The sequence below is a fragment of the Pseudonocardia sp. genome, from assembly GCF_029263155.1.
Lineage (GTDB): Bacteria > Actinomycetota > Actinomycetes > Mycobacteriales > Pseudonocardiaceae > Pseudonocardia.
The window spans coordinates 1-57,671 of record NZ_JAJCYB010000056.1; the positions used below are offsets into that span (position 1 = coordinate 1).

Consider the following 57,671-nt stretch of genomic DNA (forward strand, 5'->3'; position numbering starts at 1 on the left):
TGCGCGAGTGCGTGGGGTGTGCGACCGCGGGGGCCGGTGCAGGCCGGCCGGGCTAGGCCTCCGTGACCGGGCGGCCCGCGCCATGGGCGGGGCAGCTGGTGCGGACCGGGCAGCGGTCGCAGTCGGGGCCCAGGCGGGCGACGAACAGCGACCCGGACGACTGCTCGCCCACCTCGCGCACCACCGCGCGCCAGTGTGCGACGGCGTCGGCGTCGAGCGGGGGCTGCACGGGCTCCTTGACCTCGCCGCTCGCGCGCCGGTCGGCCACGTACACCAGCCGCGCACCACCCGGGCCCGCCGCGGCGTCGACGAGGTCGCCGAACGCCCCCAGCGCCGCGGCCAGCTGGTACACGGCGAGCTGCGGGTGCTCGGCCGCGGCGCGCGCGCTCACCGCCGTCTTCCCGGTCTTGACGTCGATCACGACCGGGCGGCCCTGCGCGTCGGCCTCCAGCCGGTCGACGCGGCCCTTGAGCCGCAGCCACGGCCCGGCGGTGCCGACGTCGACGTCGTCGGGCGGGAGGTCCAGCGCCGCCGGTTGCTCGACGGCGACCAGCCGCAGTCCCTCGGCGCGGCTGGCGCGCACCCACTCGTCGAACGCGGCGAGCATCCCGCGCACGCGGGTGAGCTCGCGGCGGCCGAACCACGGCGCGCCCGCGTCGAGCCGCGCCCACGCCGACCGCAGCGCACCCTCCAGCTCGGCCGGCTCGGCGCCGGCCGCCGCCGCCTGCACGAGCGCGTGCACGAGCGAGCCGGTGACGGCCGCGAGCGCGCCGGAGTCGCCTCCGCCGTGCCGCTCCAGCACCCAGCGCAGCGGGCAGCGCAGGACCTTCTCGACGTCCGACGGCGACACCGGCACCACCTCGCCGGGCACGCGCAGCGGGGTGTCCGACGACAGCGGCGCGAGGCCGTACCACTGGTCGGGATGCGCGGCGGGGACGCCCGCCTCGGCGAGCCGGGCCAGGGACGCGGCCGCGCGGTCGCGCCGGGCGGGGTCGGCGTCCGGTGCGCACACGGCCCGGCGCAGCTCCCCGACCAGCTCGGCGAGCACCAGCGCGCGGCCCGGTCGGTGGACCGGACGCTCGGCGCGCTCGGCGGGCAGCGGGTCGAGCTCGTCGAGGAATCGGGAGGGCAGCTCGTCCTCCCCCTGGCCCTGCCCTCCGCCCACGGCGCTGACCAGCAGCATCGTGCGCGCCCGGGTGCACGCCGAGTAGAACAGACGCCGTTCCTCGGCCAGCAGCGGCGCCATCCGCGACACCGTCTCCTGCGGGCCCGCGATCCCGGCGACGAGGTCGACGAGCCGCTCGTTGCCGAGCAGGCTGCCGCGCAGCCGCAGGTCCGGCCAGGCGCCCTCCTGCACGCCGGGTACCGCGACGACGTCCCACTCCCGGCCGCGCGCGGCGTGCGCGGTCAGCAGCACGACCGCCTCGCCCTGCGGTGCGCGGGCGGCGAGGGTGTCGCCGGGGAGGTGCTGCTCGGTGAGGTACTCGGTGAACCCGGCGACACCCGCGCCGGGCAGCCGGTCGGCGTGCCGGGCGGCGGCGTCGAAGAGGGCGAGCACGGCGTCGAGGTCGCGGTCGGCGGCGGCACCGGCCGGGCCGCCCCGTGCGCTCGACTCGCTCCAGCGCACCGCGAGCCCGCTGCGCTGCCACACCCGCCAGAGCACCTCCTCGGCGCTCTGGCCCTCGCGCACGGCGTCGCCCGCCACGGCCAGCAGCGCCCCGACACGGCGCAGCGGAGCGGTCTCGCCGGCCGGGAGCGCGGCGAGCGGGTCGGGCCGGCCGCGGGCCGCGGCCTGCAGGGCCTCGACGAGCAGCGGATCGCTGCCCTCGACGTCGGCGTCCGCGACGCCCGCGTGCAGCCGCAGCAGCCCGCGACGCAGCCGGCGCATGCGCATCGGGTCGGCCGAGCCGAGCGACGAGGTGAGCAGGGCGGTGGCCGCGTCGGCGTCGAGGTCCTCGGGGCGCGCGGCGTAGCGCAGCACCATCAGCAACGGGACGACGGCGGGCTGGCGGGCGGTGGGCAGCTCGTCGGGTGGCGCCGCGATCGGGACCCCCGCGGCGAGCAGTGCCCGGCGCAGCGTCGGCAGCGAGCGGCGGGTGGAGCGCGACAGCACGGCCATCCGCGACCACGGCACACCGTCGGTGAGGTGCGCGCGGCGCAGCCGGTCGGCGACCCAGCCGGCCTCCTGCGCGGCCGAGGCGAAGATCCGGACGTCGACGAGCCCGGCGTCCGGGTCCTCCCCCGACGGCCCGGTGCGGCGGCGGCCCGGACCCGATCCCGGCAACCGGGCCGCGAGCCGCGCGCCGGCCGCGCGGACCCGGGCCGCGCCGCGGTGGTCGGTGGTGAGGACGACGGTGTCGGCCTCGATCGCGTTCATGCCGTCCGGATCGGCGCCGCGGAAGGTGAGCACCGCCTGGTCGGGGTCGCCGGCCAGCAGCACCGTGCGGGCGGTGGAGCCCAGCGCGCGCACCAGCTCCATCTGCTGGGGGTCGAGGTCCTGGGCGTCGTCGACGAGCAGGTGCTGCACGCGGTGCCGCTCGACGGCGAGCAGCTCCGCGTCGGAGGCGTGCGCGTCGAGCGCGGCCGACACCAGCTCCGCGGCGTCCAGCGCCGGGGCGGTGGCCTGCGGTGCGCTGCGGCCCGCGGCCCCGCGCAGCAGCGTGACCTGCTCGTAGGTGCGGAAGAACCGGCCGGCCGCCCGCCAGGCATCCACCTCGTGCATCTCGCCCAGCCCGGCGAGCTCCTCGGGACCCAGCCCGCGCTCGGCGGCCCGCAGGATCAGCTCGCGCAGCTCGGCGGCGAAGCCGGGCAGGCCCAGCGCGGGGCGCAGCCGGGCGGGCCAGCCCGAGTCGAGGGCCTCCGTGGACAGCTCACCGCCCAACAGGTCGCGCACCACCGCGTCCTGCTCGGCGCTCGCCAGCAGCCGCGGCGGCGGGTCGCCGTGGCGCGCCGCGTGCAGCCGCAGCACGCCGAACGCGTAGGAGTGGACGGTGCGCACCAGCGGCTCGCGCCGCGTGCGCTCGGCCCCCTGCGCGAGGTCGGCCAGCCGTTCCCGGAACTCCCCGGCCGCGCGCCTGCTCCCGACCAGGAGCAACGTGCGCGCCGGGTCCTCGCCCGCGGCCACCCGCTGCGCGAGCGCGGCCAGCAACAGCGTGGTCTTGCCCGTGCCCGGACCGCCGACCACCCGCAGCGGTCCCGCGTCGTGCGCGAGCACCCGCAGCGCGCGCTCGTCCCAGGCGGGCGCGGCGCCGCCGGGCCGCGGGGCACGCACCAGCCCGGGCGCCACGCGGGCGGGGTCGAGGGTCCGGGTCACGGGGGGATGCAACCACGCACCCCCGACAGTCCCGCCGCCGCATTGCAGCAAGGCCACCTTCATGCAACGTGGTTGCGTGAAGGTGGCCTTCCTGCAACGTGGGGAGGCCGTGCGACGATCCCGCCGTGAGCCCCCTGCACCTGCACTCGTTCGGAGACGGCGCCCCGGCGCTCGCCCTGCACGGCGTCACCGGGCACGGGCAGCGCTGGCGGGTGCTCGCCGACGCCCTCCCGCAGCTGCGGATAATCGGGGCCGACCTGCGCGGTCACGGCCGTTCACCGTGGACGCCGCCGTGGGGGTTCGAGCAGCACGTCGCCGACGCACTCGCCGTCCTCGACCGCGAGGGGCTCGACCGGGTCCCCGTCATCGGGCACTCCTTCGGCGCCGCGATCGCCGTGCACCTGGCCCGCGCCGCACCCGAGCGCGTCGAGAAGCTCGTCCTGCTGGACCCGGCGATCGGGCTCGACGCCCAGGACATGCTGGAGACCGCCGAGGAGACCCGCGCCGACGAGTCCTATCCCGATCGTGCCACCGCCCGCGCCGACCGTGCCCGACGCTGGGCGGGCATCGCCGACGACCTGGTCGACGCCGAGCTGGCCGCGCACCTGGTCGCGGACGGCGACCGGTTCCGCTACCGCTACTGCCGCGCGGCGGCCGTCGCGGCCTGGAGCGAGATGGCCCGCCCGGCCGTCACCCCGCCCGCGGGCCTCCCGACGCTGCTGGTGCCGGCCACGAAGGCCGACTTCGTCGCACCCCACTGGGTCGACGCCTGCCGCGCCGCCCTCGGCGACGCCCTCACGGTGGCGCCCGTCGAGTCCGGCCACATGGTGTTCCTGGAGCGCACCGACGAGGTCGCGGGCCACCTCCGCGCGTTCCTCTAGCCGGCGACATGGACGAGGAGACCCTCGAACGGGTGCGGGAGGTCGTCCGCGCGATCCCACCGGGGGAGACGAGCAGCTACGGCGAGGTGGCCGCCCGCGCGGGCCTGCCGGGCCGGGCGCGGCTGGTGGGGCGGATCCTCGCCGAGGACGGCCACGACCTGCCGTGGCACCGCGTCCTGCGCGCCGACGGCAGCTGCGCCCCGCACATCGCGCGGGAGCAGAGCGCCCGCCTCCGGGCCGAGGGTGTCCTCCTGGTCGACGGCCGTCTCCCCCGTCGCTGACCCCGCTCGCGTGTGGCCGAACGTCAGGCCGTCCGCGCGGTCACCGCACGCGCCGCCGCGTAGCGGGCCAGCACCAGGTCGACCACGGCGTCGTGCGCGGCGAGGGGCTCGGCCACGGCGTCCGCGCCGCACCCGGCCAGGGTGCGCTGGAACAGCCCGGGAGCCAGCAGCCAGGACGCGACGGCCACCCGCTGCGCCCCCGCGGCCCGCAGCCCGGCCACGGCGTCGGCGACCCGCGGACCGCCCGTGGCGATGGTCGCGAGCGTGACGGGCCGGCCCAGCTCGCGCCCGAGCCGCCGCGCCGCCAGCGCACCGTCGGCCCGGGCGCACGGATCGCTGGACCCGGCGACGGCCAGCACCACCGCGTCGCCGCCGCGCAGCCCGGCCCCGCGCAGCCGGGCGGCCGCGGCGGCCACGAGCAGGGGGTCGGGCCCGAAGGTCTCCCCGAGCAGCACGTCGGGATGCCCCCGCAGCTGCGCGGGGACGTCGACTCGCACGTGGTATCCGGCGGCCAGGAACATCGGCACGGCGACGCACGGGCCCGGCATCCCGGCGAGGGCGTCGGCGGGGGTCGGCCTGCGGACGTCGACGTAGCAGGCCGCCACCCGCACCCCGAGCGCCGCCCGGACCCGGGCCGCCACCGCCTCGGTGACGACGGCGCCGGCCGGATCGCGCGTGCCGTGCGCCACGAGCAGCAGGTTCACCGGTGGTCCCCGTGCACGCAGTGGCCGCCGACCGGAACGGGCCCGGCGGCGGGATCCAGCGCGAGCCGGTATCCGCGCTTCACGACCGTCTGCACCAGCCGCGGGTTGCCCAGCGACGTGCGCAGGCGCGCCATCGCGCTCTCGACGGCGTGCTCGTCGTCGCCCCCGCCGGGCAGCGCCCGCAGCAGGTCCGCCCGCCCGACGACCCGGCCCGGGCGCCGGGCGAGGCACCGCAGCAGGGCCATCCCGGCGGGCGGGACCGCGCGCAGCTGCCCGTCGACGAGCACGGCGTGGCCGCGCAGCTCCAGCCGGTGCCCGGCGACGGGCAGCCGGCGGGCCCGCGCCGGCATCTCGGCCTCCAGCCGCCGGACCATCGCGCCGAGCCGGGAACGCTGCGGCTGCACGGTCGCGACGTCCTCGGCCTCCAGCGGCGCCGCGGTGACCGGCCCGACGCACAGCGCCAGCACCGGGCCGCGCAGTGCCCGCAGCAGCTCGTCGCGCACGCCGCGTTCGGCACACCGCGACATCAGCCCGGCCGCGGCGGGGGCGCTGGTGAACGCGAGCGCGTCGACGCCGCCCGCGAGCACCGCGTCGATCAACCGGTCCAGCGGCACGATGTCGGCGGGCGGCAGCCAGCGGTAGACCGGCACCTGCACCACCTCGGCCCCGGCGATCTCCAGCGCCTCGACGACGTCGGGCAGCGGCTCGCCGTGCAGCTGGACCGCGATCCGCTTCCCGGCGAGGTCTCCGGCGAGCAGGTACTCCAGCACCTCGGCCGAGGACTCCGACGGCGGCGACCAGGCGTCCACCAGCCCGGACGCCCGGATCGCGCCGCGCGCCTTGGGCCCGCGCGCGAGCAGCGTGCCGGAGCCGAGGGCGGCGAGCAGGTCCTCGCCGACGCCCCAGCCGTCGGCGGCCTCGATCCAGCCGCGGTAGCCGATCCCGGTGGTGGCGACCGTGATGTCCGGCGGCGCCGCGATGAGCCCGCGGGTGGCGGCGAGCAGGTCGGTGTCGTCAGCGACGGGCACGATGCGCAACGCGGGCCCGTGCAGCACGACGGCGCCGCGGCGCTCCATCATCGTGCCGAGCTCCTCGGCGCGGCGCGCGGCGGTGACCCCGACGGTGAAGCCCGCGAGCGGTGGCACGGCGGGGGACGTCTCGACGGGGCTGGTCATCGCGGCTACCACGGTAGCCCGATCTGCACCGAGCCGTCCGTGACGCGCACCGGGTAGGCCGGTACGGCGACCTCCGGGTCGTCCAGGCACTGCCCGTCCACCAGGCCGAAGGCCTGCTTGTAGATCGGCGACGCGACGGTCGGCACACCCCCGCGATCGCCGACGATTCCGCGCGAGAGCACCGCGGCCCCGGAGAACGGGTCGACGTTGCCGATCGCGTACACGGAGCCGTCGTGGGTGCGGAAGACGGCCACCTGGACGTCACCGAACAGCGCGGCGACGCCCCGCTCGGGCAGCAGCCGGTCGTACGCGCACGCGGTCTCCCACCGCACCGTCATTGCAGCAAGGCCACCTTCATGCAGCCTCATTGCGTGAAGGTGGCCTTGCTGCAAGTCCGTCACTGCCCCACCCCCGGCATCCCGAGCCCCACCGGGACGCGTTGGCCGCGTTCCTCGGTGAAGGTGATGGTCGGGTCCGGCGTCTCGGGAGTGTTGACGAAGCTGACGAACCGCGCGAGCTTCTCCTCGTCCTCCAGGACCCCCCGCCATTCGTCGGTGTAGCTGCCCACGTGCGCGTCCATCGCGGCCTCCAGGTCGGCGCAGATCCCGAGCGAGTCGTCCACGACCACCGCGCGCAGGTGGTCGAGACCGCCGTCCAGCGAGGAGATCCACGGCGCCGTGCGCTGCAGCCGGTCGGCGGTGCGGATGTAGAACATCAGGAACCGGTCGACGTAGCGCACGAGCGTCTCGGTGTCCAGGTCGGAGGCGAGCAGCTCGGCGTGGCGCGGGGTGAACCCGCCGTTGCCGCCGACGTAGAGGTTCCAGCCGTTGTCGGTGGCGATGATCCCGAAGTCCTTGCTGCGCGCCTCCGCGCACTCCCGGGCGCACCCCGAGACCCCGGACTTGAACTTGTGCGGTGCCCGCAGCCCGCGGTAGCGCAGCTCCAGCGCGACGGCGAGCCCGACGGAGTCCTGCACGCCGTAGCGGCACCACGTCGTGCCGACGCACGACTTCACCGTGCGCAGCGCCTTGCCGTAGGCGTGGCCGGACTCGAACCCGGCGTCGACGAGCCGGCGCCAGATCGCGGGGAGCTGCTCGACGCGGGCGCCGAACATGTCGATCCGCTGCCCGCCGGTGATCTTGGTGTAGAGGCCGAAGTCGCGGGCCACCTCGCCGATCGTGATCAGCTGGGTCGGGCTCACCTCGCCGCCGGGCAGCCGGGGCACGACCGAGTAGGTGCCGTTGCGCTGCAGGTTGGCCAGGAAGTGGTCGTTGGTGTCCTGCAGCGCGGCCTGCTCGCCGTCGTGGACGTGGCCCGTACCCACCGAGGCGAGGATCGACGCGACGGCGGGCTTGCAGATGTCGCAGCCCCGCCCGGTGCCGTGCCGGGCCACCAGCTCGGAGAACGTCCGGATCCCGGCCCCGGCGACGATCTCGTACAGCTCCGCGCGGGAGAACGCGAAGTGCTCGCACAGCGCAGTGGAGACCTCGACGCCCGACTGCACCAGCAGCGTCCTGAGCATCGGCACGCACGACCCGCAGCTCGTGCCGGCCCGCGTGCACGCCTTGATCGCCGGCACCGTGTCGGCCCCGTCGCCGATCGCGGAGAGGATCGCGCCCTTGGTGACGGCGTTGCACGAGCAGACCTGGGCGCTGTCGGGCAGGGCGTCGGCGCCCAGCTCGACCCCGCCCGGCGCGATCATCGCCACCGGGTCGGCGGGCAGCGCGGCGCCCACCAGCGGGCGCAGCGAGGCGTAGCGCGAGGCGTCCCCGACGAGCACGCCGCCGAGCAGCGTCCGCGCGTCGTCGCTGACGACCAGCTTGGCGTAGGTGCCCGCGACGGGGTCGTTGACGACGACCTCGAGCGCACCGGGCGTGGTGGCCTGCGCGTCGCCGAAGCTGGCGACGTCCACGCCGAGCATCTTGAGCTGCGTGGACATGTCCAGCTCGGCGGGGGTCATCGTGGCCGGGCCGCCGAGCAACCGGTCGGCGACCACCTCGGCCATCGCGTACCCCGGCGCCACGAGCCCGTAGGTGCGGCCCTCCAGCGCGGCGACCTCACCGATCGCCCAGATGCTCTCGTCCGACGTGCGGCAGCGGTTGTCGACGAACACCCCGCCGCGCTCCCCCACCCGCAGGCCCGCGGCCCGGGCCAGCGCGTCGGCGGGGCGGATGCCCGCGGAGAACACCACGATGTCGGCGTCGAGCTCCACGCCGTCGGACAGGGTCGCGGTGAGCCGGCCGCGGTCCTGCGCGATCCCGTTGACCGACACCCCACAGCGCACGGCGAGGTCCGACGACTCGACGAGCCGCCGCAGAAGCGCCCCGCCGCCCTCGTCGACCTGCACCGGCATCAGCCGCGGCGCGATCTCGACGACCTGCGGCGAGAGCCCCAGCGAGCGCAGCGCGCGCGCCGCCTCCAGCCCCAGCAGCCCACCCCCGACGACGACGGCCGAGCGCCGCCCCGCTCCCGGCAGCGCCACGGCGGCCGCGGCGGCGGCCCTGATCGCGTCGAGGTCGTCGAGCGTGCGGTAGACGAAGCAGCCCGGCAGGTCGCGACCGGGTACCGGTGGGACGAACGGCACCGAGCCCGTGGCCAGCACCAGCGCGTCGTAGGGCAGCGTGCGACCGGCTTCCGTGGTGACGGTCCGCGCGTCCCGGTCGATCGCCGTGGCCGGGTCGCCGAGGTGCAGGTCGACGGTGAGCGAGGGCAGCGTCAGGTCCTCGGCACTCACCCCGTCCACGTAGGACGACAGCGCGACGCGGTCGTAGGCGGGCCTGCTCTCCTCGCCCAGCACGGTGATGTGCCACTCGTGCGCGCTGTCGCGGTCGCACAGGGCCTGGACGAGCCGGTGCCCGACCATCCCGTTCCCGATGACGACGAGTTCGCGGGTCATGCAGCCTCCTCGGTCCGGGGATCGGCTTCGGCGAGCCAGGTACAGATGCCGCGCACCGCGTCCCCGCAGCTCCCGCAGCCGGTGGTGGCGCGGGTGGCGCGGGCGAGCGCGGCCGGGTCGGTGGCGCCACCCCGCCACGCGGCGACGAGCGCGCCCTTGGTGACGGTGTTGCAGCGGCAGACGACGGCCGCGTGCGGCAGCCGGCCCGGGTCGGCGGTCTCGACGGCACCGGGCAGCGCGCGGCCCAGCAGCAGCGCCAGCCGGTCGCCGGGTGCGATGGGGATGCCGCCGTCGAAGAACTGGATCATCGACGCGGCGGCGTCCGGCAGCCCGACCACCGCGCCGGCCACCACCTGCTCGCCGGCGAACGCCAGCGCGGCGTAGCGCCCGCCCGCCGGGTCGGAGAACCGGATCACCTCGGGGGCCGGGGTGGCGGAGTCGGAGGCCGGATCGGTGAGCAGCGCCGGGTCGCCGAACGCGGCCAGGTCGATGTCGCGGGCCTTGAGCCGGGTGACGCCGCGGGTGCCGCGGTAGCGGGCGGCCGGGTCGGACCCGGTGAGCAGGTCGGCCAGCACCGCGGCCTGTTCCCAGCCCGGCTGCACGACCCCGGCCACCGCGCCGGCGTGCTGGGCGCAGTCGCCGACGGCGTGCACGCGGTCGTCGGAGGTGGCGAGCCGGTCGTCGACGACGACGCCGTGGTCCACCGCGATCCCGGCATCGGCGGCGAGCGCGGTCTCGGCGCGCACCCCGGTGGCGACGACCAGCGCGTCGGCGGCGACGAGGCCACCGTCGGTCCGGATCCCCGCGCCCGGTTCCCACGCGGTGGCGCGCACGCCGAGGCGGGCGTCCACGCCGAGCCGCCGCAGCGACGCGGCCAGCACCTGCCCAGCACCGGGGTCGATCTGGCGCTCCATCAGGTGCGTGCCGCGGTGCAGCAGCGTGACGCGCGCCCCGCGCCCGGCGAGGCCCCGCGCGGCCTCGCACCCGAGCAGCCCGCCGCCGAGCACGGCGAACCTGGTGCCCGGGCGGGCCAGCGACAGTATCCGCTCGCAGTCGGCGAGGTCGCGGAACGCGGTGACGCCGTCCTTCTCGATCCCGTCCAGCGGCGGGAGGTGGGCCCGGCTGCCGGTGGCGAGCACCAGCTCGTCATAGGGCTCCAGCCCGCCGTCGTCGGTGTGGACGACCCGCGCGGCCCGGTCGATCGCGACGGCCGCGACGCCGGTGCGCAGGTCGATCCGGCGCCGCGCCGCCCAGCCGCCCGGGTAGAGCCCGATCGCCCGGGCCGCCAGCCCGCCGGCCAGCACCGTGGACAGCAGCACCCGGTTGTAGGCGGGCCACCGCTCGGCGCCGAGCACGGTGAGCCGCACGCGACGGCCGTCGGGGTCGCGGCGGCGCACCTCGTCGCAGAACCGGGCCCCCACCATCCCGTTCCCGACCACCACCACGCGCCGACCCATGCGGGCGACGGTAGGTAGCCGGGGTTACGCCCGTGCGGCGCGCGATGACGCCGGGGTTACGCAGCTCGCACACCGGCAGGCGGTGGCGGTGAGCCGGGCCCGCCGGGTCCCGCGATCGGGTCGACCCCGCTCGGGACCGGTTCGCCGGCGGCGTGCTGTTGTACACCGGATCCCAGGCTGTACACCGGTTCCCGGGCCGCCCACGTCGACGACCGCATCCACCTGCCCCGATCGACAGCCCGCGGCAGGCATGATCGCGGATCTGATCACGGAGAGTGGGATTGTGACGGAGCGGAGTCGGTAAGAAATGTGCACCTGTCAACGGTCGACGGGCTCCAGCCGCACCGCGCAGGCCTTGAACTCCGGCATCCGGCTGATCGGGTCCAGGGCCGCGATGGTGACGTTGTTGGCCGCCTGCGCGCCCCCGAAATGGAACGGCAGGAACACGGTGTCCGGCCGCAGCGAGGCGACGCACCGCACCCGGGCCTCCGCGACGCCGCGCCGCGACACGACCCGCGCCCACGCCCCGTCGACGAGACCCGCGCGGGCGGCGGTGTCGGGGTGGCACTCCACGAACGACTCCGGCTCGATCCCGGCCAGCTCCGCGACCCGCCGGGTCTGGGCGCCGGACTGGTAGTGCACCAGCACCCGACCGGTGGTGGCGCGCAGCGGGTGCTCGGCGTCGGGCGGCTCGGCGGCCTCCGTGTGGTCCACCCCGACCAGCCGGGCGCGGCCGTCGGGATGGGCGAAGCGCTCGTCGAACAGGCGTGGGGTGCCGGGATGTTCCTCGGTGGGGCACGGCCAGTGCAGCGCCTCGCCCGCGTCGAGCCGGGCGTAGGAGATGCCCGCGTAGTCGGCGGGCCCGCCCGCGGACGCGAGCCGCAACTCCTCGAACACCTCCCCGGCGTCGGCCGGGAAGCCCGTGACGTCGAGCCGGCCGGCCAGCCCGGAGATCACCTCCAGGTCGGTGCGGACGCCCGGCGGGGGGTGCATCGCCCGGCGCCGCCGCAGCACCCGCCCCTCCAGGTTCGTCATCGTGCCCTCCTCCTCGGCCCACTGGGCCACGGGCAGCACGACGTCGGCGGCCATCGCGGTCTCGCCGGGGAGGAAGTCGGCGACGACGAGCAGGTCCAGCGCGGCGAGCCGGTCGCGCACCGACTCCGCGTCCGGTGCCGACACCCCGATGTTGGACCCGAACACGAGCAGCGCCTTCGGCCCGCCGGGGCGGCCGAGCGCGGCGAGCAGTTCGGAAGCGCTGCGCCCCGGGCCCGGCAGGGACCCCGGATCCACGCCCCATACCCCGGCGACGTGTTCCCGCGCGGCCGGGTCGGTGATCATGCGGTAGCCCGGGAGCTGGTCGGCCTTCTGGCCGTGCTCGCGGCCGCCCTGGCCGTTGCCCTGCCCGGTGATCGTCCCGAAGCCGGACCCCTCGCGCCCGGGGAGCCCGAGCGCGAGGGACAGGTTGATCCACGCCGACACCGTGTCGACGCCGTGCGCGTGCTGCTCGGCGCCGCGGGCGGTCAGCACGTAGCGGTTGGCGGCGCGGGCGAGCCAGCCGACGACCGTGCGCATATCCGCCGCCGCCACCCCGCACACGCGCTCCGCCCGCTCGGGCCACCACTGCGCCGCGACGCTCCACGCGTCGTCGAAACCGGTGGTGCGCCCGGCGAGGTAGTCGAGGTCGACGTGCCCGTCGACGACGGCGGCGTGCAGCATCCCCAGCGCCAGCACGAGGTCGGTGCCCGGCGCGGGTGCCAGGTGCAGGCCGCCGGAGGCGACCGCCCGCTCGGCCGTGGGAGTGCGCCGCGGGTCGATCACCACGAGCCGGGCGCCGGTGAGGTGACCCATCAGCGGCGGCATCGTCTCCGCCACGTTCGCCCCGGCCAGCACCACCACCTCCGCGCCGTCGAGGTCGGTCACCGGGAACGGCAGTCCGCGGTCCACGCCGAACGCCCGGTTGCCGGCCGCGGCGGCCGAGGACATGCAGAACCGGCCGTTGTAGTCGATCTGCGAGGTGCCCAGCGCCACCCGCGCGAACTTGCCCAGCAGGTAGGACTTCTCGTTGGTCAGCCCGCCCGCGCCGAACACGGCGACGGCGTCGGCGCCGTGCCCGGCTCGCAGCGCACGCAGCCTCGTGGCCACGTGCGTGAGTGCGGTGTCCCAGCTCACGGGGGTGAGCGGGGCGTCGCGGGAGGCGCGCAGCAACGGCGTCGTCAGCCGTTCGGGATGGTCGAGCAGCGATCCAGCCGTCCAGCCCTTCTGGCAGAGCCCGCCCCCGTTGGTCGGGAACGCGCGGGCGTCCACCGCCCCGGTGTCGTCGACCCACTGCCCGCACTGCAGCGCGCAGTACGGGCAGTGGGTGGCGGTGCGCCCGGACGTGGTCACACCCGGGCGTAGGCCAGCTGCGAGCGGCCCGGGACCTCGGCCGGGGCGGCGCGCAGGTACAGCGCGTAGGTGATGGCCGTGCAGACCAGGTAGAAGACCAGGAACCCCCAGAACGCCGGGACGCCCGAGGCGGTCGAGGCGAACGACTGCCGGAACGCCAGGTTGATCAGCAGGCCGCCGAGCGCGCCCACCGCGGAGATCAGGCCGATCGCGGCGCCCGACACCCGTCGTGCGTCGTGGAACGCGCGCACCTGGTCGGCGCCCTCCGCGATCTTCGCGACCGCCCGCCTGCGGAAGATCGCGGGGATCATCTTGTAGGTCGAGCCGTTGCCGACACCGGAGAACACGAACAGCCCGATGAACCCCATGGTGAACAGCACGAGCGAGTCCGACCCGGAGGCCATGATGCACACCAGCGTGCTCAGCGCCATCGCCAGGAAGTTCCAGAACGTCACCCGGGCCCCGCCGAGCCGGTCGGACAGCCACCCGCCGACCGGGCGGATCAGCGATCCGAGCAGCGGGCCGACGAAGGTCACCGCGGCCGCCTCCAGCGGCGTCCGACCGAACTGCGTCTGCAGCACCAGCCCGAACGCGAAGCTGTAACCGATGAACGAGCCGAACGTCCCGATGTAGAGGAAGGACATGACCGACGTGTGCGGGTCGCGCAGGGCCATGCCCGCCGCACCGGTGTCGTTGCGGACGCTGGACAGGTTGTCCATCTTCAGCGCCGCCCACACCGACACGACGACGATCAGCGGGATGTAGATCGCCAGCAGGATCCGGGGGTTCGATGTGCCCGCCACGGCGATCACGCCCAGGGCGAGCAGCTGGATCACCGCGACACCGATGTTGCCGCCGCCCGCGTTGAGGCCCAGCGCGAGACCCTTGCGGCCCTCCGGGTAGAAGGTGTTGATGTTCGTCATCGACGAGGCGAAGTTGCCGCCACCGAACCCGGCCAGGGCCGCCATCAGCAGGAAGGTCGAGTAGGACGTGCCCGGCTGCAGCACGAACGCCGCCGCGACCGTCGGCACCAACAGCAGCAGCCCGCTGATCACGGTCCAGTTCCGGCCACCGAAGCGGGCCACCGCGAACGTGTAGGGCACCCGCAGCACGGCCCCGACCAGCGACGCGGTGGAGACCAGCAGGAACTTCGCCGCCGCGTCGAGCCCGTACTCGGGGCCCATGAACAGCACGAACACCGACCACATGGTCCAGACCGAGAACCCGACGTGCTCGACGGCGATGGACGCCCACAGGTTGCGGTTGGCGACCTTCGCCCCCGTCCGCTGCCAGAAACCCGGGTCCTCCGGTTCCCAGTCGTCGATCCAGCGGCCTGCGAGGACCGAGCGGGTGGGGGGTGTCTGCGGTGCCGTCGCCGTCACGCCGGTCCTCTTCTCAGCTCGCCGTATTCGGTCGAGGGCGACGCTAGGAAGGAGGCGTTACCGTGCGGTCCGGATCGTGTGACGTCGGCGGAAACCGGTGCTCACGATGCCCGGGGCGGGGTGTGAGATCAGGCGGGCTCGCCGAGGATCTCCTCGACGGTGATCGCGACGGACGGCAGCAGGGTGGGCCGGAGTTCCTCACCCCGGTGCACGGTGCGGATGAGGCGGTACTCGCCGTCGGCCGGGTCCGTGTGCACGTGTACCCGGCCACCCCCGATGTCGACGATCCAGACCTCAGGAATCCACTCACGTGCGTAGATGGGCACCTTGACCAGGCGATCACGCCGGAGCGACGAGTCCGACACCTCGATGACCAGGAGCACGTCGGAAGCCGTGGGGTGGGCGGACCCGTAGAAGTCGGCGCGCTCCGAGGCCAGGACGAAGTCGGGTTCCGGTTCCGAACTCGGAACGAGCCGAAGGGGGTTCTGCACGACGACCAGAGCCTGCTCACCGACCCTCCGGACGAGGATCCGGTTCACCCGGTTGACCACACTCGAGTGGGGCGGGCCGATCGGTGACATCTCGACGATCTCCCCGTCCAGCAGCTCGACCCGTGACTCGGGGCGGAGGATCCCGACCTCCGACATGCGCTCGTAGTCCTCGACGGTGAAACGCACCGTGGTGAGAAGCGGCTCCGCGGTCATGGGCCAAGAGTAGCGCCGACCACCGACGGCCGGGCCCGCGTCAGAGCAGGGCGGTGACCAGGCCGGCGGCCCGTTCCAGGCCGGGCAGCGTGCGCGTGGAGGCCTCGGGGTGCTGGGCGTGCAGGGCCAGGCGGAACAGCGCGGCGCGCAGCAGCATCTGCGGCCACTCGTCGAGGTGCGCCCACCGCTGCGGCAGCTCGTCGTCGGCTCCGCCCCAGGCCAGCGCGTCGACGACGACCACTGCGGCCGCCCACTCCCTGGGCCGCCACGCCGGGACGAGGTCGATCAGGGCCGGCACGTCCTCGTCGAACAGCACCGCGCCGAACAGCTCCGCGTGCACCACCTGCGGGGGGAGCCGCACGGCGGTGCGGTAGGCGGCGAGCTCGGCGTAGAGCGTGCCGCCGGTGGCCGGGTCCAGGGTGGCGCGGCGCTCGCCCCACGCGGCCGCGGCCGAGCGGGTGAGCAGGTCGTCGCGGTCGTCGAGGACACGCGGCCGGGCGAGGCCCGCGGTGGCCGCGTGCAGCCGGTTGGCCGCCTCGATCACCGCGTCGTAGCGGGGCTCCAGCGCGCCGGGCACGAACCTGCTCGCGGCCCACCCGGCGACGACCCAGCGCCCGTCCGAGGACCGCACGGGGCGCGCCAGCCGCAGGCCGTCCACCTGCAGACCGTCCAGCACCCCGGCCGACCAGGCGGCGACCGCGTTGTCGGGCACCGGCCGGACGAGGACGTCGCCGCAGTGCCAGGCCCGCCTGCCGGCCCAGACGACCGGCCGCGGCTCGGCGTCCTGGACACCGAAGGCGGTGCGGACGTGCGGCGGCAGGGTGGTCCCGGTGGGTCCGCTCGGGAGGACGGGTGCAGCGGTCACGATCGGGCACGGTACCTGCGCGGGGCGCGCCACCGACGGCGCCACGCGGGACCGTTCGGCGCGCTGTCGCCGCGGCCGGGTCAGGTCCGGTCGGCCGCCGGGTTCTCGTAGCCGTCGACCGCGTCCTCGTCGTGGTCGTCCTGATCGTCGTGGTCGTCCTGGTCGTCCTGGTCGTCCTGGTCGTCCGGGTCGTCCTGGTCGTCCTGGTCATCCGGGTCGTCGTAGCCGTCCGGGTCGTGGCCGGCCACGTCGTCCTCGGTCGATTCGCCTTCGGCCGATTCGTCGTAGGAGCTGCCGTCGACGGCGGCCGGGTCCTCGTCGGCCGCCTCGTCGTCGCCTGCGTACCCATCGCCTGTGTCGTCGCCTGCGTACTCGTAGTGGGTGGCGTCGTCGTCGATGGCGTCGTCGTCGATGGCGCCGTCGTCGGTCGCGCCGTCGTCGGTCGCGCCGTCTGCGTGCTCCGCGGCCCCGTCGTCGCCTGCGTAGCCGTCGGTGGCGTCGTCCTGGGCCGCGTCGCCGTCGGGGCCGCCGTCCTCGGCGTCGGGGCGCTCGTCAGCGTCTGGGGTAGGAGCGTCGGCGTCCCCGGCCCGGTCGACGTCGGCTGTGTCGTCGTCCCCGGTGGTCTCGTCGCCGGCTGCCTCGTCGCCGGCTGCCTCGCCCACGCCGGAGACGACCTCGGCCGAGTCACCCGCGACAGGGACCGGCTGCGCGCCGGAGCCCTCGTCGCCACGGTCCTGCCCCGCCGAGCCGTCCTCGGGTCCGGCCTGCCCGGTGCTGGCCGCGACCTCGTTGAGCACCTCGAGGTCGAGGTCGTCGAGCTCGTCGAGGCGGTCGTACAGCTCCGGGAGGTCAGCCGGGTACCCGGAGCCGTCGACCACGGGGTCGGGCGCCCCGTCCCGGGGGTCCGGCCCGACCGGCTCGCCGCCTGCGCTGTCCGCCTCACCGATGGTGCGGGCCGGCTCGTCCGCCGTCCCGGGGTCGGGCCGACCCGTTGTTCCGGTGTCCGTGGCGACCGCCCGCCCCGCCGCCTCCGCCTCGGCCTGCTCCAGCGCGGCGGCGACCGCCGGGGCCGCGATCGCTCCCCCGGGCACCGATCCCAGCACGTCGAACGCGAGCGCCGACGCCGCCGCCAGAGCGACCTGCTCGTCGGTGCGGGGCGCCGTGCCGGGAGACCCGCCGGTGGGGCCGCGGTCGCCGGCACGCAGATCGGCCGCCGGGGCCGCGGGCTCGGCCGACACGTCCGCGTCCGGGTAGCGATCGTCCCGGACCGGCTCGGCGGGGTCCAGTACGTCGATGACCGGCATGACGACCGGCTCCAGCACCGCGACCGGCCCGTCGGCGTCGACCTTGTCGCTGCGGGCGGGTCCGCCGGGACCCTGGTCCCCCCGGCCCCGCTCGCGCTCCCGGTCGCCCGCCCGGTCGGGCCCGTCGACGACGTCCTGCACCGTGTCCACGACGGTGTCGACCGGACCGCCGCCCGGCGCGCCGGGACGCTCGGGGCCATCGACGACGTCCTCGACGGTGTCGACCACCGTCTCGACCGGCCCGTCGTCGCCGTCCTCGACCGACGCGGGCGACGGGCCGCCCCCGGCGGGAGGTCCGGGGTCGCCGCCGCTCACGACGTCGTCCACGGTGTCCACGACCGACTCGACGGGTCCGGGGTCCTCCGCGCCGGACCCGGCGGGCCCCTCGGCCGGCCGGTCGGGCGCCGGGTCGCCGGGGCGCTGCGCCGATCGGTCCCGGTCCCGGTCGCGCCGGTCCGGGCCGACGACCGCCTCGACCGTGTCGTCCACGGCTCCGGCGACCCCGTCGAGCGGGCCGTCCGCCGGGGGTGCCGGGTCCGGGTCCGGGGCGTCGGCGCGGGGCTCGCCGGTGTCCTCGACGGTCTCGTCGCCGGGGCCGCGGGGGTCCGGTGGCCCGCTGGTGTCGACGTCCTGACGCGGACTGCCCTCCTGCTCGTCGCGGCCGCCGACGACGTCGGGCTGCTCGGGTACCGGATCCGGCGTCGGCTCCGGATCGTCGGTGCCGCGGATGACGTCGAGGACCTCGTTGCCGACCTCGGTGGTGACGGCGACGTCGTCGGGCAGCGGCCGCGCGGCGGCGTCCTGCACGCCTCCCTCCAGTGCGGCCAGCTCGGCGGCGCGGGCGTCGCGCTGGCGCAGCCGCAGGTCACGCTGCTCGTCGAGCGCGGCGAGGGCGGCGGCCTGCTCGGCGCTGCGCTGCGGCTCGGTGGGGGCGTCGGCCAGCGCCTCCTCGACGGCGGCCAGGTACTGCTCGGACTCGGCCAGCTCCGCGCGCACGTCGTCGAGCGAGTGGTAGGAGTCGAGCTGGGAGACCAGCGTGGCCCGGCGTCGTTCCAGCAGCTCCTTGCGCTCGGCGAGCGCCCGGACCGGGGCCGCGGGCCGGGCCTCGCGCTCCGCCGCGGTGAGGCCGAACCACTCGGCCTCGACCTCGGCGATCGTGTCCAGCTGCCGGTTGACCGACGCCAGCGCGATCTGGGCGCGGTTCGCCCACTCCTCCCCGGTCCGGCCCTCCGGGACGACCTGCGCGGGCGCGACCGGGACGGGCGGCTGCGACGCGGTGACCGCGTAGCCGCCCACGAGGATCCCGGCGGCCCCGATCACGGCGAGGGCTCGCCGACGGCGCGGCAGCGGCGCGTTCAACCCGGCGGTGCGGGCGCGGGCCCGGGCCGCGAGGGCGGCGTCGGGAGCGGGCTCGCCGCGCCGCCGCGCCGCCCGCGACCGCGCCTCGTCCACCCGGGGTGCGGACTCGGCGTCGCGGGCCCGGGAGGAGGCGGGCCTCTCGACCCGGTCGGCATCGGGTTCCCGCAGCCACGGCAGCGTGGCCGCCAGCTGGGACTCCGGCCCGCCCTGGAGCGCGGCCCGGCGGGCCTGCCGGGCGGCGGACCGGTGGGCCGCCGTGCAGTAGCGGCGAGCGGGGCGGCCCTCCACGTCCTCGATCGCGACGTCGCACCCGGGCAGGGCACACCGTTTCGGGTTCACGTCCACCGCTGCGCCCCCATCGCCGGCGACGGGCGTGCGCGTACCTACGCGCCATCGCCCGTCTGGCCGCCGTGGCTGCGCGTCGCGCACCCCAACGCCGCGGCGCCATGGTTCGATTTGATCTTCCGGGGAGCGAACGCTACTCGGACCCTGCCCACGTTGTCACTGCTCCAACTGGGACCATTCGCCCTGGTCAGCGTGACGCTGCGTGCATTCTCGGAAGGATCGTGACGCTCCGTCCCCGATGCGGGGCGCGGCGGGCACAGCGCGCCACGGCGCACGCCGTGGACCGGATCGAGCGGTGCGACCGGGCCGCCGGGGGCACGCGCCGGTTCTCGCGGAAGGCGTAGCGGGTGGGCCGGTGCCGCACCGGGGGCACCGGCCCGTCGTCGCTCAGTAGGTCGGCAGGCTCTGGTCGACCTGGTTGGCCCAGGCCAGCACCCCGCCGCCGACGTGCACGGCGTCGGAGAACCCGGCCTTGTGCAGCGCCGCCAACGCGTCGGCCGACCGGGCGCCCGACTTGCAGTGCAGCACGACCGGGCGGTCCTGCGGGATCTCCTCGAGCGCCTCGCCGGAGAGGATCCGGTCCTTCGGGATCAGCACCGCGCCCGGGATCGAGACGATCTCGTACTCGTGCTGCTCCCGGACGTCGATGAGCGCGAAGTCCTTGCCGGCGTCCATCATCTCCTTGAGCTCGGTGGCCGTGATCGTGTGCCCGGCCGCCGCCGCCTGCGCGTCGCCGGACACCACGCCGCAGAACGCGTCGTAGTCGATCAGTTCGGTGATCTTCGGGGTGTCCGGGTCCTTGCGGATGTTGATGGTGCGGTAGCTCATCTCCAGCGCGTCGTAGACCATCAGCCTGCCCAGCAGCGGCTCCCCGATGCCGGTGATCAGCTTGATGGCCTCGTTCACCATGATCGAGCCGATGGACGCGCAGAGCACGCCCAGCACGCCGCCCTCGGCGCAGGACGGGACCATCCCGGGGGGCGGCGGCTCCGGGTAGAGGTCGCGGTAGTTGAGCCCCTTGCCGTTCGGGGCGTCCTCCCAGAACACCGACGCCTGGCCCTCGAACCGGAAGATCGAGCCCCAGACGTAGGGCTTGCCCAGCAGCACGGCGGCGTCGTTCACGAGGTAGCGGGTGGCGAAGTTGTCGGTGCCGTCGAGGATGAGGTCGTAGTCGCCGAAGATGTCGAGCACGTTCGTGCTGTCGAGGCGCACCGGGTGCAGCCGGACCTCGACGAACGGGTTGATCTCGGCGATGGAGTCGCGCGCCGACTCCCCCTTGGGCCGCCCGATGTCGGACTGGCCGTGGATGACCTGGCGGTGCAGGTTGGACTCGTCGACCTCGTCGAACTCGGCGATCCCCAGCGTGCCGACGCCCGCGGCGGCCAGGTAGAGCAGCGCCGGACTGCCGAGCCCGCCCGCCCCCACGACCAGGACCTTCGCGTTCTTGAGCCGCTTCTGACCGGTCATCCCCACGTCCGGGATGATCAGATGGCGGCTGTAGCGCGCCACCTCGTCCTTGGTCAGCTCGGCGGCCGGCTCCACGAGCGGCGGTAGCGGCATGGGAGATGCTCCTCGTGTCGAAAGGCGTTCTGTCTGCGCAACGTCGCGGTCAGGCAGGATCTTCCCAGGCGTCCCACAGTTCGCCCACGGCCGCCGCCACGGCGTCCGGCGCCTCGATCTGGGCGACGTGCCCGATCCCGGGCAGCATCAGCAGCCGGGAGTCCGGGAGGGCGGCGGCGGTGCGCGCGGCCAGCCGCGGCGAGACCAGCCGGTCCCGGTCCCCCCAGACCACCAGCGTGGGTGCCCGCACCCGCCGGACCGTGGACCACAGCCTGCCCAGCGCCCAGCTCGCGATCATGTCCGACCCCGTGCGCAGCACCGCGTCGCGGGCCCACGGCAGCCGCCCGCGCGCCGCGATCTCGGCGGTGAACTCGGCGAAGCGCTCGGGCGGGACGCTCGCGGGGTCCCCGAAGCAGATCTGGACCATCTGCTCGGCCCGCTGCTCGGGCGTGAGCGCCGCGATCTGCGCCCGTGCCCGCCGCCCGAGCACCGGCAGCAGCGCGAGTGCCATCCGCGGATCGGAGATCCGTCGCGGGTCGGGCCTGCGGTCGGGCATGGCCGGGGACACCAGCGTCAGGGTCGCGACGAGCTCGGGCCTGCGCGCGGCCACGCTGATCGCGAGCGCTCCGCCGAACGAGTTGCCCAGCAGGTGCACCCGCTGCCCGCGCCCGGCCAGGTAGCACAGCAGGGCGTCGGCGTGGGCGTCCACCGAGTAGTCGGCGGTGGGCAGCGGGCGCGAGAGCCCGAAGCCCGGCAGGTCGAGCGCCGTGCCCGCGGCGCGGGTCGAGAGCAGGCCGGCGAGGTCGGTCCAGTTGGTGGCCGACCCGGACAGCCCGTGGACGTACACGGCCGGCACCCCGCCGGGTCCGGGCGTCTCCCGCACGTGCAGCGTGACCCCGCCGGAGGTGACCGCCCGGCCCGGCCACGGGCGGCGGGTCCCGTCCTCGTCGGACGCGCGGGCGAACGGGGTGGCGGTCGAGGTCACGCCATCGAGGATCACCCACGAACGGGGTCGATGGCCACCCCGGTCGGCGGACTTGCCCACTGCTCGACCTACTGTTACCGTTGGTAACGGTACGAGCCACGCCACGGGCGACCGTGGTAGCTTCCGGCGCCACCGGGCGCCGTGCCGCCCGTCGTCGCACCGAGATGCGGAGATCCGCCGTGCCCAGCGAGACCACCCCGCAGCCGGACGGGCTCCCGGGCCGCGCCGGGTCACTGGTCGGGGCGGCCGGGTCGTTGGCCCGCTGGGCCACCCGCACCAGCACCGACCTCGCCCGCAGGCTGCCCGGTGCGGCCGCGATCGAGTCCGAGCTCGTACAGCTCGAGCGGGTCGTGCTCACCGAGCTGCGCCGCCGGCTCGACAACGTCGACCCGCTCGGCGGCGGGCGCCCCGGCGACGGCGAGCCGGTGGACAACCCGACCCGCAACCCGCCCCCGCCGAAGCAGACCGAGCCGCTGCGCGTGGCGATGGCCGAGCTGCTGATGCGCTCGCTGGAGCAGTCCACGCAGCGGGCCCGGGAGTACCTCTACCTCTCGCTGCTGCGCCAGCTCGTGCCCGACGAGGCGCGCATCCTGTCCGCACTGGCCGACGGCAGCGTCTACCCGGTCGTGCACGTCGACGTCCGCACCGGGGTGTCCGGGTCGCGACGGCTGCTGTCCAACGCCTCCTCCGTCGGCCGCGCGGCGGGGGTGGCGGTACCGGCGTCGGTGCCGCGCTACGTCCAGCGGCTGCTGCACTTCGATCTCGTCGAGATCGGCGCGCACGATCCGGAGCTCACCGTCCAGTACGACATCCTCATGACCGACCAGACGCTGCGCGAGGCCGAGGAGGCGGCGCGCACCCAGGGCCGCGCCCGGTTCGTGCGCCGCACGCTGCGCATCGCGCCGCTGGGGCGCGACCTGTGGGACGCCTGCCACCCGTACGACGAGCCGAGCACGTGGCCCGACGCCGCCCGCCACGTCCCCACCGACGCGCAGCGCCGGGCCTGGGACGCCCTGATCGCGGAGGAGGAGCAGATCGACCCCACGACGGCCGCCGCGTCGGGACCGGGGATCGGCCCGGCCGCGGCGGCCGCCGCGGCCGCGACCCGCACGCCTCCGCCCGCGGGGGCCGTCCCACCCGCGGTGCCGAGCCGCGAGCCGGGGCCGGCCGCACCCGTCCTGCCGCGCGCCGTGCACGTCCCCTCCCCCGAGACGCCGCCCGCCCGCAACGGGCGGCACCCCGCTCCCTGAGCGCGCGGCGTCGGCGGGCCGGACTCACACGGAGTAGTGCACGACCACGTAGGACTGGAGCTCGCCGACCGCCGCGCCGAGCAGGGCGCCGACGGTGATCAGGATCCACTCGTCCTGCTCGAACGCGGGCCGCAGCAGCTTCTCGAACTCCTCGGGGGGCATCTGCTGCATCTTGGTGACGAGGATGTTGCGGATGTCCATGGCGTCCTCGGCGTAGTCCTCCATGTAGGACATCGTCTCGGGCAGCGCGGCCATCACCTGCGCGCTCACCACCCGCTTCATCTCCTGGTAGCGGGTGCTGCCGACGGCGAACACGAGCAGGGGCTTGACCATCCCGGTCTGGGTGTCCAGTACCGACTGGACCTCCTTCTGGACCATCGAGAACAGCCGGTCCGACATCGGCCCGGTGAGCACCGCGGCGATCACGTTGTGCGGGGTGATGATCTCCTTGGCGACCAGCGACCCGTAGGCCTCCGCCACTTCCTTGTGACGCTTGAGGAACAGCCCCTGCCACTGGAAGGTCCCGAAGTAGCGGGTGGGCCGCTTCGGATTGAAGATCATTTTCAGGGCGAGCCAGTCGGTGAGCCAGCCGGTGATCAGACCCGCGATGGGCATGATGATCGGCAGCTTGAGCAGCGCCCAGGCGATCATCTGCAGGACGCCGATCACGGCCCCGAAGTAGATGCCGGAGTAGCGGATGAACGCGAACTCCTTGGCGCCCGCCTCCTTGAAGATGCGGTTGATCAGCGCCTTGTCCTTGACCAGGTTGGTGACGACCATGTCCTTGAGATCGAAGACACCGTCGATGTCGTCCCGGATCGCCGTCATGATGTGCTCGACGATCTGCGGGGCCTGCCGCTGCACGCGCCCGATGACGATCCGGCGCACGGCCTCGGGGATCGACTCCCACAGCCCGGGCTGGAACTGGCCCGCCACCTGCCTGGTGATCTCCTCGATGTTGTCCAGGAGCGGTTTCTCGATCTCCTTGGCGACCCGCTCGGCGTCGAGCCGGTCGAAGATCTCCTCGGGGCTTATGAGCTTCTCGGTCATCGTGTCGCAGACGATGCTCGCCATGCGCGCCGCGCGGCGCGGCACGATGCCCTGCCAGCCGAGGTAGGGCCGGACCCCCCGGAACTCCAGCGGGCGGAACATCATCTCGATCGCGACGATCTTCGTGACGTAGCCGATCACGGCCGCGACGATCGGCATCGACGCGTAGATGATCCAGTTGCGGCCGACGTCGGCGAGGATGGCCTCCATCGTGCCCCCTCCGCCTCGCCCGGTCCCACTACGCCGTTCGGCTCAGCCCCGGGACGGCCCGGGCAGAGTACTCATCCGGACGTGGGCCCGACGCACCACCTGCGCGTCAGATCAGACCCGCGCGACGCCACAGCCACGTGAACGGCCCGCCGAGGATGCCGACCTCGCGCAGGAACGGCGTCAGCCTGCGCGCCGACCACGCGATCGTGTCGCGGTGGTGGGGGTTGGCCAGCGCCACCTTCCGGGCGGCCCCCGGGTCCAACCCGACGCTCGCGTAGACGTCGGGATGGATGTAGTTGCGCACCACGACGAACGACACCAGCGGCGTCAGCGCCCGGGCGAGCTCGCGCTGGAACGGGGTCAGCCGGGGCATCAGGCGGGCCAGCTCCTCGCGGGCGTAGCGGACGTGCCGCGCCTCCTCGGTCACGTGGATGCGGCTCACCATCCGGGACAGCGGCTGCACCCGCTCGTCGCGCATGGCCTCGCGCTGGAGCTGGTCGAGGGTCTCCTCGGCCACCAGCACCGCGGCGAACATCGACGGACCGGCCCCGGTGGCCTTGTAGAGGCGGCCGAGCTGGTGGGTCAGCCACCGCGGCGCGTAGTCGGGCACGCCGTAGCGCTCGGTCAGCCTGGCGAACATGATCGAGTGCCGGCACTCGTCGGCGATCTCGGTGAGCGCGTACCGGACGTGGCCGGTGCGCGGGTCACGGTCGTAGGCGTACCGCAGCAGCATCTGCATGAGGATCATCTCGAACCACAGCCCGACCCGCGCGATGCTGCAGAACTCGTGGATCGACAGCGTGACGCGCTGCTCCTCGGTCAGCCCCTCCCACAGCTGCGTGCCGAACAGCGAGCAGCGCTCGGGCGGCATGCCGAAGCAGCCCTCGACCAGCTCCGCGTCCCAGTCGATGTCGATCGACGGCTCGTAGGAGTGGGCCAGCGAGGACCGGAGCAGGCGCTCGGCCACGGTCTCCCGGTCGGTCAGCCCGACGCTGCCCCTGTCCCGCTCGCTCATCCCGGCCCCTCACCCTTGAACGGCTCGCCCGTTACCGGCGGTTACTGTTACCAAAGGTAACGCAAGCCGGGCCTCGGTTGTCAAGACCTGGGCGCCACCCGCGGACCACGCGCGCGTTGAACGGGTATGAACACGGCGGTGCGAGCGATCGGCCACGCCGTGGCACTCGCGCTGGTCTTCGGCGCCGCCTGGGGCGTCGGTACGGCCGTCGGCGATCCGGAGCCGATCCCCGCGGTCGCCCCGCCCGCCCACCGCGGGGACCACGAGCACGGCCCGCCGGTCGCCGCCTCCGACGGGCTCTCCGCGACCGCGGCGGGCTACACGCTCGTGCCGCGGGAGGACACCCTGGCTCCCGGCGTGCCCGCGGAGTTCGCCGTCACCGTCACCGGCCCGGACGGCCGCCCGGTCACCGGCTTCGACGTCGTGCACGGCCGGGCGCTGCACCTGGTCGTCGTGCGGCGTGACGCCGTCGGGTTCCAGCACCTGGACCCCGTCATGGGACCCGACGGCACCTGGCGGGCGCCGCTGCTGCTCCCGGCCGGGGGTGTCTACCGCGTCTACGCCGACTTCGTGCCCACCGGGGGACCGGCCCTGACGCTGGGCACCGACCTGTTCGCCCCCGGCGACTTCACCCCGATCCCGCTGCCACCCACGCGGGTCGCCCGGGTCGAGGGCTACCAGGTCCGGCTCGACGGCGAGCTGGTACCGGGCACCGACGCACCCGTGTTCGCCACCGTCAGCCGGGACGGGGTGGCCGTCACCGACCTGGAGCCGCACCTCGGCGCGTTCGGGCAGCTGATCGCGCTGCGCCGCAGCGATCTCGCCTACCTGCGCATACGACCCGCCGCACCGGCGCCTGCCGCTACCGACCGGTCCGGCCCCGGCATCGCCTTCACCGCGCGGGTCCCCTCGGCCGGCGGGTACCGGCTGTTCCTCGAGTTCCGCCACGGCGGCGTGGTCCGGACCGCCGAGTTCACCGTCGACACCCCGGCGGGCTGAGTCGCGGCCACCCGGTTCCCGGCGGCGCTGCCCGCCCTCGCGCTCGCGGCTCCGGTGGTCGCGCTGTCGTGCGTGCCGTCGTGGCAGTTCCGGCACTGGCAGTGGATCGCGCTGGCGCTCGCCGCGCCGCTCGTCGGGTGGGCGGTGCGGCGCGCACCGGCGGGGCCCCTCGGCGTCCTCGCCGTGGCGGGGCCGGTCGCCGCCCTGGGCTGGTCGGTGTACCTCCTGCTGCTCGGCGGGGCGGGGGCCCCCGGGAGCACCTGGTCGCCCGCCGACGGCGCCCCCCTGGCCACCGCCGCCGGGCTCGCGACGCTCGCGCTGCTGGCCGGCGACACCCGCCGTCCGGTCGCCACCTGCGGGCGTGGCGCCCCGGGACCCGCCCCGCCCCGCGCCGACGCGACGCGGACGGCCGAGGTGTCGGCCGCGCTCGTCGCCGGTGCCACGACGGCCGCGCTCGGCTTCGGGCTGGGCCGCGGCACCGGCCCGGCGGCCGTCGCCGCCGCCGTCGCGGTGCTCGCCGCAGGTTCTCCGGTCGCGCTGCTGCTGGCCCCGGGGCGCCCCCGCCGGCTGGACGCCGTGGTCGTCCCGCAGGCCCTGCTGACCACGGGGGAGCTGGAGGTCCGGGCCGTGCACCCGCACGGCGGGGCCGACGAGGCGACGGTGCGGCGGTTCGCCGCCGCCCTCCACGCCGCCGCCCTCCACGCCGCCCTCGACGCGACCGGGACGACCGGCGCGACCCCGCCCGGCACCGTGCCGCCGGACACCGGGTCGGACGGCACCACCCCACCCGGCGCCGAGCCGCCGGGCACCGAGCCGCCCGACACGACTCCACCCGACACCGGTCCGCCCGGCGGCACTCCACCCGGCGGCGGGCCACCCGACACCGAGCCACCCGACACCACCCCGCCCGACACCGGGCCGCCCGACACCACTCCACCCGGCACCGGGCCGCCCAACACCGGTCCGCCCGACACCACTCCACCCGGCACCACTCCGCCCGAGAGCGGGCCGCCCGGTACCGAGCCGACCGACGCGGGGCCCGGCGCCGTGCTCGGCCGCGCCGTGGTCGCCGCGGCGACCGGACCGCTGCCGGGGGTGTCGGATCTCGACGGCCACCCCGACACCGGGCTGCGCGGCGTCGTGTCCGAGCTGCACGCGGACCGGGTACTGGCCCACGCCGTCCTCGTCGGACCACCGACCTGGCTGGCCGAGCACGGGGTGGCCGGGCCGGACGGGACCGGCGACCTGGCCATCGCCTGGGACGGCGTCGCGCGCGGGCGGCTGGAGATCGTCGCGACAACCCGCCCCGGTGTGACGGGGACGACCGCCGCGCTGCGCCGCCGCGGCGGCGACGTCGTGGTGGCGGGCCCCGATCCCGACCGCGCGGTCGATCGCCTGCGTGCGGCGGGCCGGGCGGCCGCCCTCGCCGCCACCCCGGACCGGGACCTCGATGCGGTCGCCCACGAGGTGCGGCGGCAGCACCGGGGAGCACGGCTGCGGCAGGTGTGCCGGGCCGTGGCGGCGGCGGCGGTGGTGGGTGGGGCGGCGGCGGCACTCGTCGGGCTGCTGAACCCGGGGACCGCACCGGTCGTGCCCGTGGCCTCGACGGTGCTCGTCCTCGCGACGAGGCCGCGTCGCCACCACCCGTTCGGGGCTACCGCCTAGTAAGGTGTGATTTCGTCCCTGATCGGGGCGCATGAACGGAAGGCCGCGCCGATGCACACATCGCCGATGTTCGACTCAGACACATGACCGAGGCGACGGCACCCGCCCATCGCGGGGCCCGCCTCTCCCGCACCGCCCGCCGGGCCCAGCTCCTGGTGGCCGCCCGCGACGTATTCGCAGCCCAGGGGTACCACGCCGCGGCGATGGACGACATCGCCGAGAAGGCCGGCGTGAGCAAACCGGTGCTCTACCAGCACTTCCCCGGCAAGATGGAGCTCTACCGGGCGTTGCTGACCACCTACGCCGACGAGCTCGTCGACCGGGTCCGCGCCGCCATGGCCCACCCCGGCGACAACCACGAGCGTGCGCAGGCCGCCGTCGCCGCGTACTTCGACTTCGTCGCCGACGAGGGCAGCTCCTACCGGTTGATCTTCGAGTCCGACCTGCGGGGGGAGCCCGAGGCCGCCGCTGTCGTCGATGCCGCACTGCGCCGGTGCATCGACATGGTCGCCGAGGCCGTCACCACCGACGCCGGTCTGGACACCCCCCGCGCCCGGCTGCTCGCCGTGGGGCTCGTGGGGCTGAGCCAGGTCACCGCCCAGTACTGGCTCGACTCGGGCAAGACGGTGCCGCGCGACGAGGCGGTGGCCCTGATGTCGGGACTGGCCTGGCGCGGCCTGGCCGGATTCCCCCTCATCCACGGCTGAGCCCGGTGCCGGTTCGGTCCGGTTTGTCGCGGTGGCCGGGTCCGGTCATGCTGGCCCGGTGAGCGGACGCGGCACGGACGGGACAGCGGGCGCGGGGTCCGCGGCCGGCGGCGAGGAGCCGGCCCCGACGGTGCGACCCACCGCCGGTCGCCTGGTCGCCGCGGCGCTGGTGACGGCCTCCGCGGTCCCGCTCTTCGGCCTGCAGGAACGGCCGATCGGGTACGCCGTGCTGGTCGCCGGGCTGGTCGTCGCCGCCGCGGTGGACCGCGCGCTGCTGCGGCACCTGCTGCTCATCGCGGCCGGCCTGGTGGTCATCAGCACGATGTCGCTGGAGGCGGACCTCAGCGACGGCGGGATGGCCCGATTCGCCGTCACCCTGACCGCCGCGGTCGCCCTGCCCTACGCCGTCTCCCGCTGGGTGTACCGGGAGGACGTGATCAGGTTCCCGATCGGCACCGGGAACCGGTGGAGCCGGTTCGAGTTCGGCTACCTCGCCCTGGTCGTCGTCGGCGGGTACCTGATCCTGCCCGTGTACTTCCTGGGCTCGGGCGCGTACCTGAACTGGCCGGAGATCACCGGGACCGACGAGATCGTCCGGCTGTTCATCGGGGTCAACGGGGTCGGGCTGTGGGACGAGCTGTTCTTCGTCTGCACCGTCTTCGCCCTGCTGCGCAGGCACTTCCCGTTCTGGCAGGCGAACCTGCTGCAGGCCGTGGTGTTCGTGTCGTTCCTCTGGGAGCTGGGATACCGCGGGTGGGGCCCGCTGCTGACGGTGCCGTTCGCGTTGCTGCAGGGCTACATCTTCGCGCGCACCCGCTCGCTGCCCTACGTGGTCACCGTCCACCTGACCTTCGACCTGATCATCTTCGGCATCCTGGTGCACGCCTACAACCCCGCGTTGGCGGACGTCTTCATCACCGATCCGCGCTAGTGCCCGCCCGGCGCCGCCCGAGGAGCCGCGGCGGCGCCGGGGAGGTTCAGCAGGCCCGCCGGTCGGACCGCGCCGCACCCCGGACCAGCGCGCCCAGCCGGCCCGACACCGCGGCCACCCGCTCCAGCGGCACCATGTGTCCCACGTCGGGGAACACCGTCAGCTCGGCCGAGGGCAGGGCCCGGGCGATGCGGCGCGACGCGGGCACCGGGGTGAGCCGGTCGCGCGACCCGGCCAGCACGACGGTCGGGATCGCGGCGAACGCGGCCAGCGCGGCGTCCCGCTCGTGCGCGGCCAGCGTCGGGCGGAATCCCGAGAGCGTCTGCGGGCGGCAGGCGGCGAACGACGTCGCGGTGATCCGGACGGCCTCCGCATCGGCTCCGGGACCCAGCAGCAACCAGCGCGACGCCGGCGTCAGCACCCGCGGGCTGCCCAGCCGAGTGGCCCGCGTCGTCGCCAGCGTGCCGAACAGGCGCTCCTCGGCCCGCCGGATCAGCGGCGCGGTCGCCGCCGGCAGGCCGAAGGTCGTGCTCGCGAGCCCACCCGCCGCGGTGGCGACGAGGCCGATCCCGGCCGCCCGCGCCACGACGTCGGGGTGCCGCTCGGCCAGCGCCATCAGCGTCATGCCGCCCATCGAGTGCCCGGCCAGTACCAGCGGGCCGGTCGGGGCGACGTCGGCGACGAGCTCGGCGAGGTCGTCGGCGAGGCGTTCGAGTGTCATCGAGGCGGGGTCGGCCGCTCCGGAGCGTCCGTGGCCGCGGTGGTCGTAGCGCACGACCCGGGCGGCGGGCCCGGCCAGCGCCCGCGACACCGGCGCCCACGTGGACGAGTCCAGCGTCCAACCGTGGGCGAGCACGACGGTGACCGGCGCCGTCCGCGGCCCGTCCACCTCGACGTGGAGGGCGACCCCGTCAGCGGTTCTCGTCATCGGATCAGGTGCGCCTTGCGCCACAGGATCTCCGTGGGCCCGCCGACGAGCTTCTGCTCGCGCAGGAACGGCACCAGCTTGCGGGCCGACCAGCGCAGCATCTCCCGGTGGTGCGGGTTGGCCTGCGCGGCGCGGTACCCCACGGCCGGGTCGATCCCGACCGAGGCGTACACGTCGCGGTGGATCAGGTTCTTCGCGACGACGTAGGCGATCCGCGCGGTGAGGTAGTTGGCCAGTGCCCGCTCGGCGGCGTTCGTCCGCGGCATGAGCCGGACCAGCTCCTCGCGGGCGTAGCGGACGTGCCGCGCCTCCTCCGTCACGTGGATCTTGTTGACCATCCGGGTCAGCGGCTGCACCGTGTCGTCGCGCATCGCCTCGCGCTGGAGCTGGTCGAGGATCTCCTCCACGAACAGCGTGCCCGCGAACATGGCCGGGCCCGACGCCACGGCCTTGAAGAACCGTCCGAGCTCGTGCACGAGCCGGCGCGGCCGGTAGTCCGGCACGCCGCAGTGGGCGTTCATCTTCGCGAACATGATCGAGTGCCGGCACTCGTCGGCGATCTCGGTCAGCGCGTACTGGATGTGCCGGCTGCGCGGATCGCGGTCGTAGGAGTACCGCAGCAACATCTGCATGAGGATCATCTCGAACCACAGGCCGATGCGCGCGACGCTGCACAGCTCGTGCACCGAGAGGGTGCGCCGCTGCTCGTCGGTGAGGGTGTCCCACAGCTCGGTGCCGTAGAGCGACACCCGGTGCTCGGGCACGCCCCACTTGCCGTCCAGGAGCGGTGCGTCCCACTCGATGTCGATGGCGGGCTCGTAGGAGTGCTCCAGCGACGACCTGAGCAGGCGCTCGGCCGTGGTCTCCCGGTCCCCCACCGTCCTGGCGGCCTTCGCGAGTCCGGCGGTCATGGCACACTCCTCTCGACGGAACGCTTGCTGTTACCACTGGTAACTGTTACCACTGGTACCGTGCCGCCCGAACAAGCCCCTGTCAAGCCCACCGCCCGCCAGGACCGCCGCTCGCAGCGGCGCGCCGAGATGGTGCAGGCCGCGATGGACGCGGTCCGCCAGCACGGGCCCGGCGTGTCCGTCGCCGACATCGCCGCGCAGGCCGGGATCACCAAACCCGTCCTCTACCGGCACTTCGACGACCGCGCCGACCTGCACCGCGCCGTCGGGCGGGAGGCGGCCGGGCTGCTGATGGCCCGGATCGCTCCGGAGCTGGAACACGATCGCGAGCCGGCCGAACACATCCGGGCGATCGTCGACGCGTTCCTCGGCGGCATCGAGGACGAGCCGGAGCTGTGGCGGTTCGTCGTGCACAACCCCGGGGAGCACACCCCGGGGGCGGAGGTCGTCGACGACGTCCGCCAGACGATCGCCAGCCTGCTCGCCACCCTCATCGGTGAGCGGCTGCGCGCCCTGGAGCTCGACTCGGGCGGCGCGGAGGCGTGGGCGCTGGGCCTGGTCGGCATGGTGCAGAGCACCGGGGACTGGTGGCTGGAGCGGCGCACGATGAGCCGCGGCGCTCTCACCGACTACCTGACGACGTTGATCTGGGGCGGGGTGAGCGCGGTGCTGGGCCGGACCGGGACCGGGACCGACGCACCCCTGACGCTGCTGCGCCGCGCCCAGGGCGGGAGCGACCGGTGAGCGACCACGACGAGGGCTACGCGGGTCCTGCCACGCTGAGCGTCGACGGCCGCGAGGTGCCGGTGACGGTCCTGCTCGACGCGCGGCACGAGCCCCAGGACGGGCGGCTGCACTGGTTCGGCCGCCTCACCCTCGACCCCGCCGTGGACGCGGGCGTGCTCGCCGCGCTGTCGTCGTCGACGAGCCGTCTGGAGCTGTGCACCGACGGCGGCCGCGCACCCGCCCGCCTCGGCGACATCGACCCCTGGGGCCGCTACCGGGTGACCGGCGTCGGGCCACCCCCGTACCCGCTCGACGAGCCGGACCTCGACGGGGACTGACCACGGCACGGGAGCCACCTTCGCGCGCCGGACGGCGCTTCGCGCGCTGTCGGCAACGCGCGAGGCACCGTTGCGCGCGCGAGATGTCCCGGCTCGGCGCGGGTCGCAGGTCAGCCGATCGCGAAACCGACGCGCCTGCCCTCGTCCGCCGCGATCTCCACGTAGGCGATCTGGGCGGAACGGATCAGGTACTTGCGGCCCTTGTCGTCCACCAGCCGCAGCAGCTCACCGCCCGCGAGGGCGTCGTCGACCAGCTTCGCGACCTCGTCCGCCGACTGGTCGCTGGACACCACGAGCTCGCGCTGGCTCTCCGCGATGCCGATCTTGACCTCCACCGGTGGACCTCCTGCTCGAAACGCTGAGTCGAACTGTCACGCCCAGGCTAGTCGAGCAGTGGCGGCCGGACCGCCACGGGCGCTGTGCCCACAGCGAACTACAGCCCGAGCTTGGTCATCCGCTTGCCGTGGTTGGACTGCAGGCGCCGCAGCAGCGCCCCGATGCCGGCGAGGTCCCCGGAGCCGGTGACGATGAACTCGGCCAGTTCGTCGCGCTCGGCCACGATGTGCTGCGCCTGGGTGACGGCCTCCCCGAGCAGCCGCCGTCCCCACAGGGCCAGCCGGTCGTGCACCTGCCGGTCCGCCGCGCACGCCGCCCGCACCTCGCGCTCGGCGAAGGCGCTGTGGCCGGTGTCGGCGAGTACGTGGCGCACCAGCTCACCGGTCGGCCCGGACACCCACGCCGCCACCTCGCGATAGAAGTCGGCGGCCAGCCCGTCGCCGAGGTAGGCCTTGACCAGCGACTCCAGCCAGCTGCGCGGGGCGGTGGAGGCGTGGTAGCCGTTCCACATGGCGACGAAGGGCGCCATCGCGTCCTCGATGGGCACGCCGATGCCCCGCAGGTGCTCCTCCAGCAACCGGAAGTGCCCGATCTCCGCGGCCGCCATCGACGACAGGGCCGCCCGCCCGCTGAGCGTCGGCGCGTGCCGCGCGTCCTCGGCGAGCCGGTCGAACGCCGACAGCTCGCCGTAGGCGAGCACCCCGAGCAGGTCGATCGTGGCCCGTCCGGCGGCGGTGCCGCCGTCGACCGCCGTCACCACTGGTCGAACCCGGATCCGCGCATGCGCGCAGCCTAGAGGGACGCGCCACTCGATCGGGGCGGCACACGTCACGCGTCCGTCCGGCACGCCGGGCTCCCGCCCGTCGCAGCCTGCGGGTAGGATGTCGGCCAGTGCCGCGCCCATGTCGGGTGCGCGCTCCTGCCGCGGTCGCGGCCGCCGCACCCCCGTGTGCGGCACCGGGCCGCAACGACCTGGTGCGTGCAGCGCCTTGTCGGCTCTCCCGCCCCGCGAACCGCGCGGGCGGTCGAGGAGCCGGCCCCGGGCTCCTGTGCGCGGAGAGAGGCGATCATCCTGTCCGTCGAGACCGACAACTCCACCCGTGGTGACGTGCCCACGATCCCCGACCCCGAGGACGCAGCGCTGGCCCACCCGCTCACCGGTGACGCCCCCGTCCGCCCCGAATCCCCCACGTTCGCCTCGCTCGGTGTCCGCCCCGAGATCGTCAAGGCCCTGGCCGAGGCCAACATCGTCCACACGTTCGCGATCCAGGAGCTGACCCTGCCCCTGGCCCTGGCCGGCGAGGACGTCATCGGCCAGGCCCGCACCGGCATGGGCAAGACGCTGGGCTTCGGGGTGCCGCTGCTGCAGCGCGTCACCCCGCCGTCCGAGCAGCCCGCCGCCACCGCCGACGGCGAGGCCGCCGACCGCACCAAGGACGTGCCGCAGGCGCTCGTCGTCGTACCCACCCGCGAGCTGTGCGTCCAGGTGGCGCAGGATCTCGCCGACGCGGGCAAGCACCTCGGCATCCGCGTCACCGCGATCTACGGCGGGCGTGCCTACGAGCCGCAGCTGGCCGCGCTGCGCAAGGGCGTCGACGTCGTGGTCGGCACCCCCGGCCGCCTGCTCGACCTCGCCGAGCAGCGCCACCTCGTGCTCGGCCGCGTCAAGGCCCTCGTGCTCGACGAGGCCGACGAGATGCTCGACCTGGGCTTCCTGCCCGATGTCGAGAAGATCCTGCGCATGCTGCCCGACCAGCGGCACACGATGCTGTTCTCGGCCACCATGCCCGGCCCGATCATCGCGCTGGCCAGGGCGTTCCTCACCCGGCCCACGCACATCCGCGCCGAGGAGCCCGACTCCGGCTCCACCCACGAGAACACCACGCAGCACGTCTACCGCGCCCACGCGATGGACAAGGTCGAGCTGCTCACCCGCGTCCTGCAGGCCGAGGGCCGCGGCCTCACGATGATCTTCGCGCGCACCAAGCGCACCGTGCAGCGGGTGGCCGACGACCTCGCCGACCGCGGGTTCGCCGCCGCCGCCGTGCACGGTGACCTGGGTCAGGGCGCCCGCGAGCAGGCCCTGCGGGCGTTCCGCTCCGGCAAGGTCGACGTGCTGGTCGCCACCGACGTCGCCGCCCGCGGCATCGACGTCACCGACGTCACCCACGTCATCAACTACCAGTGCCCGGAGGACTCCAAGACCTACGTCCACCGGATCGGCCGCACCGGCCGCGCCGGGAAGACCGGCGTCGCGGTCACGCTCGTGGACTGGGACGAGCTGCACAAGTGGAAGACGATCAGCGACGACCTGGGGCTCGACAAGCCCGAGGCGCCGGAGACCTACTCCACCTCGCCACACCTGTTCACCGACCTCTCGATCCCCACCACGGCCAAGGGCAGGCTGCCGCACTCGCAGCGCACCCGCGCCGGCCTCGACGCCGAGTACGTCGACACCGAGGGCGACCAGGGCGGCGGCCGCCGACGCGACCGCGACCGCGGTCCCAAGCGCACCGAGGACGTCGTGCTGCCCGAGCGCCGGCCCCGCAAGTCGCGCTCACGCACCCGCAGCCGGGGCGGCGTGACGATCGACGGCGGCGCGGCCGCCGGAACCACCACCGACGGGTCCACGGCCGCCGGATCCACGACGGCGGGATCCACGACGGCGGGGTCCACGGCCGACGCGCCCGCTCCGGCCGCGGACGCCGGCCCGGAACCCGGCACGCGCGCCGAGGGCGAGGGCCCCCGCCGCCCGCGCCGCCGCCGCCGCGGTGGCCGGGGCCGCAGCGCAGGCAACGGCGAGGCCGAGGACGCCGCCGCCAGCTGACCTCCCCGCCCCGTACACAGGTCGACGGTCTCGCACAGGGCCCCCGGGCCCGGGGTGAGCCCCGTGACCGGTGTGCGGGCGCAGGGGTGGGCCGGACGTCGCGTCGGCACCGAGAGGACGCTGTAGGGATGTTCCGCGCGCCCCCGCCCGAGCGCCGCCGCCGCGGCGACCTCGTGGCCGCGGCGTTGCTCGTGCTGGTGCTGGTCGGCGCGGCGGTGCTGCTGGGCCGCTCCAGCGACATCGCCGGCACCACCGCCCGCACCGCGAGCCGCCCGATCACCCCGCCCGCGCCCGCCGCGGCCGCCCCGGCCGGGTTCGCGGAGACCTGGCGGGCGCCGAGCGCGGCGACCGCCACGCCACTGGTGTCCGGGCCCGCCGTCGTCACCGCCGACGGCTCCACCGTCACCGGCCGGGACGCCGTCACCGGCGAGGAGCGCTGGAGCTACGCACGCGACCTGCCGCTGTGCACGGCGGCCGCGGGTTTCCCCGGCGTCGAGAACGGCCGCGTGCTCGCCCTCTACGCCAACGAGGACGGCCCGGCCGCACCCGGTGGTGACGGCCCGTACTGCAGCGAGCTCACCATGCTCGGCGCCGTCACCGGCGCGCGGGTAAGCGCCCGCAACCCCGACGCGCGACCCGGCACCGAGCTGCTCGCCGACGACACCTACGTCCTGGCCACGGGTGGCGAGCATCTCGAGGTGTGGCGCTCGGACCTCGTGCGCACCCTGGAGTACGGCACGGTGCCCGCCCAGGAGCAGGTGGGCCGCCAGCCCCGCCCGGGCTGCGGCTATCCCTCGGTCACGCTCGCCGACATGCGGGTCGCCGTGATCGAGCGCTGCCCCGCCGAGGACGCCGACCGTCTCACGGTGCTCGTCACCGACGGCAAGGACGGTGCCGAGACGCCCGAGGAACGCTTCTCGCAGCTGCTCCCCGGCACCGGCGCGGCGGTCGTGGGGGTGGCGCAGGACCGCGTCGCCGTCACCGTGCCCGGCGCCGCGGACGGCGGGGAGGGCGGGGAGGGCGGGGAGGGCGGCAGGCTCGTCGTGTTCGACGGTGCGGGCGCGCAGGTCGCCGTCACCGAGCTCGACGTCGCCGGGCCCGACCCCGACCCGGCGGGCGGGTACGTCCCGGCCACCGGCGACGACACGCGCCGCTACGTCTTCACCGGCTCAGCCGTCCTCGCGCTCGACGCCGGCGAGCTCGCGCTGCTGTGGTCGTTCCCGGACGCGCTCGGCCCACCCGTCCGGTACGGCACCGACCTCCTGGTGCCGGTCCCGGGCGGGCTGGCAGTCCTCGACCCCGCGCGGGGGACGCCGCGACGGCTGATCCCGGTGCAGCGCGGGGACGACACCGCGCCGGTCCTCGTCGCGACGCAGGGCGAGGTGCTCCTGGAACAGCGCGGTGCCGAGGTGATCGCGCTCTCCCCCACACCATGATCGACTCGCGGACCGGGCCGGTGCCGGGCACGACGTGGGCCACCGATCTGGCGACCACCGCGGGCCTGGCGACGCTGCGTGGCGCGCTGCTGGGCGTCAGGCGAGCCACAGGACGCCCAGCACCGCCGCGCTGATCGCCAGCACCCCGACCGCGGCGGCCGGGCCGGCCCGGTCGGCCCGCACCTGCAGGACGACGGCCGCCACGGCGGCCAGCGCGTGCCACGCCAGCAACCAGGGTGCGGGACCCGGGGAACCGACCCTCGTGGCCACCACCCACGCCAGACCCAGCGCCAGCGCCAGCACGACCAGCCCGCCGGCGAGCACACCGCTGAGCCCGCGGAGCAGGCCCGTCACGACAGCAGCGCCCAGGACGCGAGCTCGGGCGCCGCGGCCCGGCCCTCGGGGCAGTGCCTGCGGACCTCGCAGGTGGAGCAGCCGGGCGAGGTGCTCGGCGGGAACAGCGCCTCGGGATCACCGCCGTCCTCCAGCGCGTCCGCGGCGTCGGCCAGCTCGGCGGCCGTGATCTCCGCCCGCTCCACGTGGTGACGCAGCGACTCGGCGTCGTGCTCGTGGGAGGCGATCTCACCGGTGGGCAGGTGGTGCAGCTCCACGCGGGTGCACGGGCGGCGCATCGTGCGCCCGGTCGCGACGGCGTACAGCGCGAGCGCCTCGGAGTCGCGCGCGTCCGCGCCGGTCAGGGCCCGGCGGCCGGTCTTGTAGTCGACGATCACGGCCTCGCCCGCGCGCCCGTCGATCCGGTCCACGCGGCCCTCGGCGACGATCCGCCCGGTCGACACCGACACCCAGTGCTCCACGCCCAGCGGGTCGGCGCCCGGTTCGAGGTCGGCCGCGTAGGCCGCGACCCAGCCGCGGGCACGCTCCCGGTGCAGGCGTTCCTGCGCCGCGTCCCGGAAACCCTCGCCGGTCCAGTGCCGGTCGACGAGCGCGGCCGCGAGATCCGGCGAGCGCCGGGCGGCCGGTTCGGAGAACAGGGTGCGCAGCGCGAGATGGACGACCGCCCCGAGCGTGTTGTGCGCCCAGGCCCCGCCCCGCGGGGGCGACGGCCGGTCGAGGTAGACGAGCCGGTAGCGGCGGCGGCAGTCGCGCCAGGTGGCCAGCCGCGACGGCGTGACCTTGACCAACCGGGGCGTGACGAAGTCGAAACCCAGCTGCCCGCCCATCCGACGACGGTAGCGCGACCGCTCCCGCCCGAGCTCGTCGAGGCGCCCGCCGTGGGGCGCGCCCGCTCAGCCGACCAGCACCTCGATCCCGTCCGCGGCCCGGGCCACCAGCGCGTCCAGGGCGTCGGGCGAGGTCGTCTCCGCGGCGATCGGGGTGGTCTTGTTGGTGCCGTGGTAGTCGCTGGAGCCGGTGGCGACCAGGCCGGTGTCGGCGGCCAGGGCGCGCAGCAGCTCCCGGTCCTCCGGTGCGTGGTCGGGATGGTCGACCTCCACCCCGCCCAGCCCGGCGGCCGCCAGCTCGGCGATCACCGACGGCTCCACCACCCGCCCCCGCTTGCGGGCCAGCGGGTGCGCGAACACCGCGACGCCGCCCGCGGCGCGCACCATCTCCACGGCCACCCGCACCGGGGTGTCGGTCTTGGCCACGTAGAAGGGGCTGCCGGTGTAGAGCAGCGTCGCGAACGCCTCGTCGACGCTGCCCACCACCCCGGCGGCCACGAGCGCGCGGGCCAGGTGCGGCCGCCCGGCGGCGGCCCCGTCGGGCAGGTGGGCGAACACCGTCTCGACGTCCACCGGGTAGCCCGCCCCGGCCATCTTGTCGATCATCCCGACCAGCCGGTGGTGGCGCTCCTCACGCAGCCGGGCCTGCTCGGCGACGATCGCCTCGTGCGTGGGATCGAACAGGTACCCGAGCAGGTGCACCGAGACCTCGGCGTCGTCGCGGCCGGTCGGGCTGACGCAGGAGAACTCGGCGCCCCGCACCAGCCGCATGCCCGCCGGGAGCGCCGCCACCGCCTCGTCCCAACCGCCGGTGGTGTCGTGGTCGGTGATCGCCAGCACGTCGACCCCGGCCGCGGCGGCCGTCCTCACGAGCCCCGCGGGTGGGTCGGTGCCGTCCGACGCCGTGGAGTGGGTGTGCAGGTCGATCCGGGGGTGGGCCACGCCCCACGCTAACGGACCTCAGCGGCGCCAGCGCGGACGTGCCAGCATGCCGGTGGCGCGCGTCTTGCCCTTCTCACCGAACACCAGCTCGGAGAGCGCCTCGTAGATCTCCTCGGGCCGCGGCATGTAGCTGATCTTGTTGAGGGCCTGGATCTGGCCCGCCGACTCGACGATCAGGGTGCCGTAGCCGAACATCCGGCCGCCGAGGCTGCGCCGGAACGTGAGGTCGGTGACCTTGCTCAGGGGCATCATGCCCACGTTGTGGGTGATGATGCCCTCGGCCAGCATCACCCGCTTGTCGGTGATGACGATGCGCTCGATCCACCACAGGATCGTGAGCACCGTGAACCGCAGTACCGCGACCAGACCCAGGTAGAACGCGACGTTGTCGACGAGCACGCTCGTCGGCAGGTAGGCCTGCGCGACGACCACGAGCAGCAGGAACAGCGCGGTCTCGGTGAGATGGCGCACCATCACCGCCCAGTGCTGACGCACCCGGATGACGCGGCGCTCCGTGGGGAGCAGGTACTCGTCGATCTCCCGGGGGGCGAGCACGGCCTAGACGAGCGCGGTGAAGAAGTCGGCCACCGAGTTGGCGATGTCGGAGAGGATCCCGCCGATGTTCTGCAGGGAGTTCGCCGCGGCGTCCGGACGGGTCACGACGAAGAAGATCAGCAACGCCAACGCGAGGAGCCCGACGATCTTCCTGACGTTCACCCGTACCACCGTTCTCGAGCCGGAGCGGACCGCTTTCCGCTCTGTTGTACCGCACCCTGCGACCACAGGGTATCCGGCACGCGGGCCAGTACCGTGCGATTCTGTGACCCAGTGTAGTGAACTCACTCCCTGTGTGGGTGGACTCGTCTACGACGACCTCGGCCGCCTGCTGCTCGTGCAGCGGCGCAACGAGCCCGGGCGCGGGCTGTGGTCGGTGCCCGGGGGCCGGGTCGAGGCCGGCGAGGACGACACCGCCGCGGTGGTCCGGGAGATGGCCGAGGAGACCGGGCTGCGGGTCGAACCCGGCCTCCTGGTCGGACGGGTGACCCGCGAGCCCTACGTCATCGCCGACTACGCCTGCAGGGTCCTGGGCGGGGAGCTGCGTGCGGGCGACGACGCCCTCGACGCCCGCTGGTGCGACGCCGCCGCCCTGCGCGTGCTGCCCCTCGTCGACGGGTTGCTGGCGACGCTGACGGCGTGGGACGCACTGCCGCGGCACTGACCCCACCGGAGTTCCGCGCGCCCACCGACGGCTCGCGCGGTGCCGGCAGCGCGCGAGCCGCGATCCGGCGCGCCAACCTGGTGCGGCGTCGCGCGGGTCGCCGGCGTCAGACCTGCGGCACCGGGCGGCCCGGCTGCTCGCCGCCGCGGGCCTCCCCGTAGGACCTCTTCGGGATCATCACCTTGCGCCGGAACGTGCACACGACCGTCCCGTCCTGCTTGTAGCCGCGGGTCTCCACGTACACCACGCCGCGGTCGTCCTTGGACTTCGACGGCGTCTTGTCGAGCACCTCGGTCTCGCCGTAGATGGTGTCGCCGTGGAACGTCGGCTTCGTGTGCTTGAGCGACTCCACCTCGAGGTTCGCGATCGCCTTGCCGGAGACGTCGGGGACCGACATTCCCAGCAGCAGCGAGTAGACGTAGTTGCCGACCACCACGTTCTTCTGGAACTCGGTGGTCTCCTGCGCGTAGTTCGCGTCCATGTGCAACGGATGGTGGTTCATCGTCAGCAGGCAGAAGAGGTGGTCGTCGTACTCGGTGACGGTCTTCCCGGGCCAGTGCTTGTAGACCGCCCCGACCTCGAACTCCTCGTAGTACCGCCCGAACTGCAACGTCAACGCCTCCTCGACCGACATACCGACTGGAGGAGTAACCTATCCAACGGCCCTGCCGACGGCAGGGAGTCGCTCGACACAGGTCTGGAGGTGAGCGCGGTGCCGACGGCACCCGGCTGTAGTAGTCGCCGCGCCCCCGGACGGGTCCGCCGCTAGCGGGCTCCAGGGTCCCGGGGCGCGATTCCCGTGCGTTCCGAAATGCCTGGAGGTACCCCGTGCCGCCGCTGTCCTCGATCCGCCCTGCCATCCGGGCGGCCTCGCGCATCACCACCCGGTCCGCCGCGCCGCTGCTGCCCAAGCTGCGCGTACCCGTGTCGGCCTACGTCGTCGACTGCGCCGTCTACGTCGACGGCCGTCGCCTGCCCGGACGCTGGTCCCACGACGGGGCGCTCGCGGAGGTCCGGCGCCGCGACGACGGCTTCGTCTGGATCGGGCTGCACGAGCCCGACGAGGAGCAGATCACCAGCATCGCCGAGGTATTCGACCTGCACGAGCTCGCCGTCGAGGACGCCGTGCACGCCCACCAGCGCCCGAAGCTGGAGCGCTACGAGGACATGCTGTTCATGGTCCTCAAGACCGTCTGCTACATCGGCAACCACAGCCCGGGCGCGGAGAACCAGGTCGTCGAGACCGGCGAGGTCATGGTGTTCGTCGGCCCCGACTTCGTGATCACGGTCCGGCACGGCAGGCACTCGTCGCTGCGCGACGTGCGGTCCAGGCTGGAGGAGGACCCCGAGCAGCTCGCGCTCGGACCCGCCACCGTGCTGCACGCCGTCGCCGACCGCGTCGTCGACACCTACCTCGAGGTCACCGAGGCCATCGAGGACGACATCGACGCCATGGAGGAGGGCGTCTTCACCCCGCGGTCCACGATCGACGCCGAGCAGATCTACGTCATGAAGCGCGAGATCCTGGAGCTGCGGCGGGCCGTCGTCCCGCTGGCCACGCCGTTGCGCAAGCTGACCGAGGGCTACAGCGCCCTGGTCCCGCACGACGTGCGGTCCTACTTCCGCGACGTCGACGACCACCTCGTCACCGTCGTGGAGCGGGTCGCGGGCTTCAACGAGCTCCTGACGACGCTCGTCGACGCCGCGCTGGCGAAGATCACGATGCAGCAGAACAACGACATGCGGAAGATCACCTCCTACGCCGCGCTGATCACCGTGCCCACGATGATCGCCGGGATCTACGGGATGAATTTCGAGTTCATGCCGGAGCTGTCGCACCCGCTCGGCTATCCGGCGGTGCTGCTCGCCATCGTGGTGATCTGCGCGTACCTGTTCCGGCAGTTCCGCCGCAACCACTGGTTGTGACCTGCACCGGCCGCCGCGCCGCGTCGGCGCGGCGGTCCTAACCTGGATGCGTGAACGAGCACCGTTCCGACCGGCCCGCCAACCCGCTGCAGCGGCTGCGCCGCCCCGCGTGGGCGGACCAGTCGCCCACCTGGGCCGACGCGAGACCCGGGATCATCCGGGCCGCGTTGGCCCGCGCCCTCGCCCGCCCGTCCGGCGGCTGGTTCGTGGTGGCCGGGAGCCGGGAGGTCCGGCCGGGGCGCACGTTCGGGCGCGTCGTCGACGGCCGCGAGGTGATCCTGTGGCGCTCCACCGACGGCACGCTGCACGCGGGTCCGGGCGCCTGCCCCCACCTCGGAGCGGCCCTGTGCGACACCCCCGTGCACGACGGGCGGGTCGTCTGCCGCTGGCACGGGCTCGCGCTCGGACCCGAGGGCCGACCCGGCTGGCGGACGTTCCCCGCCCACGACGACGGCGTGCTCGCCTGGGTGCGGCTGGAGGGGGCGGGCGAGACCGTCACCGACGCACCGGTGCTCGGCCCGCGCCCCGACCCGGCCCGCAGCCTGCCCACCGTCGCCACGGTGATCGGTCGCTGCGAACCCGAGGACGTGCTGGCCAACCGGCTCGACCCGTGGCACGGCGCGTGGTTCCACCCGTACTCCTTCGCCGACCTGCGCGTGCTCTCCGCTCCCCCGCCGGACTGCCCGCCCGCCGAGGACCGCTTCCTCGTGGAGGTCACCTTCACCCTGGGCCGGCGCCTCGGCGTGCCGGTGAAGGCCGAGTTCACCTGCCCGGACCCGCGCACGGTCACGATGGAGATCGTCGACGGGGAGGGCGCGGGCTCGGTCGTCGAGACCCACGCGACGCCGTTGCGACCCGGCCCCGACGGCCGGCCGCGCACCGCGGTGATCGAGGCCGTGGTGGCGCACTCGGACCGGCCGGGGTTCGAGCACTCCCGCAAGGTCGCGGCCGCGGTCCGCCCGCTGGTGGCGGTGGCCGCCAAACGCCTCTGGCGCGACGACCTGGACTACGCCGAACGCCGTCACGCCCTGCGCACCGCGCGCTGAACGCCCGGCGGCCCGGCGTGGCGGGGATCGGCCGTGCACACCCCGCCGCCGCCGTGCACAGGGCGCGGGGTGTGCACGGTGGCGGTTCGGTGTGTACCGCCTACCGGGACCGGCCGGCCAGCGCCACCGCGACACCCAGCAGGACCGCCCCCGCGATCCCGACCGGGCCCAGTCGCTCACCCAGCAGCGCGGCGGCGAGCACCGCGCCGGTCAGCGGTTCCAGCAGCGCGACCACCGCGCCGACCGCGGCGGGTGCGACGGTCAGCCCCCGGAAGTACAGGAGGTAGGCGAGTGCCGTCGGCAGCATCCCGAACGCGGCCAGCACCCCGAGCGCCCACGGCGTGGCGACGAAGGTGACCCCGCCGAGCGGCGCGGCGACGGCCAGCAGCACCACCCCGCCGCCGGTGAAGGCGACGCCGGTGGCCCAGGCCGGGTCGAGGGCGTCGACGGGACGGGCGCCGAGCAGGGTGAGCGCGGCGAACCCGGCCGCGGCGAGCAACGCGAACGCCGCCCCCGTCGCGCTGCTCCCGGCCGCGGGGACCCCGATCAGCAGCGCGAGGCCGAGCGCGCCGAGCAGGGCGGCGGCGGTGGCCGACCGGGTGGCCGGGCGTCCGCGCAGGCGCTCGACGAGCAGCACGATCACGGGCGCGGCGCCGATCGTGACCAGGGTGGCCAGGCCGACCGACGTGGTGGCGACGGCGGAGAAGAAGGCCGCCTGGAACCCGGCGACGAGGCCGCCGACGGCGGCGACCCGCATCCACGCGGCACGACCCCACCCGCCCGGCGACGCGCGAGGGCCGTCGCGGTGATGGGCGGTGCGGTAGGGCCTGCACACCGCTCGCACACCGCCCGCGACGAGCAGGCCACCGACCAGCAGCAGGCCGCCGACCAGGATGCGGTAGCCGGCCACCGCGAGTGGGGAGAGGCCGGTGGCCGCGGCCAGCAGCGCTCCGAGCAGGCCGCCGGTCCCCCACAGGAGACCGGCGACGACCAGCAGGGGGACGCCCGCGACAGCGGGACGGGACGACAGGGACACGGGATGTGCTCCAGCGACAGGAGTGGGCGAGAGGTCGCGGAAGCGGGGCACGGCTCGACGGCGATCACGATCGGACGCACGCGGCAGCGAGGCGCACGGCCACGGGCGTGGGTCAGACGGCGATCACGGGCGTCCCGGTGAACGGGACGGCGGCGGCGACCCCGCGAGGAGGGTGCCGAGAGCTCCGGCCGTGGCGGGCGGTGGCCAGGTGGCCCGCCCGACGCCGCGGGGCGCCGCGCCGCGGGCCCGAGCTCTCAGGGCGCTCCCTAGCAGCGGGGCGGCGGGGTGATCGGGAACCGGCGGTGCACGCGGTCACCCTACCTCGTCCGGCGGAGGTCGACCGCGGAGTTCCGGCCAAGGGCGCAGCGGCCCGTGGTCGGTGGCGCGCCGGGCCCACGGGCAGGCACCGGCCTCACTTCGTCAGGTCGAGGCCGTCCGGCGGGGTCGGGGCGTCCGGGTCGGGGCCGGCGGGTACACCGGGGCTGCGACCCAGGAACGTGTGCACGATGTGCTGCTGCCAGCCGGGCACGGTCTGCACGCGCACGTCCTCGAAACCGACGGCGGTCAGCCGGTCGGTGAACGCCTCGACCCCGTCGAAGTCGAGGACGCTGCGCCACAGGTACCGGTACAGATCGGCCGACCCGGTGCGCATGCGGCCCATCGGGATGATCACGCCCCACGAGACGGCGGTCCACACCATCCGGCTGCGGGCCGAGTCGCGCACCGAGTACTCGTGCACCGCGAGCGGCGAGCCCGGCCGCAGCAGCTCGCGGAAGCGGCGCAGTGCGGCGTTGCGGTCGGAGAGGTTGCGCAGCAGATAGGCCGCGAGGATGCCGTCGTAGGGCCCGGTGAACTTCACCGGGTCCAGCTCCTGGGCGTCGCCGTGCACGAACCGCACGGTCGGGGGCCAGCTCTTGCGCCGCGCCTGCGCCAGCATCTCCGCGGAGGCGTCGACGGCGGTGATCTCGGCCTGCGGGACGGCGTCGAGCAGGGCCGCGGTGGACGCGCCGGTGCCGCAGCCGAGGTCGAGCAGCCGCAGCCCGGCCCCGCCGTCGCGCAGGCCCATCCGCTTCGCCGACAGCCGCAGGTGCTCGTGATAGCCGGGGTTGGCGTTGACGAGCTTGTCGTAGCTGCGGGCGTGCGCGTCGAACGCCTTCGCGACGGTGGCCGCGTCGATGCGTTCGGGCTTGCCGGACTTTCCCTGCTGTGGACTCACGGGTCACCATCCTGGCCCATCGGCGCCGTTGCGTCGTGCCGACGCGGCGGAGGCGGGTCGGCCCCGGCCGGGTAGGGGCCGGGACCGGCCGGCTCAGGCCGGGTTGCCGGACCCCATCGCGAGCTTGGCGAGCAGCTCGCGGGCCTTCTCCGCGTTGCGCGGCTGGCACAGCACGTCGTAGCGACCGGCGACCATCTGGCTGGACGAGGTGAAGTCACGGCGGCCGCGGGAGGCCCCGTACCCGACGGCGGCGAAGACGAGACCGAACACGATGCCGCTGGCCAGGCCCACGAGGATCGGACCGAACGACGCCTCCGGGCTGAACAGGCTCAGCAGCAGGCCGACGAACAGGCCGAACCACGCGCCCGACGCCGCGCCCGAGGCGAGGACGCGGCCCCAGGTCAGGCGGCCGATGACGCGCTCGACCAGCATCAGGTCGACACCGACGATCGTGACGTCGCGGACCGGGAAGTCGGAGTCTGCGAGGTGGTCGACCGCGCGCTGGGCCTCCTCGTAGGTGGCGTAGGAGCCGACCGGCCAGCCGGTGGGCGGCGTCGGCAGGTTGGGCAGGCCGGGCGCGGTGCGCGCGGGCCCGCCGAACGGTGTGCTCACGGGGGCCTCCTCGATGTGACGCGGACCGGACACCCGGTCCACGTCATGACAACGCGTGGACCTGCACCGTAGTGCCGTAGGCGCTGCTCATCACACCCGGATGAGCCCTACCGCGACTTGTACTCCCGCAGCAGCCCCCGGCTGATGATCGTCTTCTGGATCTCCGAGGTGCCCTCGCCGATCAGCAGGAACGGCGCCTCGCGCATGAGGCGCTCGATCTCGTACTCCTTGGAGTAGCCGTAGCCGCCGTGGATGCGGAACGACTCCTGCGTGACCTCGGCGCAGTACTCCGACGCCAGCAGCTTCGCCATCCCGGACTCGACGTCGAAGCGCTCGCCGGAGTCCTTGAGCCGGGCGGCGTTGACCATCATCAGGTGCGCGGCCTCGACCTTGGTGGCCATCTCCGCCAGCTTGAACGCGATGGCCTGGTGCGCGGCGATCGGCTTGCCGAACGTGGAGCGCTGCTGGGCGTAGTCGACGGCCAGCTCGAACGCGCGGATCGAGATGCCGCAGGCGCGGGCGGCGACGTTGACCCGGCCCACCTCGACGCCGTCCATCATCTGGGCGAACCCGCCGCCGCGCCTGCCACCGAGGATCCGGTCCGCGGGCACGCGGTGGCCCTTGAACACCATCTCGGTGGTGTCGACGCCCTTGTACCCCATCTTGTCGATCTTGCCGGGGACGATCAGCCCGGGGGCGACCTCGCCGTAGCCGACCGGCTTCTCCACGAGGAAGCAGGTGAGGTTCTGGTAGGGCTTCTCCGCGCCCTCGTCGGTCTTGACCAGCACCGCGGTGAGGTTGGACGTGCCGCCGTTGGTGAGCCACATCTTCGCGCCGTCGATGACGAAGTCGTCACCGTCGGCCACGGCCCTGGTCTTGATGGCCGCGACGTCGGAGCCGAGGTCGGGCTCGGACATCGAGAACGAGCCGCGGGTCTCCCCCAGCGCCATCTGCGGCAGGTAGCGCTGCTTCTGCTCGTCCGTGCCGTGGTGGGTGATCATGTGCGCCACGATGAAGTGCGTGTTGATCACGCCGGAGACGCTCATCCAACCCCGCGCGATCTGCTCGACGACCAGCGCGTAGGTCAGCAGCGACTCGCCGAGCCCGCCGAACTCCTCGGGGATGGTGAGCCCGAACAGACCCATCTCCTTCATCCCGTCGACGATGTCCTGCGGGTAGGTGTCGGCGTGCTCCAGCGCCGTGGCGTGCGGGATGATCTCCTTGTCCACGAACGTCTTGACCGTGGACAGGATCTCCTGCTGGATCTCGGTGAGACCTGCGGTCTGGGCGAGCCGGGCCATGGATCATTCCTCCGCGCGGGCGATCGACCGCCGGGCGTGCTCCCGGCGCTGGGTACTGGTCGGTAAGTATCCCGCCCACCGCGGCCGGCGCGCGCGACGGGCCCTGTGAAGCTCCCCACCTACTACGGTGGCTCCGCTTCCCGCGCGCCGAGCCGGTTCCCGCGCGCCGAGCCGGTCATTGCGGGCCGCCGGCGCCGCGCGAGAACCGGTTCAGCGCGCGAATCCTCCGCGGGCAGGTCTCACGCCTCCGGCGGGGTCCACCTGTCGGTGCGCTCCATGCCCGCGGCCCGGCCCTTGCCCGAGATCACCAACGCCATCTTGCGGCTGGCCTCGTCGATCATCTCGTCGCCGATCATCGCCGCGCCGCGCTTGCCGCCCGCCTCGGAGGTGAAGTACTCGTAGGCGTCGAGGATGTTCTCGGCGTGGTCGTAGTCGCTCTGCAGCGGGCTGTAGGTCTCGTTGGCCGCGTCGATCTGGCCGGGGTGCAGCACCCACTTGCCGTCGAAGCCGAGCGCGGCGGACCGGCCGGCCACGCGCCGGAACCCGTCGACGTCCTTGATCTGCAGGTACGGCCCGTCGATGGCCTGCTTGTCGTAGGCCCGTGCCGCCATGAGGATGCTCATCAGGATGTGGTGGTAGGCGTCGCCCACGTCGTAGCCGGGGGGCTGCTCGCCGACCACGAGCGACTTCATGTTGATCGAGGCCATGAAGTCGGCCGGGCCGAAGATGATGGTCTCGACGCGCGGCGAGGCGGCGGCGATGGCGTTGACGTTGGTCAGGCCGAGCGCGTTCTCGATCTGCGCCTCGATGCCGATCCGCCCGATCTCGTATCCCATCGACTTCTCGATCTGGGTGAGCAGCAGATCCAGCGCGACGACCTGCTCGGCCGTCTGCACCTTGGGCAGCATGATCGCGTCGAGGTTGGCGCCGGCACCCTCGACGACCTCGGTGACGTCGCGGTAGGTCCACTCGGTGGTCCAGTCGTTGACCCGGACGACCCGGAGCTTCTCACCCCACCCGCCCTCGTTGAGGGCGGAGACGATCGTCTTGCGGGCACCGGGCTTGGCCAGCGGCGCGCACGCGTCCTCGAGGTCGAGGAAGACCTGGTCGGCCGGGAGCGTCCGGGCCTTGTCGATGAACTTCTGGCTCGACCCCGGCACCGCCAGGCAGGAGCGGCGGGGGCGGATCTGGCTCGTCATCTTCGTACGGCTCCTCGTCGACGTCGGCGCGGGTGTGGATGGATGCTGGCACGCAGTGCCGCCCCGTGGCGTCCCGGGGTGATTGGTTTCTCACCCGGCGGTGGTGGGAGGGGGTGTCGGGATCACTCCCCCGGCAGGGCCAGCAGCTCCCCGCGCGCCACCGCGGCGACGTTGCCCCACACCGACGCGCGCAGCGCCGCGCCGTCCTGGGCGTGCACGAGCACCCCCAGCTGCGACGGGCGACCCAGCTCTGCGCCCTGCGACGCGAGGAACCCGGTCTGCCCGGCGGCGGCGATCACTCCGCGGTCGACGAGGAACACCCCGAGCGCGACGGCCGCGGATCCGGTGGCCGGGTCCTCGGCGACACCCGAGCCGGGGGCGAACATCCGCATGTGGGCGGCGGAACCGCCGGCGTCGTAGGCCACGACGACCAGCCCGATGAGACCCTCGGTCAGCGCGCGCACCGCGGCCGGGTCGGGGACGGCGCGGGTCACCGCGTCGGGGCCGACGGCCAGGAACGCGAACGGCGCACCCGCACCGGCGATCCCCGCGGGTACCGCCGTGTCCACATCCTCGGGGGCGAGGCCGACGGCCGCCGCGAGCGCGACCCCGTCCAGGGGCGGCCCGACCTCCGGCGCTCCGCCGGTGACCTGCGCGCCGTAGCCGGTGACGTGCACCGGAAGCAGCCCCGCGCCGCACTCCTGCACCACGTCGCCGGGCCCGATCAGCCCGGCGCGGGCGAGCACCCACGCCACCCCGATGCTCGGGTGCCCGGCGAAGGGCATCTCGCGGGACGGTGTGAAGATCCGCGCCCGGTAGTCGGCCCCGGACGTGGTCGGCGGCAACGGGAACACCGTCTCGGACAGGTTGAACTCCCCCGCGATGCGCTGCATCTGCCCGGCGGTGAGCTCGGCGCCGCCGTGCACCACGGCGAGGGGGTTCCCGGCGTAGGGCCGGTCGGTGAACACGTCGACGACGTCGTAGGTCAGCACCCCGCCAGGTCTACCGGGTGCGCCACCAGGTCTCGAGGTCGGCCACCTGGTGTCGGCAGCGGCCGGGCCTCCGGGCGGCGGTGCCGGATCCGGTCCAGTGCGCGGCCGGGCTCGATGCCGTCCCTGGTCACGAGCGCGGCGGCGGCCAGGGCTCCTCGCGGCTACTCCTCGTCGCCGCACAGGTTGACCACGTGGGTGACCCCCTCGGCGCGCAGCCGCGCCACGTCCGCGGCGTCCTGCGGGTGGGCTCCGGTGATCAGGCCGGGCGCGACCTCACCCCGGCCGTACTCGTCGAACCAGTGCGACACGGCGCCGACGCTACCCGTGCGGGAAACTGCGCGGGTGGCGTCCGATCGCGTGTTCGTGGCCCGGCTGGTCGGGCTCTCGGTGTACGGGCCCGACGGCGAACGGATCGGGCGCGTGCGCGACGTCGTCGTCACGGTGCGGGTGGACGCGAGCCCGCCTCGGGTGCTCGGGATCGTCGTCGAGATGGTGACGCGGCGGCGCATCTTCGTGCCGATGCTGCGCGTCACCTCGGTGGATCCGAGCGCGGTCACGCTCGCGACCGGGTCGGTGAGCCTGCGCGGGTTCACCCAGCGCCCCAACGAGACCCTCGTCGTGGGACAGCTGCTCGACGCGCCCGTCACGATCTCCGACGGTGCGGTGCCTGCGCTCGTCGTCGACGCGGCGATCGAGCCGACGCGATCGCGGGACTGGGTGGTCGGCCGGCTCGCGGTGCGGGCCCGGCGCCACGGGTTCACCCGCCGCGGCCACGTGCAGGAGCTGCCCTGGAGCGCGGTCACCGGCCTGTCGCTGACCGACCGTCAGGGGACCGCGGGCCTGCTCTCGGTGCTCGAGACGATGCGGCCCGCGGACGTGGCCGCCGCGCTGTCCGAGCTGCCGGACAAGCGCAGGCGCGAGGTCGTCGACGCACTCGACGACGAGCGGCTGGCCGACATCTTCGAGGAGATGTCCGACACCGAGCAGCGCGCCATGCTCGCCCACCTCGACGACGAGCGCGCGGCCGACGTGCTGGAGGCGATGAGCCCCGACGACGCCGCGGACCTGCTCGGGGACCTGCCGGCGTCCGAGTCGGACGCGCTGCTGGCCCTGATGGAACCCGGCGAGTCCGGACCCGTGCGGCGGCTGATGACCTACTCGCCCCACACCGCGGGCGGGCTGATGACCCCGGAACCGGTGATCCTGCGCCCGGACGCCACGGTGGCCGAGGCGCTGGCCCGGATCCGCAATCCCGACATCCCCGTCGCGCTGGCCAGCATGGTGTTCGTGTGCCGGCCGCCGTCGGAGACCCCGACCGGCCGCTACCTCGGCTGCGCCCACGTGCAGCGGCTGCTGCGCGAGGCGCCCTACGAGCTGGTGGCCGGTGTCGTCGACAGCGAGCTGGCGCGCCTGTCCCCGGGGGCCACGCTCGGCGAGATCGCGCGCTACTTCGCGGCGTACAACCTCGTGGCGGGACCGGTGGTCGACGACGAGGACCACCTCCTGGGCGCGGTCACCGTCGACGACGTGCTCGACCACCTGCTGCCGGACAACTGGCGGGACCGGTTCACCGACGACATCCCCACGGAGGTAGCCGATGCGTGAGAACACCGATGCCTGAGGCCCCACGCAGGCGGCTGGACCGCCCCGGCCGCCGCCCGTTCGAGCTCGACCCCGACGGCTTCGCGAAGCTCTCCGAGCGGGTCGCGCGCTTCCTGGGCACCGGCCGGTTCCTCGCCATCCAGACCGTCGTCGTGATCATCTGGATCGCCCTCAACCTGACGGCGGTGTCGCTGCGCTGGGACCCCTACCCGTTCATCCTGCTCAACCTGGCCTTCTCCACGCAGGCCGCCTACGCGGCGCCGCTGATCCTGCTGGCCCAGAACCGCCAGGACGACCGCGACCGCGTGGCGCTGGACGAGGACCGCACCCGCGCCGAGCGCACCAAGGCCGACACCGAGTACCTCGCCCGCGAGCTGGCGGCCCTGCGGCTGGCCGTCGGCGAGATGGCCACGCGCGACTACCTGCGCGGGGAGCTGGAGCGGCTGGGGGATCGCCTGGTCGGGGACGGCGAGCGCCCGGTCAGTCGGCGAGCCGGCGGCTGATCCGCTCGAGCGCGCGCAGGTCGTCCGCGTCGAGGCGCGCGACGAAGTGCCGCAGCACGCCGGCGAGATGGGTGCGCGAGGCCGTCCGCAGCCGGCGCAGCCCCGCCTCAGTCAGCTCCGCGGCCACCCCGCGCCCGTCGTTCTCCACCCGGGAGCGGCACACCAGACCGGCGCGCTCCATCCGGTCGACCAGGCGCGTGACGCCCGAGCGTGACAGCAGCACGGCGTCGGCGAGCTCGGTCATCCGCAGGCGCCGGTCGGGGGCCTCGGCCAGCTGCACCAGCACGTCGTAGGCGGCCAGGGACAGCGCCTGCTCGGTCACCAGCTCCGACTCCAGCGCACGGGTGATCGTCGCGTGGGCGCGCAGGAACGCGCGCCAGGCGGCGAGCTGCTCGCGGGTGGGCGCCGCCCGGCCCTCGGCGCGGGCGGGGGCGGTGTCGGTCACGAGCGAGGATGCTACGGACGCCACGGCCGGCGGACCCGCCCACGTAGCATGGTCGGGGTCGCGGCGATGCGGCACGAAACCCACACGCCAGGAAGGTGCGGCGAACCGAAGACGATGTCCACCACAGGCACAGACACATCCCTCGAGACCATCGAGCAGGCCGTGCGCGCCGCGCTCGCGACCGTCGAGGATCCGGAGATCCACAAGCCGATCACCGACCTCGGCATGGTCAAGGGCGTCGCGGTGTCCCCGGCGGGGCACGTCCACGTCGGTGTCTACCTCACCGTGGCCGGCTGCCCGATGCGCGAGACGATCACCAACCGGGTCACAGAGGCCGTGTCGAAGGTCGCGGGCGTCACCGGGGTGGAGGTCGAGCTGGACGTCATGAGCGACGAGCAGCGCACCGAGCTGCGGCGCGGCCTGCGCGGCGACACCGCCGAGCCGGTGATCCCGTTCGCCCAGCCCGGCTCGCTCACCCGCGTGTACTGCGTGGCCTCGGGCAAGGGCGGGGTCGGCAAGTCGTCGGTCACGGTCAACCTGGCCGCCGCCATGGCCGCGCGCGGGCTGTCGGTCGGGGTCGTCGACGCCGACATCTACGGCCACTCCGTGCCGCGGATGCTGGGTACCACCACGGCGCCGACCAAGGTCGACGACATGATCATGCCGCCGCAGGCGCACGACGTGAAGGTCATCTCCATCGGGATGTTCACGCCGGGCAACGAGGCCGTCGTCTGGCGCGGGCCGATGCTGCACCGCGCGCTGCAGCAGTTACTGGCCGACGTGTTCTGGGGTGAGCTGGACATCCTGCTGCTCGACCTGCCGCCGGGCACCGGGGACATCGCGATCTCGACCGCGCAGCTCATCCCGAACGCCGAGCTGCTGATCGTCACCACGCCGCAGCAGGCGGCGGCCGAGGTCGCCGAGCGGGCCGGGTCGATCGCGCTGCAGACCAAGCAGCGCATCGCGGGCGTCGTCGAGAACATGTCGTGGATGGAGCTGCCCGACGGCAGCCGCATGGAGGTCTTCGGCTCCGGCGGCGGGCAGACGGTGGCCGACTCGCTGACCCGCTCGGTCGGCGCACCCGTGCCGCTGCTCGGGCAGATCCCGCTGGAGACCCGGCTGCGCGAGTGCGGGGACGCCGGCACCCCGATCGTGCTCGCCCACCCCGACAGCCCCAGCGCCAAGGCCCTCAAGGCCGTCAGCGACAAGCTCACGACACGCGCCCGCGGCCTGGCGGGCATGTCTCTCAATCTCACCCCGGTCACGAAGTAGCACTTCGGAGCCATACTGCTGTCCGGGACGCCCCGGAACGGCGTTATGGCTCCGAAGTGCGGTCAGCTGGTGGCGCGGACGGCGTCGGCCCAGAGGCCGACGCCCTCGTCGATCTGCTCCGCCGTCACGATCAGCGGCGGGATCATGCGCACGACGTTGCCGAACGGCCCGCAGGTCAGCAGCAGCAGGCCGCGCTCGGCCGCGGCCGCGTGGGCCCTCGTCGCCGCCGCCGGGTCCGGGGCGCCGTCGGCGGTGCGGAACTCGTTGCCGACCATCAGGCCCAGGCCGCGGACGTCGGCGATCCCGGGGTTCTCGACGGCGACCTTGCGCAGGCCCTCCAGCAGGCGCAGCCCCTGCTCGCGCGCGTTCTCGACGAGGTTCTCCTCGGTGATGACGTCGAGCGTGGCGAGCGCGGCGGCGCAGGACACCGCGTTGCCACCGTAGGTGCCACCCTGCGAACCCGGCAGGGCCTTCTCCATGATCGCCTCGGGCGCGGCGATGGCGGACAGCGGGAAGCCCGAGGCCAGGCCCTTGGCCGTGATCAGGATGTCGGGGGTGAGGCCATCGGTGTGCTGGTGTCCCCAGAACCTCCCGGTGCGGCCGTATCCGGTCTGCACCTCGTCGGCGATCAGCAGGATGCCGTGCGCGTCCGCGCGCTCGCGCAGGCCCTGGAGGAACGCGGGCGGCGTGGGCACGTAGCCGCCCTCGCCCAGCACCGGCTCGATGAGGAACGCCGCGACGTCGCGCGCGGGCGCGGCCGTGAGCAGGACCCGGTCGAGCTCGCGGAGGCAGAACGCGACCGTCTCCTCCTCGCTCCAGCCGTAGCGGAACGCGTAGGGGAACGGTGCGAACTCCACCCCTCCCATCATCGGGCCGATCCCGGCCCGGATCTTGGCGCCGGAGGTGGTGAGCGCGGCGGCACCCATGGTGCGGCCGTGGAAACCGCCGTCGAACGCGACGACGATCTGCCGCCCGGTGGCGTGGCGCGCGAGCCGCACCGACGCCTCGACGGCCTCGCTGCCGGAGTTGAGGAAGAACACCCGGTCCATGCCCGCGGGCAGCACGTCGCCCATCCGCTCGGCCAGCCGCAGCAGGGGCTGGTGCATGACCGTCGTGTACTGCCCGTGGATGAGCGTGCCCACCTGCTCCTGCGCGGCCGCGACCACCCGGGGGTGGCAGTGCCCGGTGCTGGTCACGCCGATACCGGCGGTGAAGTCGAGGTGACGGCGGCCGTCGGTGTCGAAGAGGTGGACGCCCTCACCGCGCGCCGCCTGGACGGGGGTCGCCTGCTGGAGGACGGGGGACAGCCGAGCCATGAGAACTCCCGGGAACGATCGGCAGAGGTTGTCGGATTGTCGACAACTCCGAGGGAAGCACACCGACGGCGGGCAGGGCAAGGGCTCGGCGCGGCTTCGTGCGGAGTCGCTGCCCGCAGCGCAACGGGACGCCACCGGTCGTGGTGGCGTCCCGTTGCCTCGCGGTCGTTCGGGTCAGCGGCGCGGTCCGCCCGGCGCGTTGCCGTTGCCGGGGCCGTTCCCGTTCCCGTTGCCGGGGCCGTTCCCGTTGCCGGGAACACCGTCGGGCGGGCCGGGCACACCCGGCGGCGGGCCGGGCATACCCGGCGGCGGGCCGGGCACACCGGGCGGCGGACCGCCGGGCCCCCCGGGTCCGCCCTGTCCGCCGTCGAGATCCAGGCCCACCAGCACCGGGTCGTGGTCCGACGCCCGGAAGGGGTCGGGGGCGAAGAACGGCCCGTTGTACTGGTAGGCGTCCGGCTCGTCGGCGTTGATGTGCCAGACGTCGACACCGGTCACCGAGGCGCCCGCGGTGCTGAACGCGTGGTCGAGGACGCCCTGCTCGCCGTCGAACACGAAGGAGTACCGGTCGGCGGCGTCCAGCGCGGCGAGCTGGTCGACCAGCCCGGCGCCGGTGAGGACGTCGATCGGGTCCTCGCGGGTGTAGCTGTTCAGGTCGCCGAGCACGAGAACGTCCCCGCCGTCGACCGAGAGGTCCTCGACGAATGCGCTGAGGGCCTGGGCCTGCAGCACGCGGTCGGCACCGAAGCACCCCCCACCCGGGTACGGCTCGGCGTTCGCCCCGGTCGCGCCACCACAGCCCTTGGACTTGAAGTGGTTGCTGACCACGGTGAACGGCGCTCCGCCCGCGGTGAAGGTGCCCGCGTACGGAGCCCGGGCGTTGTCGAAGGCCTCGTCGACGAGCACCGTGGCCGCCGGCGACGTCGGGGTGACGGAGTCGCTGCGGTAGACGAGGGCGTTGGTGATGGCGTCGGTGGTGCCGACCTGGGTGCCGTAGCCCTCGGGGTTCGCCAGCGCCGCCCAGACGGCCGAGCCGGCCGCCTCGTTGAGCGCGTCGACCAGCGTCTGCGTGGCGAGGCCGGCGTTGTTCTCGATCTCCTGCAACGCCACGACGTCCGCGCCGAGCCCGGAGATCGCGGCGACGATCTTGGCCTCCTGCTCCTCGAAGTCCTCGGGCGTCGTCGCGCCGCGCTCGCCGAGGGTCGTGAAGTAGTTCAGTACGTTCGCGCTGGCCACCTGCACGTCACCGCCGACTGCGTCCGGGGCGGCGGGGCGCGGGTTCACCGACTCGAACGTGACGTCCTGGGTCGGCTGGATCCGGTAGGCGTCGAAGCCGTAGCCCATGACGCCGGTCAGGCCGGTCACGGTGTCGCCGCGGCGGACCGTCTGCTCGGCCGTCACGTAGGCGTAGGGCTGCAGGCTCTCGCCGTTGCGCGCGTCGTCGAGGATGATCTGGCGGGCCCGGTTCTCCGCGGTGAGCGCTGCACCCTCCGACTCGTCGGCCACGTCGCCGGGCTCGATCAGCACCCCGGGGGTGGACAGCCGCAGCTCGCCGAAGTTCTCCACGTTGCGGCTCTCGGTCACCGTGAGGGTGTCGTAGCCGGTGAGCATGCCCTCGACCGACTCCAGGTCGGTGCCGGGCAGCGACACCGGGGTCGGCTCGGGCAGCGCCACGCCGGACTCGCAGACCGCCACGGCGGTGACGTCCTGCACCTGGGTCTGCTCGAAGAACTCCCCGGCCGTCCCGGTCACCCGGACCCGGTCGCCGACGGCGACCGCGGACGCGTCGGGGGCGAAGACGAACACGCCCTCGGAGGTGGCGGGGTCGCCGTCACCGGTCGGGTCCTGGATGAAGAAGCCGTCCAGGTCGCCGGGGACCGGGCCGGGGCCGGAGCCGTCGCCGCCCTGGAAGTCGCCGATGACGACACCCTCGGTGGTGACGCCCTGGCCGAGCAGCGGGGTCGTGGCACCGTTGCCCTGGATCTGCGCGATCGGGGTGGTCGGGTCGCCGCAGGCGCCCGGGTCGACCGGGGGCTCCTCCTCACCGGGGTCCTCGCCGCCGCCACCGACGACCCCGTTGAGCGTCTGGCCGGCGTTGAGCGCGCCGAAGCTGTCGTCGGCGGGGCCGGTCCAGGTGAAGTCGAACGCGCTGTCGCCGGAGCCGGTGCGCTGCAACGACTGGCCGGCGGGCGTGCCGGCGGTCTCGGCCACGCCGATGTCGGTGCTGGTCAGGCCCGCGGCCGGGCCGTCGGCAGCGGCGAAGGTGCCCTCGTAGGACAGGAACTCCACGACGGCGCCCGCCGGGTCGACGAGCGCGAGGCCGTCCGGCCCGCCGTTCTGGATGCCGTTGACCGGGTAGTCGACGCTGCTCACGCTCGAGTCGCCGATCGTCCCGGCGAGGGCGGTGGTGGTGTAGGCGGTGCCGTTGGCGCCGTTGTAGAGCACGATGCTCCACCCGGCCAGATCGGTGCCGACCGGGCCGGCGACCTCGATGGCCTCCCCGGTGTCGGTTCCGGTGTTGTCGTAGTGGATCTCGTTGACGAACACGGGACTGTCGGTCGTCTCGGCCGACGCGGCGGTGGCCGTCAGCGGGAGGACGGCCACCCCCAGTGTCAGCGCGAGAGCACAGCTCGCGAGGGGCCTGGCAGCAGGGCGCATCATCTGGCTCCTGGGACGGCGGCGTTCGGACGTTCGCACGTTGCCTGACCCAGATGAATCGTGAACGACTGTTACCGGACCCGGACATGACGGGCATCCCCCGATCGTGCGACGCCCGGATGAGCGTGGGCTGCTCTCAGACGGTCACGACCGGTGCGAGGATCCGCGCCACCGCGTCGGCCATGTGGGCGTCCAGGGCCGCGGTGAGCCGGTCGCGGTCACCGGCACGCACCGCGTCGGCCAGCTCCCGGTGCTCGGCGACCAGCCCGGCCGCGGGCGG

General features: G+C 74.5%; 53 protein-coding genes (1 of these 53 running past the window's edge). 17 read left to right on the forward strand and 36 right to left on the reverse strand.

Annotated elements, in window-relative coordinates; translation table 11 throughout:
• Window positions 1-52: 52 nt before the first annotated feature.
• Window positions 53-3,313 (reverse strand): ATP-dependent DNA helicase, encoded by a 3,261-nt coding sequence (locus Q1K26_RS10820; RefSeq protein WP_363320462.1) that lies wholly within the window; start codon window positions 3,311-3,313, stop codon window positions 53-55.
• Between the two features lie 125 nt (window positions 3,314-3,438).
• On the opposite strand from Q1K26_RS10820, the gene Q1K26_RS10825 reads away from it, so the two are divergent.
• Both Q1K26_RS10825 and Q1K26_RS10830 read left to right on the forward strand, forming a co-directional pair.
• Window positions 3,439-4,194, forward strand: a complete 756-nt coding sequence (locus Q1K26_RS10825) for an alpha/beta hydrolase (protein ID WP_300009971.1) — start codon at window positions 3,439-3,441, stop codon at window positions 4,192-4,194.
• Window positions 4,195-4,202: 8 nt separating this feature from the next.
• Complete coding sequence (locus Q1K26_RS10830; RefSeq protein ID WP_300009974.1) at window positions 4,203-4,475, forward strand: MGMT family protein; 273 nt, start codon at window positions 4,203-4,205, stop codon at window positions 4,473-4,475.
• A gap of 23 nt (window positions 4,476-4,498) precedes the next feature.
• On the opposite strand, the gene Q1K26_RS10835 is transcribed toward Q1K26_RS10830, so the two are convergent.
• The 12 genes from Q1K26_RS10835 to Q1K26_RS10890 form a co-directional block, all read right to left on the reverse strand.
• Window positions 4,499-5,179 carry a CbiX/SirB N-terminal domain-containing protein gene (locus Q1K26_RS10835; RefSeq protein ID WP_300009977.1) on the reverse strand — a complete coding sequence of 227 codons (681 nt, stop codon included), beginning with the start codon at window positions 5,177-5,179 and terminating at the stop codon, window positions 4,499-4,501.
• Window positions 5,176-6,354, reverse strand: a complete 1,179-nt coding sequence (locus tag Q1K26_RS10840) for a uroporphyrinogen-III synthase (RefSeq protein WP_300009980.1) — start codon at window positions 6,352-6,354, stop codon at window positions 5,176-5,178. Before Q1K26_RS10840 ends, Q1K26_RS10835 begins: the two co-directional genes overlap by 4 nt.
• Window positions 6,355-6,359: 5 nt before the next feature.
• A complete protein-coding gene (gene nirD / locus Q1K26_RS10845) occupies window positions 6,360-6,692 on the reverse strand; it encodes a nitrite reductase small subunit NirD (protein ID WP_300010310.1) in 333 nt (110 codons plus the stop codon).
• Between the two features lie 59 nt (window positions 6,693-6,751).
• Window positions 6,752-9,250: a nitrite reductase large subunit NirB gene (gene nirB, locus Q1K26_RS10850; RefSeq protein ID WP_300009983.1), complete on the reverse strand. Its 2,499-nt coding sequence runs from the start codon at window positions 9,248-9,250 to the stop codon at window positions 6,752-6,754.
• Window positions 9,247-10,707 (reverse strand): FAD-dependent oxidoreductase, encoded by a 1,461-nt coding sequence (locus tag Q1K26_RS10855; protein WP_300009986.1) that lies wholly within the window; start codon window positions 10,705-10,707, stop codon window positions 9,247-9,249. The genes nirB and Q1K26_RS10855 overlap by 4 nt, the downstream gene beginning before the upstream one ends.
• 318 nt (window positions 10,708-11,025) lie before the next feature.
• The gene (locus tag Q1K26_RS10860) at window positions 11,026-13,092 is read right to left on the reverse strand and encodes a molybdopterin oxidoreductase family protein (RefSeq protein WP_300009990.1); all 2,067 of its coding nucleotides are present in this window, start codon (window positions 13,090-13,092) and stop codon (window positions 11,026-11,028) included.
• The gene (locus Q1K26_RS10865) at window positions 13,089-14,474 is read right to left on the reverse strand and encodes a nitrate/nitrite transporter (protein ID WP_300009993.1); all 1,386 of its coding nucleotides are present in this window, start codon (window positions 14,472-14,474) and stop codon (window positions 13,089-13,091) included. The genes Q1K26_RS10860 and Q1K26_RS10865 overlap by 4 nt, the downstream gene beginning before the upstream one ends.
• A gap of 128 nt (window positions 14,475-14,602) precedes the next feature.
• Window positions 14,603-15,178 carry a Uma2 family endonuclease gene (locus Q1K26_RS10870; protein WP_300009996.1) on the reverse strand — a complete coding sequence of 192 codons (576 nt, stop codon included), beginning with the start codon at window positions 15,176-15,178 and terminating at the stop codon, window positions 14,603-14,605.
• 40 nt (window positions 15,179-15,218) lie between these two features.
• Window positions 15,219-16,043, reverse strand: a complete 825-nt coding sequence (locus Q1K26_RS10875; protein WP_300009999.1) for a TIGR02569 family protein — start codon at window positions 16,041-16,043, stop codon at window positions 15,219-15,221.
• A gap of 80 nt (window positions 16,044-16,123) precedes the next feature.
• On the reverse strand, window positions 16,124-19,045 hold the full coding sequence (locus Q1K26_RS10880) for a hypothetical protein (RefSeq protein ID WP_300010002.1): 2,922 nt from the start codon (window positions 19,043-19,045) through the stop codon (window positions 16,124-16,126).
• 393 nt (window positions 19,046-19,438) lie between these two features.
• On the reverse strand, window positions 19,439-20,611 hold the full coding sequence (gene moeZ / locus Q1K26_RS10885; protein WP_300010005.1) for an adenylyltransferase/sulfurtransferase MoeZ: 1,173 nt from the start codon (window positions 20,609-20,611) through the stop codon (window positions 19,439-19,441).
• A 49-nt stretch (window positions 20,612-20,660) separates the two neighbouring features.
• Window positions 20,661-21,596, reverse strand: a complete 936-nt coding sequence (locus Q1K26_RS10890; protein ID WP_300010008.1) for an alpha/beta fold hydrolase — start codon at window positions 21,594-21,596, stop codon at window positions 20,661-20,663.
• Between the two features lie 179 nt (window positions 21,597-21,775).
• On the opposite strand from Q1K26_RS10890, the gene Q1K26_RS10895 reads away from it, so the two are divergent.
• Complete coding sequence (locus Q1K26_RS10895; RefSeq protein WP_300010010.1) at window positions 21,776-22,846, forward strand: Abi-alpha family protein; 1,071 nt, start codon at window positions 21,776-21,778, stop codon at window positions 22,844-22,846.
• 24 nt (window positions 22,847-22,870) lie between these two features.
• Here the strand turns inward: Q1K26_RS10895 and Q1K26_RS10900 are convergent, their stop codons facing one another.
• Window positions 22,871-24,106 (reverse strand): DUF445 family protein, encoded by a 1,236-nt coding sequence (locus Q1K26_RS10900; RefSeq protein WP_300010012.1) that lies wholly within the window; start codon window positions 24,104-24,106, stop codon window positions 22,871-22,873.
• Between the two features lie 106 nt (window positions 24,107-24,212).
• Window positions 24,213-25,121 carry a diiron oxygenase gene (locus Q1K26_RS10905; RefSeq protein ID WP_300010014.1) on the reverse strand — a complete coding sequence of 303 codons (909 nt, stop codon included), beginning with the start codon at window positions 25,119-25,121 and terminating at the stop codon, window positions 24,213-24,215.
• A 138-nt stretch (window positions 25,122-25,259) separates the two neighbouring features.
• On the opposite strand from Q1K26_RS10905, the gene Q1K26_RS10910 reads away from it, so the two are divergent.
• The 4 genes from Q1K26_RS10910 (at window position 25,260) to Q1K26_RS10925 (ending at window position 29,423) form a co-directional block, all read left to right on the forward strand.
• Window positions 25,260-26,120, forward strand: a complete 861-nt coding sequence (locus Q1K26_RS10910) for a hypothetical protein (RefSeq protein ID WP_363320464.1) — start codon at window positions 25,260-25,262, stop codon at window positions 26,118-26,120.
• A 72-nt stretch (window positions 26,121-26,192) separates the two neighbouring features.
• Complete coding sequence (locus tag Q1K26_RS10915; RefSeq protein ID WP_300010019.1) at window positions 26,193-27,785, forward strand: hypothetical protein; 1,593 nt, start codon at window positions 26,193-26,195, stop codon at window positions 27,783-27,785.
• Window positions 27,786-27,868: 83 nt separating this feature from the next.
• Window positions 27,869-28,492 carry a TetR/AcrR family transcriptional regulator gene (locus Q1K26_RS10920; protein WP_300010021.1) on the forward strand — a complete coding sequence of 208 codons (624 nt, stop codon included), beginning with the start codon at window positions 27,869-27,871 and terminating at the stop codon, window positions 28,490-28,492.
• 58 nt (window positions 28,493-28,550) lie between these two features.
• Window positions 28,551-29,423, forward strand: coding sequence for a type II CAAX endopeptidase family protein (locus tag Q1K26_RS10925; protein WP_300010024.1), 873 nt, complete (start codon window positions 28,551-28,553; stop codon window positions 29,421-29,423).
• Between the two features lie 46 nt (window positions 29,424-29,469).
• Here the strand turns inward: Q1K26_RS10925 and Q1K26_RS10930 are convergent, their stop codons facing one another.
• Together Q1K26_RS10930 and Q1K26_RS10935 are read right to left on the reverse strand one after the other, a co-directional pair.
• The gene (locus Q1K26_RS10930) at window positions 29,470-30,351 is read right to left on the reverse strand and encodes an alpha/beta hydrolase (RefSeq protein ID WP_300010027.1); all 882 of its coding nucleotides are present in this window, start codon (window positions 30,349-30,351) and stop codon (window positions 29,470-29,472) included.
• Window positions 30,348-31,262, reverse strand: coding sequence for a diiron oxygenase (locus tag Q1K26_RS10935; RefSeq protein ID WP_300010030.1), 915 nt, complete (start codon window positions 31,260-31,262; stop codon window positions 30,348-30,350). The genes Q1K26_RS10930 and Q1K26_RS10935 overlap by 4 nt, the downstream gene beginning before the upstream one ends.
• A 60-nt stretch (window positions 31,263-31,322) precedes the next feature.
• Between Q1K26_RS10935 and Q1K26_RS10940 the strand changes: the two genes are divergently transcribed.
• Window positions 31,323-32,006: a TetR/AcrR family transcriptional regulator gene (locus Q1K26_RS10940; protein ID WP_300010033.1), complete on the forward strand. Its 684-nt coding sequence runs from the start codon at window positions 31,323-31,325 to the stop codon at window positions 32,004-32,006.
• A complete protein-coding gene (locus Q1K26_RS10945; RefSeq protein ID WP_300010036.1) occupies window positions 32,003-32,326 on the forward strand; it encodes a DUF4873 domain-containing protein in 324 nt (107 codons plus the stop codon). The genes Q1K26_RS10940 and Q1K26_RS10945 overlap by 4 nt, the downstream gene beginning before the upstream one ends.
• Window positions 32,327-32,436: 110 nt before the next feature.
• On the opposite strand, the gene Q1K26_RS10950 is transcribed toward Q1K26_RS10945, so the two are convergent.
• On the reverse strand, window positions 32,437-32,661 hold the full coding sequence (locus Q1K26_RS10950) for a DUF3107 domain-containing protein (RefSeq protein ID WP_300010039.1): 225 nt from the start codon (window positions 32,659-32,661) through the stop codon (window positions 32,437-32,439).
• A 98-nt stretch (window positions 32,662-32,759) separates the two neighbouring features.
• Entirely contained in the window at window positions 32,760-33,419 is a 660-nt protein-coding gene (locus Q1K26_RS10955; RefSeq protein WP_300010042.1) for a ferritin-like fold-containing protein, read from the reverse strand.
• Between the two features lie 360 nt (window positions 33,420-33,779).
• Here Q1K26_RS10955 and Q1K26_RS10960 point away from each other — a divergent pair, with 360 nt between their 5' ends.
• A complete protein-coding gene (locus Q1K26_RS10960) occupies window positions 33,780-35,489 on the forward strand; it encodes a DEAD/DEAH box helicase (protein WP_300010312.1) in 1,710 nt (569 codons plus the stop codon).
• Between the two features lie 128 nt (window positions 35,490-35,617).
• Window positions 35,618-36,925, forward strand: coding sequence for a PQQ-binding-like beta-propeller repeat protein (locus Q1K26_RS10965; RefSeq protein WP_300010044.1), 1,308 nt, complete (start codon window positions 35,618-35,620; stop codon window positions 36,923-36,925).
• A gap of 96 nt (window positions 36,926-37,021) precedes the next feature.
• On the opposite strand, the gene Q1K26_RS10970 is transcribed toward Q1K26_RS10965, so the two are convergent.
• The 5 genes from Q1K26_RS10970 to Q1K26_RS10990 all read right to left on the reverse strand — a co-directional run bounded on the left by Q1K26_RS10970 (window position 37,022) and on the right by Q1K26_RS10990 (window position 39,765).
• Window positions 37,022-37,279, reverse strand: a complete 258-nt coding sequence (locus tag Q1K26_RS10970) for a hypothetical protein (protein ID WP_300010046.1) — start codon at window positions 37,277-37,279, stop codon at window positions 37,022-37,024.
• Complete coding sequence (locus Q1K26_RS10975) at window positions 37,276-38,106, reverse strand: PD-(D/E)XK nuclease family protein (protein WP_300010048.1); 831 nt, start codon at window positions 38,104-38,106, stop codon at window positions 37,276-37,278. Before Q1K26_RS10975 ends, Q1K26_RS10970 begins: the two co-directional genes overlap by 4 nt.
• Before the next feature lie 66 nt (window positions 38,107-38,172).
• Window positions 38,173-39,048 carry a PHP domain-containing protein gene (locus Q1K26_RS10980; RefSeq protein ID WP_300010051.1) on the reverse strand — a complete coding sequence of 292 codons (876 nt, stop codon included), beginning with the start codon at window positions 39,046-39,048 and terminating at the stop codon, window positions 38,173-38,175.
• An 18-nt stretch (window positions 39,049-39,066) separates the two neighbouring features.
• Window positions 39,067-39,603, reverse strand: a complete 537-nt coding sequence (locus Q1K26_RS10985; protein WP_300010054.1) for a PH domain-containing protein — start codon at window positions 39,601-39,603, stop codon at window positions 39,067-39,069.
• 3 nt (window positions 39,604-39,606) lie between these two features.
• Window positions 39,607-39,765, reverse strand: coding sequence for a hypothetical protein (locus Q1K26_RS10990; RefSeq protein ID WP_300010057.1), 159 nt, complete (start codon window positions 39,763-39,765; stop codon window positions 39,607-39,609).
• Between the two features lie 133 nt (window positions 39,766-39,898).
• Here Q1K26_RS10990 and Q1K26_RS10995 point away from each other — a divergent pair, with 133 nt between their 5' ends.
• Window positions 39,899-40,267 (forward strand): NUDIX domain-containing protein, encoded by a 369-nt coding sequence (locus tag Q1K26_RS10995; RefSeq protein ID WP_300010060.1) that lies wholly within the window; start codon window positions 39,899-39,901, stop codon window positions 40,265-40,267.
• A gap of 106 nt (window positions 40,268-40,373) precedes the next feature.
• Here Q1K26_RS10995 and Q1K26_RS11000 read toward each other — a convergent pair whose 3' ends face one another.
• Window positions 40,374-40,901, reverse strand: coding sequence for a MaoC family dehydratase (locus Q1K26_RS11000; RefSeq protein WP_363320465.1), 528 nt, complete (start codon window positions 40,899-40,901; stop codon window positions 40,374-40,376).
• A gap of 242 nt (window positions 40,902-41,143) precedes the next feature.
• Between Q1K26_RS11000 and Q1K26_RS11005 the strand changes: the two genes are divergently transcribed.
• Both Q1K26_RS11005 and Q1K26_RS11010 read left to right on the forward strand, forming a co-directional pair.
• The gene (locus Q1K26_RS11005) at window positions 41,144-42,193 is read left to right on the forward strand and encodes a magnesium and cobalt transport protein CorA (RefSeq protein ID WP_300010318.1); all 1,050 of its coding nucleotides are present in this window, start codon (window positions 41,144-41,146) and stop codon (window positions 42,191-42,193) included.
• Between the two features lie 50 nt (window positions 42,194-42,243).
• The gene (locus tag Q1K26_RS11010) at window positions 42,244-43,239 is read left to right on the forward strand and encodes a DUF5914 domain-containing protein (RefSeq protein ID WP_300010063.1); all 996 of its coding nucleotides are present in this window, start codon (window positions 42,244-42,246) and stop codon (window positions 43,237-43,239) included.
• A gap of 100 nt (window positions 43,240-43,339) precedes the next feature.
• Here the strand turns inward: Q1K26_RS11010 and Q1K26_RS11015 are convergent, their stop codons facing one another.
• From Q1K26_RS11015 to Q1K26_RS11045, 7 genes are all read right to left on the reverse strand, one after another.
• The gene (locus Q1K26_RS11015) at window positions 43,340-44,275 is read right to left on the reverse strand and encodes a DMT family transporter (RefSeq protein ID WP_300010066.1); all 936 of its coding nucleotides are present in this window, start codon (window positions 44,273-44,275) and stop codon (window positions 43,340-43,342) included.
• A 412-nt stretch (window positions 44,276-44,687) separates the two neighbouring features.
• Window positions 44,688-45,452, reverse strand: coding sequence for a class I SAM-dependent methyltransferase (locus Q1K26_RS11020; RefSeq protein ID WP_300010321.1), 765 nt, complete (start codon window positions 45,450-45,452; stop codon window positions 44,688-44,690).
• A gap of 132 nt (window positions 45,453-45,584) precedes the next feature.
• Window positions 45,585-46,103, reverse strand: a complete 519-nt coding sequence (locus Q1K26_RS11025) for a general stress protein (RefSeq protein WP_300010069.1) — start codon at window positions 46,101-46,103, stop codon at window positions 45,585-45,587.
• Window positions 46,104-46,210: 107 nt separating this feature from the next.
• Window positions 46,211-47,404, reverse strand: coding sequence for an acyl-CoA dehydrogenase family protein (locus tag Q1K26_RS11030; RefSeq protein ID WP_300010072.1), 1,194 nt, complete (start codon window positions 47,402-47,404; stop codon window positions 46,211-46,213).
• A 239-nt stretch (window positions 47,405-47,643) separates the two neighbouring features.
• Window positions 47,644-48,603, reverse strand: a complete 960-nt coding sequence (locus tag Q1K26_RS11035) for a CoA ester lyase (RefSeq protein WP_300010075.1) — start codon at window positions 48,601-48,603, stop codon at window positions 47,644-47,646.
• 122 nt (window positions 48,604-48,725) lie between these two features.
• Window positions 48,726-49,595 (reverse strand): PhzF family phenazine biosynthesis protein, encoded by an 870-nt coding sequence (locus tag Q1K26_RS11040; RefSeq protein ID WP_300010078.1) that lies wholly within the window; start codon window positions 49,593-49,595, stop codon window positions 48,726-48,728.
• Between the two features lie 161 nt (window positions 49,596-49,756).
• The gene (locus tag Q1K26_RS11045) at window positions 49,757-49,903 is read right to left on the reverse strand and encodes a hypothetical protein (RefSeq protein WP_300010081.1); all 147 of its coding nucleotides are present in this window, start codon (window positions 49,901-49,903) and stop codon (window positions 49,757-49,759) included.
• Between the two features lie 34 nt (window positions 49,904-49,937).
• Between Q1K26_RS11045 and Q1K26_RS11050 the strand changes: the two genes are divergently transcribed.
• Both Q1K26_RS11050 and Q1K26_RS11055 read left to right on the forward strand, forming a co-directional pair.
• Window positions 49,938-51,200, forward strand: a complete 1,263-nt coding sequence (locus tag Q1K26_RS11050) for a CBS domain-containing protein (RefSeq protein WP_300010084.1) — start codon at window positions 49,938-49,940, stop codon at window positions 51,198-51,200.
• An 8-nt stretch (window positions 51,201-51,208) separates the two neighbouring features.
• Window positions 51,209-51,700, forward strand: coding sequence for a DUF1003 domain-containing protein (locus tag Q1K26_RS11055; RefSeq protein WP_300010087.1), 492 nt, complete (start codon window positions 51,209-51,211; stop codon window positions 51,698-51,700).
• Here Q1K26_RS11055 and Q1K26_RS11060 read toward each other — a convergent pair.
• Entirely contained in the window at window positions 51,678-52,145 is a 468-nt protein-coding gene (locus Q1K26_RS11060) for a MarR family transcriptional regulator (protein WP_300010090.1), read from the reverse strand. The genes Q1K26_RS11055 and Q1K26_RS11060 overlap by 23 nt on opposite strands.
• A gap of 114 nt (window positions 52,146-52,259) precedes the next feature.
• Here Q1K26_RS11060 and Q1K26_RS11065 point away from each other — a divergent pair, with 114 nt between their 5' ends.
• Window positions 52,260-53,417 (forward strand): Mrp/NBP35 family ATP-binding protein, encoded by a 1,158-nt coding sequence (locus Q1K26_RS11065; protein ID WP_300010093.1) that lies wholly within the window; start codon window positions 52,260-52,262, stop codon window positions 53,415-53,417.
• Between the two features lie 62 nt (window positions 53,418-53,479).
• On the opposite strand, the gene Q1K26_RS11070 is transcribed toward Q1K26_RS11065, so the two are convergent.
• From Q1K26_RS11070 to Q1K26_RS11080, 3 genes are all read right to left on the reverse strand, one after another.
• Window positions 53,480-54,733, reverse strand: a complete 1,254-nt coding sequence (locus tag Q1K26_RS11070; RefSeq protein ID WP_300010096.1) for an aminotransferase class III-fold pyridoxal phosphate-dependent enzyme — start codon at window positions 54,731-54,733, stop codon at window positions 53,480-53,482.
• Window positions 54,734-54,907: 174 nt separating this feature from the next.
• Window positions 54,908-57,394, reverse strand: a complete 2,487-nt coding sequence (locus tag Q1K26_RS11075; protein WP_300010099.1) for an ExeM/NucH family extracellular endonuclease — start codon at window positions 57,392-57,394, stop codon at window positions 54,908-54,910.
• Window positions 57,395-57,527: 133 nt separating this feature from the next.
• Window positions 57,528-57,671: the end of a GntR family transcriptional regulator gene (locus tag Q1K26_RS11080; RefSeq protein WP_300010101.1), read on the reverse strand. The gene runs 525 nt beyond the window's last position; the window shows 144 of its 669 coding nt (coding positions 526-669); the start codon falls outside the window, past its right edge; the stop codon is at window positions 57,528-57,530.

Coding starts and splice junctions, on each gene's coding strand:
- Q1K26_RS10830 (WP_300009974.1), top strand. CDS start 4,203: ATGGACGAGGAGACCCTCGAACGGGTGCGGGAGGTCGTCCGCGCGATC.
- Q1K26_RS10840 (WP_300009980.1), bottom strand. CDS start 6,354: ATGACCAGCCCCGTCGAGACGTCCCCCGCCGTGCCACCGCTCGCGGGC.
- nirD (WP_300010310.1), bottom strand. CDS start 6,692: ATGACGGTGCGGTGGGAGACCGCGTGCGCGTACGACCGGCTGCTGCCC.
- nirB (WP_300009983.1), bottom strand. CDS start 9,250: ATGACCCGCGAACTCGTCGTCATCGGGAACGGGATGGTCGGGCACCGG.
- Q1K26_RS10855 (WP_300009986.1), bottom strand. CDS start 10,707: ATGGGTCGGCGCGTGGTGGTGGTCGGGAACGGGATGGTGGGGGCCCGG.
- Q1K26_RS10870 (WP_300009996.1), bottom strand. CDS start 15,178: ATGACCGCGGAGCCGCTTCTCACCACGGTGCGTTTCACCGTCGAGGAC.
- moeZ (WP_300010005.1), bottom strand. CDS start 20,611: ATGCCGCTACCGCCGCTCGTGGAGCCGGCCGCCGAGCTGACCAAGGAC.
- Q1K26_RS10900 (WP_300010012.1), bottom strand. CDS start 24,106: ATGGAGGCCATCCTCGCCGACGTCGGCCGCAACTGGATCATCTACGCG.
- Q1K26_RS10905 (WP_300010014.1), bottom strand. CDS start 25,121: ATGAGCGAGCGGGACAGGGGCAGCGTCGGGCTGACCGACCGGGAGACC.
- Q1K26_RS10920 (WP_300010021.1), top strand. CDS start 27,869: ATGACCGAGGCGACGGCACCCGCCCATCGCGGGGCCCGCCTCTCCCGC.
- Q1K26_RS10930 (WP_300010027.1), bottom strand. CDS start 30,351: ATGACGAGAACCGCTGACGGGGTCGCCCTCCACGTCGAGGTGGACGGG.
- Q1K26_RS10935 (WP_300010030.1), bottom strand. CDS start 31,262: ATGACCGCCGGACTCGCGAAGGCCGCCAGGACGGTGGGGGACCGGGAG.
- Q1K26_RS10965 (WP_300010044.1), top strand. CDS start 35,618: ATGTTCCGCGCGCCCCCGCCCGAGCGCCGCCGCCGCGGCGACCTCGTG.
- Q1K26_RS10975 (WP_300010048.1), bottom strand. CDS start 38,106: ATGGGCGGGCAGCTGGGTTTCGACTTCGTCACGCCCCGGTTGGTCAAG.
- Q1K26_RS11000 (WP_363320465.1), bottom strand. CDS start 40,901: ATGTCGGTCGAGGAGGCGTTGACGTTGCAGTTCGGGCGGTACTACGAG.
- Q1K26_RS11030 (WP_300010072.1), bottom strand. CDS start 47,404: ATGGCCCGGCTCGCCCAGACCGCAGGTCTCACCGAGATCCAGCAGGAG.
- Q1K26_RS11035 (WP_300010075.1), bottom strand. CDS start 48,603: ATGACGAGCCAGATCCGCCCCCGCCGCTCCTGCCTGGCGGTGCCGGGG.
- Q1K26_RS11055 (WP_300010087.1), top strand. CDS start 51,209: ATGCCTGAGGCCCCACGCAGGCGGCTGGACCGCCCCGGCCGCCGCCCG.
- Q1K26_RS11065 (WP_300010093.1), top strand. CDS start 52,260: ATGTCCACCACAGGCACAGACACATCCCTCGAGACCATCGAGCAGGCC.
- Q1K26_RS11070 (WP_300010096.1), bottom strand. CDS start 54,733: ATGGCTCGGCTGTCCCCCGTCCTCCAGCAGGCGACCCCCGTCCAGGCG.
- Q1K26_RS11075 (WP_300010099.1), bottom strand. CDS start 57,394: ATGATGCGCCCTGCTGCCAGGCCCCTCGCGAGCTGTGCTCTCGCGCTG.